This window comes from Flavobacterium sp. PLA-DH12, assembly GCF_059511845.1.
Window position 1 is genome coordinate 346,029 of the sequence record NZ_JCAMPD010000004.1, and the last position, 57,671, is coordinate 403,699.

The window sequence follows — 57,671 nt, forward strand, 5'->3', positions numbered from 1 at the left end:
AATATTTTTTGTCGAGATTTTGGTTTTAGAATTGTTTGTATTTACAAGCGAAACTCTCGCGACCAGACGTTTTTATCTTTTTATAATTTTTTGAGTATGTTTTTTATTTGAAGAAAATGCCTTAATAATATACATGCCCGAAGTCAGCTGTTGAGTATTAATTTGGTTGGTTTTTTGGTTTTGTTCTAGTACTATCTTACCGTTCATATCAGTAATTGTAATTTTGTCAATTGGTTCTCCATTTTGAGATTCAAAATTTAATACCGAAGAAACAGGATTTGGATAAGTAATAAAATAATCAGATTTGAATTCATCTACAGATAAATGATCTGCTGCCAATTTAACAATCCATCCATCAGCCGATCCTTTTAAGTTGGTAACATCTCCATTATTTGAAAAAGTATATCCTGCCATAATATAGCTCCCATCATTATTCTGGATAATTGATTCTATACGATCAGAACTGTTTCCGCCAATATTTTTTTGCCATTGTAAACTCCCAGTTTGACTTATTTTTACAATCCAAGCATCAGACGCGCCTTTGTTTTCTGTTAGATCGTTATCTAAAGAAGAAGATGATGCTGTAAAAACATAACCTCCATCAGAAGTTGGAGCAATATCAGTTCCTTCATCATTTGCAGTTCCGCCAAAAACTTTTTGCCATTCTATAGCTCCCGAAACATTAATTTTTACAACCCAAACGTTACCGCTTGTATCATTAGAAGTTACATCTCCATCTGTTGATACCGTGCTTCCAATAGCAATAAAACCGCCATCAGGAGTTAATGATATAGATTTAAAATTATCAGTTTTACTTCCGCCGTATGTTTTTTGCCAATCTATATTTCCTAAATCATTTAGTTTAACAATCCAACCATCAGAATATCCTTTGTTTATTGTGACATCTCCATCAGCAGATCCACTCATTCCGCATAAAATAAAACCGCTGTCAGTAGTTTGTTTAATGCTATAAGCATATTCATCTTGTGTACCTCCTAAGGTCTTCTGCCATGTTATATTTCCTTGTGTATTTAGTTTTACAACCCATATATCATATGCATTCGTAGTGCCATTACTGTGCAGACCACTAACATCACCATCGTTAGAAATGCTGTTTCCTACAACAATATATCCTCCGTCTGTTGTTTGCGAAATGCTATAAGATCTTTCTGTTATTGATCCTCCTAATGATTTCTGCCACTCTATAACACCTAGCGAATTCAATTTTACAATCCAGTAATCACCACTAGTATAAGTTCCATGATTAAAGGTGGCATCTCCATCATTAGATTCTGAATATCCTGTTACAATATAACCTCCATCATTGGTCTGCTGTACACAATCTGCATAATCTTGTTTTGAGCCGCCGTATGTTTTCTGCCATTCGGTTACTAGATTTGAATTCAGTTTTACAATCCACGCGTCATATTCTCCTTTGTTTATTGTTAAGTCTCCATCGTTTGAACTTGTTGCGCCAGCTACAATATAGCCTCCGTCTGAAGTTTTCTTTATGTTGCTAAAGCTTTCAGTTTTTGTTCCTCCAAAGCATTTTTGCCATTCAATTGTAGGCGCCTGTGCATATATGTGTAGTGATAATGGAAATATAAAAGAAAGGAGTAATCTTTTTTTCATAGCAAATGGGGTGGTTTTTTGGTTAGATTTTGTTAGTATTATTTGTAATTAATATAGTGGTTACGACAAATATATTATTTTTTGATTTTGATTGATGATGTGTCTTTTGCTTGTGAAACGGAACAAAAAAAGAACAATTCATCTCAAACCAAAGTAGAACAGCTCTTTAAACTAATTTTTAAATTTGTGTTTCTAAAGAGCTGTATAGTTTTTGTAGTATTTTAACTTGATTGCTTTATTGTTCATGAGCGAGACGCCTATGCTAGATTGGCGATTTAGATTGCAGGGCTTCGACAACGCTCAGCTTGACAAATGTTTAATGTTCTTTTGCGTACAGTTTGTCATTTCGACCGAAGAGAGAAATCTCCACAAGTAGCTCGACAAAGATTGGCGATTTAGATTACGGGGCTTCGACAACGCTCAGCCTGACAAATGTTTAATGTTCTTTTGCGTACAGTTTGTCATTTCGACCGAAGAGAGAAATCTCCACAAGTAGCTCGACAAAGATTGGCGATTTAGATTGCGGGGCTTCGACTTCGCTCAGCCTGACAAATGTTTCATGTTTTTTTACGTATAGTTTGTCTATTGGTTTAGTTTGTCATTTCGACCGAAGGGAGAAATCTCCACAAGTAGCTCGACAAAGATTGGCGATTTAGATTACGGGGCTTCGACTTCGCTCAGCCTGACAAATGTTTCATGTTTTTTTACGTATAGTTTGTCTATTGGTTTAGTTTGTCATTTCGACCGAAGGGAGAAATCTTCACAAGTAGCTCTACAAAGATTGGCGATTAAAATTGTGGAGTTTCTCGCGAAGATTTCTCCTTACGTCGAAATGACAAAAATGCGATAAATACCTGCTGAAATATAGATTTCTTATATTTGATAAAACGAATATATTTATTGAAAGAAAAATCTTTCTTTTTAAAATAGTTTTCTCTACATTTGAAGTTCCTAAAAAAATTACGACTTTAAATTTGAGCAAGATTTGCCCTTGTATTATGTGTACGGTATCGGAAACGACCGTAAACGCCGTCGTAAGCGTTAGGAACACTAAGATGCAAGGGTTTTTATATTCCTAATATTACGACATTATGAGTACAAAAAACACCCTTTCCAAAGAAGCCGAAACAAGGCTGATTGATTTTTTTAACCATATTATAGATCCCGAAGATATGGCTAAAATCTTAAGACAAGTAAATTGCATTTTAGCTCTCGGCGTAATGCGACAACACGAAACCCTCCAAATTGGACTAACCAATTTTGAAGACAATTATTATTGGCTCAATGAATTGGCGGAGATTTTGAATCCTTATTTGAGTGAGGAGTAAGGTTAATGAAATGGAAAACTTCGATTTTTAGATGAATCGAGGTTTTCTATTAATTCCTACCACAGTTTGTTCAATAGCTAAAAGATAATGCCGACATGGACATTTTTTATACTACTTCTTCCACAATATTCATCATCATATTGTAATGTCCTTCGTGTTTTGTTAATATAAAAATATCTTTAAAAACTTTTTTATATGTTTCTATCGTTCTGTGTTGCAGTTCTATATATAAATCATCATTTATACTGTGTGAACCGTCATTTATCCATGATATTAAGGAACGACAAATTTCTTGTTCTTCTTTTGTTTCAAATTTGAGAATTAAATCATCGTCACCATATTTACCAAGCAGTTTAAAGTAATTTTCAATTATTCTACGCATTACATTTTGTATTGTCAAAGTCGATTTTGCTTCATCACTTTTCAGTTCTTGCCATAAAAGTTCATAAGATGATTGGATTGGATTATTCATTTCAAAATTTTGCAAACTTGTTACATTGTCGTTCTTTCTCAAAATCCAAAAAGAAGTTTTGTTGCAAGTTTTTGTTCTTCCATCAATAAAGGAAACTTCTTTGTGAAAATAAACATTGTGAGTTAATAAGATTAATTGTTTTACGTTTCCAATGTCTGCCTTTATATTTTTGATAATATCTTTTATAAGTGTACTGACCACAAATAGGACATTACTATCTAAACTAGAAATTGGGTCGTCAATTACTAAAATTCTTTCGTTGTTTACTTCTTCCTCTGAAACACCACCTTTTGTCAATTGCAAGTAATACAGAAAAGTTATAAATGTAATTTCTCCTTCACTTAGTGTTGTTTCTGCAATAGAGCCATCTTCACGTTGAATTTGATAAAATGCTTCTTCTTGTGTAGGGACAATTTCAAAATTTAAAAAACCATAGGATTTTAAAATTCTGTTTATTTCATCAATAGTAGGTTGGATACTTGTAACATTCTTATTAAGAAGTTTTATTTCAGCATCTAACTTTCTATATTCATCTTGTTTTGCTTTATGTTGTGTTTCTAAATTAGTAATCCCTTTTTCTAAACCATCTTTTTTATTATTGAATATTGTTATATCAGGTCTGTATTCTTCAATTAAAAATTTCCAGATAGATTTGATTAGGTTATTTTTTTCGTTTGAATAATTTATTACAATATCGTTATGCTTCTTGATTTCATCATTTGCTTCATTTATTACTTTTATGAGCAAATCGGATTGCTCTTTTATTGAAATTAATTCAATACTTCTACTTGGCTCTTTAATCTTATTATTTAGATATTCGTTGTTTGCCGTATTTTGACTAATCAAAGTCTTCAAATAAGCTGAAAATTTATCTATATCTAGTTTTGTGTTTTTTATAACTCTTTGGTTTGTTTCAATGCCATTTAATAAGTTTGTAATGTTTAGAATTAGATTATTATATTCTTGTTTTAACTCGTTGATTAGAGTAATGTCATTTAAATATGTCTCATTAAAATAGCTTTCAATTTGTAGTTTAAAATCGTCAGTTATAGTTTCTTCTTGGCAAAACGGACAAGTTTTGTCTTCAATAAATTTTCTACCTTGATTAACCCAATCATTTATATTTAGTCGCTGAATTAATTTAGCAATGTCAACATCGGCTTTGCCGACAATGATTTTTTTCCATATTTCGTTCCTCTCAATTTCAATGACTCTATCAAATGAAATTTGACTTATTTCATCTATCCTTTGTGGTTGCTCGCCAAATATAGTTTTTGATTTTTCTTTTAAACTTTCAAGTGTTTCTAACTGAACATTATTCTCTGAGAATTCTTGTAAAATTTTATTTTTAAAAGGCTCTTTTTGATGCGAACCATAAGCTTCTTTGAAAACATTTTCGTATTTCTTGTAAACTTTTGTCCAACTTATTTCTTTAAAATCATTTTCTAATTTTTCCTTCTCTACTTTTTGTTTATCTAATGTTTCTCGTTTTTGTATTCCATCGGTTTTAATAATTTTAAGATCTATTATTTTTGCTTCAATTTCTTTTATTTGCTCAGCAGTTGCTTCACCAAGCGTAAATACTCCGTTTAGTTTTCCCTTTCCAAAATTTCGTTCTCTAAATTCTGTGTTATATACCAATGTTTTTAGTGGTAAGCCGTTTTGCCACGTCAAAGAACAATTATTAAATTTTGGATCTGTATTATCATGAATTAAGTTGGAAATCGTAGTTTTTCCACAGCCGTTTGCTCCATAAATAAAATTAACTTTTTTTAAGTTTTCAATTTTTACTCCAAGATTGTTATAAGTAGCTACATTTGTTATGTCAATTTGTGTTATCATATTTTGTCAGTCTTAGGTAGTGCAAATTGTAAGCTTTTCGGTCAATTTGTAAATAGTCAGATAAATACTTTCTTTATAGTCTATATTTTGGATTTTTAAGATATTTATTTAAATGCTGTTAGATATCTCACTTCTTCGTTAAATAAACATTTTATCAAAAATATCAATTTACTAATTTCTTCAACCAAGTACTTTTACCTAAAATTTACTAAACAAAAAAAAGGACAGCCCTTCGAAAAGAAGAACTGCCCTTTTAGGCAAATTTAAAAATTTGCATTCCTAAGAATGCGTACAGTTTTTGGTAATCACTAAATTGAAGACTAAACGCAGGTTATTCGTTTATGACATCGCCTTCCTTAGTTTCTTCGCTGGCAATTTTTACCAGCTTATCGTTTGGAGTTAAGTCGCCGAAAATTTCGATTTTATCTTCGATTTCTCTTCCTTTTTTAATGTCCACTCTTGTTGCTTTGTGGTTTACCACTTTTACCACATATAAACCTTCTGCAGAATTTACTACCGCCGATTTTGGCACTACATACGTGCTGTCTTTCGCGTTAAGCGGTAACAAAACTTCGGCAACCATTCCAGGTAATAAATTTCCTTTGGTGTTGTGAACGTCCATTTCGACTCTTTCGGAACGTAGTTTCAAATCTAAAGCGCCAGACATTCTGGTAATTTTAGCTGAGAAAGTATCTGGTAACGATTTTACATTAAAACTCATTTCGTCGCCTGGGTGCAAATATCCTGTGTACAATTCTGGAACAGAAACAGCCAAACGTAATTTGCTTTGCTCCTGAATCGTTAATAAAGGCAAATCTGAACCTTTTCCTGCTGGACCAACAAATGTTCCTAAATTGACATTTCTAGCCGCTACAACACCATCAAAAGGAGCGCGAATTTCTAGATATCCTCTCATAATCGCAATTTCTTTATGAGCCGCAATTGCCGCTTGAAGCTGTGCGTAATCAGAATTCTTTTTACCGCTTGCCATTTCTAAATCGTTTTTAGAAATCGTTCCTTCCACCTTGCTTGTTTCATACAAACGGTTGTAAGTGCTTTTGCTAGTTGCGTAAATCGCTTCCATAGATTTCAATCTCGATTCGGCTGCAGCCAATTGCGAACTGATTTCTGGAGCTTCTAAAACAATCAAAAGCTGTCCTTTCTTTACTTTAGAACCAATATCAACTTTCAATAATTTTACGAAACTGCTCACTTTTGCATACAAATCAACTTGTTGGAAACCGGTTAATTCAGCTGGCAAACGCAATTCTGTAGTTAGTTTTTCTTTCGCTAAAGCGAAAGTTTCAACTTTAGGTTCAATTTCTGCTTTTGCAGTTTCTTCTTTTTTCTTTTCACAGCTTAGTACAACCAAAGCTGTAAATAGTATCGCTGTAGATTTTATAATGTTACTTTTCATTTTTTGGTTTTAATGATGAGATATAATGGATGCTTTCTTCGTCCTCAGGATCTAAAGAAACAGATTGTGTCGATGTTTTTTCTTGTGCCCACGCAAATATCTGCGGAAGGATTAATAATACGGCAAAAGTAGAAAATAATAATCCACCGATAACCGCTCTTCCTAACGGAGAAACCTGATCGCCTCCTTCGCCGTGTCCAATTGCCATTGGCAGCATTCCCGCAATCATCGCAACAGATGTCATGATAATCGGACGAAGACGCAACGCAGCAGCTTCACGCGCAGATTCTAACGCATTTCCGTTTATTTTTCGGAGCTGTTCGGCATTTGTAACCAAAAGTACGGCGTTGGCAATAGAAACCCCAACCGACATAATGATTCCCATGTATGATTGCAAATTAAGCGTAGAACCTGTAATAGTCAGCATTAATAAAGCACCTAAAACTACGGCAGGAACTGTGGTTAGAATTACCAGCGAAACTTTGAACGACTGAAAATTAGCGGCCAGCATTAAGAAGATTACAAACACAGCGACCAATAATCCTGTTTGCAAGCTGCTTAATGTCTCTGTTAGTACAGTACTTAGTCCGATTGGCGTGATAAACAAACCACGAGGCAATTCGCCCAAAGAACTAATTGTTTTGCTCACATCTTTTGAAGCCGTCCCCAAATCGGTTTGATAGATGTTTGCAGTAACGGTAATGTACGGCATGGCCCCTAAATTGTCATTTTCACCACTTACAAAGCCTGGTGTAATTTTGGCAACGTCACTTAAAACAGGACGAAGCGAATTTTTCAATACCGGAATTTCTCCAATATCGGTTTTGCTTTTCATTTTATTTAATGGCACTTGAACCTGAACAGAATATGATAATCCTGCTTTTTCATCGACCCAGTTATTTTTTTCGGTATAACGTGAAGATGAAGTTGAAGCCACAAGCGAACGCGAAATATCATTCATATCAACTCCCAATTCGGCTGCACGGGTTCTGTCAATATCAATATTCATCGCTGGATAATGAATTGGCTGACCAATTTGAACGTCTCTGAAATACGAAATCGCTTTTAGTTTGTCTACAATTTGAGTAGCATACAATTCGTTTCGTTTTTTGTCTTTTCCAGCCACTCGAATCTCAATTGGAGTAGGAGAACCTTGGCTTAAAACTTTATCTGTCAATTCGATTGGCTCAAAAGAAAGTTTAGTATCAGGAAGCACTTTTTTAAGTCTTGCTCTAAACTCATCTTTAAAATCGTCCATATCTTCATGATAGTCTTTCAAGCTCACTTGGAAAACCGCTTCGTGAGAACCTGCCATGAACAGATAAATTGGGTTGATCGAGAATAGAGAAGGGTGCTGACCCACATATACAGATGTGATTCCGATATGATCTTTACCGACCATTTTTTCCAATTCTTTTAAAACAATTCTAGCTTGTTCTTCGGTTCTTTCCAAACGCGTTCCGTCTGTTGCTCTCATTCTCAACTGAAACTGACTAGAATTGGTTCTCGGGAAAACGTCTTTTCCGATAAAATTGATCAATAGAACTGCTAAAAATGTTGCTCCAACCAAGTAGGTTACAGTCGTTATTTTTTTATGAACAAACAAACGGTCTAAAGTTCGCATAAAACGAATCTTGAAACGTTCGAAAGCACTAATTTTTCCATTGTTATTTGTATCTGCCCTTTCTACATAATCTTTTTTCTGAGTGATGAGATTTTGTTCTGATTCTGGCGTTAAACCGCTGTCGTTAAACTCAGCTTCATCGTCTGTAATTTCTGGTCCGTGTGCGTGTTTTTCATGTCCTTTCATCATCCAGTTGGCCATTACAGGAACAAAAGTCTGAGACAGTAAAAACGAAATAACCATTGAGAAACCAATTGCCAAAGCCAAAGGCAAGAACAACGCTCCAGGAATACCCACCATGGTAAATGCTGGTGCAAATACGGCAAGGATACAAAGAAGAATCAATAATTTAGGTAAAGCAATTTCCTGACAGGCATCCCAAATGGCGAGTGCTTTTGGTTTTCCCATGTCGAGATGCTGGTGAATATTTTCGATGGTTACGGTACTTTCATCCACCAAAATACCAATTGCCAATGCCAATCCTGATAATGACATTAAGTTGATCGTTTGTCCGAATAATTTCAGGAATAAAACTCCAGAAATAATCGAAATCGGAATGGTCATAATTACGATTAAAGCTGCACGACGGTCACCTAAGAATAATAAAACCATTAATCCCGTTAGAACCGCACCGATGATTCCCTCTGTAATCAAACTTTTAACCGAGTTGATTACATAAACCGACTGGTCAAATTCGTACGTAATGTTTACGTCTTCAGGAAGCGTGCTTTGAATTTTTGGAAGCTCTTTCTTTAATTTCTGAACCACATCCCAAGTCGAAGCATCTCCCGCTTTTGCGATACTAATGTAAACCGAACGTTTTCCGTTTACCAAAGCATAACCTGCCGTGATATCGGCACCGTCTTTTACAGAAGCAACATCGCCTAATTTTAAGTTCTGAACACCGCCTTTAAATAACGGAATCTGTTCAAAATCTTTAACTTCTTTAATCGTATTATTTGTTGGCGTAATATAGTTTTTGTCGCCCATACGCACGTTTCCAGATGGAGCCGTTTGGTTGTTCAAACGAATCGCATCAACAATCTGGTCTGGCGTCATATTATGAGAACGCAATAAATCTGGATCAACGTTTACCTCAATAGTTCTTGGACTTCCTCCAAAAGGTGCGGGAGATAATAAACCAGGAATTGCAGTAAACGAAGCACGAACATAAACATTGGCTAAATCCTGTAGTTCGTTGTTTGAACGTATTTTACTGCTCAAAACCAATTGCCCAATTGGAAGTGAAGAAGCATCAAAACGAATGATAAAAGGAGGCTGAGTTCCCGGAGGAAAAGCCGCTTGAATTCTGTTGGAAAGCGCACTTAACTCGGCAGCTGCCTGAGCCATGTTGGTTCCTTCATAATAGGTTAATTTCATAATCATTAACCCCTGAATATTTTTGGTTTCTACCGATTTGATACCGTTCGAGAAAGGTAAAACGTTTACGTAGTTTTTGGCAAAATAAGCCTCCATCTGATCTGGCGTGTAACCTCCAAACGGGTGTGCAATATAGATAACCGGCAAATTCATTTTTGGCAGAATGTCTACCTTAATGTCTTTGATGGCACCAATTCCGAAGAAAAATAGACCCGCAACCAATACTAAAATGGAAATGGGTTTGCGGAGTGCAAAACGTATTAAATTCATTAGGATTTATAATTAAAATTCATTTATAAATAAGTCAAAATTTCCTGTTGCAGCGACTTTCAATAAGTACGATTGCCACACATTGTTATTGACAATATCTCGATCGATTTCAGCGCGATTTAGCGTAAACATGGTTTGAGTTAAATCGGTTAAATCGGTTAAACCATTTTTGTACAACGTCGATTTCTGGATGTAAGCTCTTTTTGCGGCATCGACCTGAATTGGCGCTTCGGCATAATTTTCCAAAGTAATTTTGATTTTATCTTCGGCAAATGTCAGCTGCGATTTCAATTCTCTATCGGCCTGATTGTATTCTTCCTGCAAAGCTTGAGAAACAAATTTCTGAGCGCTTACTTGTTTGCTTGATCGGAAAGGCGTGGTTAAATTCCACGTAATTCCAACTCCAACCAAATAATTGGTGCGATCTGGATTTACGCCATCCCAATAATTTCTTGTAAAAGCATTTTGATTGGTTGCATACGAATTGTCAAATCCTGAAGCTCTGGTTTGTAAAACTCCAAAAGCACTCATAGTTGGATAATAGAAACGTTTGTACAATTTAACCTGCTGATTGCTGTAATCGATTTTGGTTTTATAAAATTGTAATAAAGGGTGAAGACTGTCTGCAGCAGTTTCTTTGGTTACCAATTCTTTAGGAATCTGAGTTACAAAAAGTGTATCGGTAACAAAATCCTGTGGCGCAACGCCCATTAAATCGACTAATTTGTTGTTTTGTTCCTTAACAAAGTTTCGGGCTAAGTTTAAAGCGATTTTTGCTTTAGAAACTTCGGCTGTAGCCAATGTAGAATCTACTCCGGCCAATAATCCGTTTTTAACTCTCGCAACGGCTGTCTTTTTGAAGACTTCTGCGCGATCTAAGTTTTTTTGCTGCGAAATCAGCAATCTTTGGCTTGCCAATAGATTTAAATAAGCAGCCGAAATTTTGATTTCCTGCTGGAATTTTTCCTGCTGTAAGTCTTTTTCTTTAGCCTGAACATCAATTTTAGATAAATTGATTTTTTCCTGTGTTTTTCCGAAGGTGAAAAAATCCCAGTTCATGTTGACTAAATAAAGTGCGCCAAAAGCCGAGTTCCAGTTTTGCTCTGGTAACGGAAGTCCTGACGATGCAACTCCTAAACCTCCAAAACCATAAAGCGGTCCGTTTTGTCCGTTTACAGTTCCGTAATCCTGCTGTGCCGATAAGTTAAGGTTTGGCAGGTAATCACGGCGAGATTGTTTTAGAGTCTCTTTTGATGCATTGGTGTAATTGTTTTTTGCTCGGATAGAACCGTAGTTTTCAAGACCTATCTTTAATGCTTCTTTTAAAGACAGGGTTTGAGCATAACCGATTGAGGCAAAAATCAATAAAAATAATAAGGTAATTTTTTTGAAATACATAAACTCAAGGTGTGAATAGAAATGTTTTTTGATGCAACAAATTTATTTCTCTTATACTGATATAAGTCAGGTTAAGTGATGTACTGCACTAGTAAATGACGAATTGAATTGGTCATTTTTTGAAAAAAATAATTAAATAATTGTTCGTACTTTGTAAACTATTTCAAAATTAATAATGAACAAAAGAATTGATAACATACTGGATAACAAATGGTGGCAGGAGGTTGCCGTTGTCCTTTTTTCATTTACAATATATACCCTGAAAAATGATTGGATGTTATTTAGTTCCTTCATTTCGATTGCAATGGGTGTGTTTTTTTATTGCATTTTGTATATGCATGCCCAATTTAATCGCTTTTTTCTCCTTCCGATTTTATTTAAAGCAAACAAACCTTTTACGTATATCATTTTAACGTTATTTGGAGTTTTTGTCTTTTCTGTCATTTTGTATGAAATTACAAGAATGGATATGTTTGCCAAATGCCATTTGTATCAAAATTCGCATCAGAGAAGTTATGCGTACCAATTGGCAAGTGTTTTAGGAACTTTGGTCTGCATTCTGAGTCCGATTATTGTTTTTAAGTTTTATCGTATTCACAGAAAACAAACCGATGCGGCTTTATTGTTCAATCAAATGCAATTAAATTCATTGAAAGGACAATTAAATCCGCATTTTTTGTTTAATACTTTTAATACGCTGTACGGAATCAGTCTTCAGTTTCCAGACAGAACGCCCGATTTAATTATGAAGGTTTCGCAGTTGATGCGTTATCAATTGGAAAGCAACAGTAAACAATGCGTATCTTTAGAAGATGAACTGGAGTTTATAAATAGTTATGTGCAGTTAGAAAAAGAACGTGTCGGCTATCGCTGCGATATTACTTTTGAAAGCAATGTTGATAACGAAAATGCATATAAAATTTCGCCTATGCTTTTAATTGCATTTATTGAAAATGCCTTTAAACACGGAACTTGCGCTATAGAAAAATGCTTTGTAAAAATCACGATTTCGGTCGAAAAAGGATTGCTTCATCTTCACGTTGCGAATTCAATTCCGAAGAAAAATGATGTGGTTTCAACTAAAATCGGTTTAAAAAACACCATTGAACGTCTGAATTTAATTTATGGAAAAGATTATAAATTAGATGTTAAAGACGATAAACAGACTTATATTGTAGATTTAGAAATACAGCTTAAAAAGTTTGTAGGATGAGAGAAACAAAAAGATGCATTATTGTAGATGACGAACCCGCTGCGCATTATGTTTTGGCGAATTATATCAAACAGAATCCGCAATTGGAATTGGTTTTTCAGGGATATAATGGCATTGAAGCGATGAATTATCTCAGAGAAAATCCAGTCGATTTAATGTTTCTGGATATCAATATGCCTGAAATTTCGGGAATGGAGTTGCTTAAAATTCTTCCAACGCATCCTAAAACTATTTTGACTACAGCGTATTCTGAATTTGCGCTTGAAAGTTACGATTATGGCGTAATTGATTATTTGCTGAAGCCAATCTATTTTCCAAGGTTTTTAAAAGCAATTGATCGTTTTTTTGCGACCGAAAGTGTAAAACAAAAAGCAGAAGAAACGGTAAATTCGGTTAGCGTAAAAGTAGATGGTTATTTGATGGATATTGAATTAGATCAGCTTTTATACGCGCAGAGTTTTGGCAATTATGTAAAACTTCACACAATCAAAAGAACCTATCTGGCTTCTATTACCACAACAGAGTTTGAAAAATGCCTGCCGGAAAAGAGTTTTATGCGCATTCATAAATCGTATATCGTGGCGTTGGATAAAATTGATGCAACTGAAAAAGATTTTGTAGTCATTAAAAATGAAAGAATCCCAATCGGAATTACATATAAAAGAGAACTAACCGACCGATTAAAAAAGCTCGAACTGTAATTTAATACTTGATTTTAAAGAGTTTTCTCTGGGGATAAAAAATGTTAATTTCTTCGTGTTATCGTAAGATAAAAATTATTAATTTTAATACGTTGCTGAAGTTTAATTTTAAAAAATGAAACTATGAAAAACGTGTTTTTATCTTTTACTTTTTTGTGCAGTAGTTTTTTAATAGCCCAAGAGGGAACCAATATGAAAAAAGTTGTAACACCGCCAGATGTGGTTCGAACAGCTTTTGAGAGGGAATATCCAGGAAAAGTTCCAGTTTGGTCTGAAGAATATGTTGGAGACGACGCAGATGAGATTCGATTTGAAGCGAGATATAATGTAAGTGATAGAACGAAAGCTGTGGCGATTTACGATAATCTAGGAAACATGAAAGCGTATGAATTGCAGATTCCGTTTAAAGAGCTTCCGATAAAAGCGCAGTCTTATCTAAAAAAGAATTATAAGGCAAAAGCGATTCAAGAAATTGCTATGGTCGTAGACGATAAGAAAAAAACAACCTACGAAGTTGGTGTAGAAAAAGATACTAAATTTTATGATATTGTTTTTGACGCAGAAGGAGGCTTTGATGTCTCTATAGAAAAAAATTAAAACGCTTACTAATTCAAATATTATTTGAAATGACAAACCCGATGAGTTTTTGGTTACTTATCGGGTTTTGTTTTTTGTAATAGTTATGAGTTATGAGTTATGAGTTATGAAGTGCCACTAACCATCAACTATAAACCATCAACCATCAACCATATTAAAGCATCATTCCTCCAGAAACTTCGATTCTTTGAGCGTTTATCCAGCGTGCATCTTCGGTGCATAAAAAGGCAACAACGCCACCAATATCATCAGGAAGACCAACTCTTCCTAAAGCGGTTACAGAAGCAATTTGCTGGTTCATTTGCTCATTGTCGCGAACAACACCTCCGCCAAAATCGGTTTCGATTGCACCAGGCGCAACTATATTGGCTCTAATTTTTCTTGCGGCCAATTCTTTTGCCTGATATTTTGTCAAAGTTTCCATTGCACCTTTCATAGAAGCGTAAGCTGCATAACCAGGAAACGAGAATCTTGCTAAACCAGTTGAAATGTTTACGATTCCGCCACCGTCATTCATTACGTTTAATCCTTTTTGAGTTAAGAAAAATGGTCCTTTGAACTGAATGTTAGTCAATTGATCAAATTCGGCTTCTGTTGTTCCAATAAATGAATTGTGAATTCCGATTCCGGCGTTGTTTACTAAAAAGTCAAATTTATCAGTTTTAAAAGTGTCTTTCAAAACTGTTTTTACTTGCTCAAAGAAAGAATCAAAAGTGCTTGATTCAGCAACATTTAACTGTAATGAAGCCGCTTTTTGACCTAAACCTTCAATTTCTGAAACTACCGCATCAGCTTCTTCTTTTTTGCTATTGTAAGTGATAATTACATCAAGTCCTTTTTTTGCAATCGCAATTGCCATGTTTTTTCCTAAACCTCTGCTACCGCCTGTAACAAGTGCTATTTTTGTATTTACTGCCATTTTTTATAATTGTTTAATTTGTAAAATGTTAGATGTAAAATGTGAGTTGTGAAATGCTAGATGTGAATGTCTCTGTCTTTTTACATTTCACCTTTCACATCTTACAATTATGGATGCATTACATTAAAATGATTTCTTAACTCTTCAGCGCTTGCGTTTAATCTAGTTTCACTTGTGCCGAAAGTCAGTTCTTGTCTGCCTTCTTTCAATTGTTCAAAAATAGATTCGATAAAACTGCTTACACTTGGATGTGCATCGTGAAGTCCGATTCCGCCTAAATCTGTGTTTAACGCTGGTGGAATTATTTCTACAACTTCAATATTTTTTTCTTTTAATAAATGACGAAGCGAAAGTGTAAATGATCTGAAAAACGCTTTTGTAGCCGAATAAACTGGAACCTTTGCAAAAGGAGAAAAGGCTAATCCAGAGGTTACATTCATCACGGTTTTAAGAGCTGGTAACTGAATAAATAATGAAGTTAAATGCAATGGAGCTTCAATATTAGTGCTAATTTCTGTTTTCATGCTTTCGTAAAAATCTGCATCTGTAACCGAAACCCATTTTTGAATTCCCGCATTATTAATCAAAACATTTAAATCAGGATGATTTGCTGCAATCCATTCGTAAAGTGCGATTCGTTCTTGTTCTATAGACAGGTCGCATACTTTAGTAATAATCGAAGGAAATTTTGCTTTTACGTCGTTTAAAACCGATTCTCTTCTTCCGCAGATAATCACGGTATTGTTTTCCTGAATAAATCGTTCGGCAAGCCCAAGTCCGATACCGCTTGCACCGCCAGTAATTAAAATTTTGTTGTTTGATAAATTCATCTTTTCGTTCTTTTAATTTGATGAGACAAAGGTAGGAGCGAAGTAGAGTTGGGGAGTTGTAAATATCAAATAGATGTTTGCGAAATTCAAATCAAGTGTTGTGAAATTCCAAATTTTTAGAAGTTCCAAATTCCAAACTTTATGGAGTTTCTTGCGGAGATCCCTCGTTCCTCGGGATGACAAACGGTATGGTTACGACTCGTAAAACCTGAAACTTGAAACAAAAAACTTGAAACCTGAAACAAAATTTAAGCTCTAAAAGCAATCGGCGTAAAGGAAGTCTGTTTTTTAAAGAAATTAGAAAAATGCGCTAATTCTTCAAAACCAAGTGAATAAGCGATTTCTGAGATATTCCAATCGGTTTGTTTCAAGAGTATTTTTGCTTCGTTTGTTAATCGGTTTGTAATTAATTCTGTTGTGGTTTTTCCGGTGTTTTCCTTTAAAACCTTATTTAAATGATTCACATGAACAGATAATCGTTCTGCAAAATCTTTCGCTGTCCTCAATTGCAATCTTTGATTTGGGGATTCAATAGGGAATTGTCTTTCTAATAATTCAGCAAATAAAGAAGAAACCCTCGCAGCCGAATTATGTTTCGAATACAATGCTGTTATAGGCTGTAATTTTTGTCCGAAATGAATTAATTCAGCCACATAATTTCGAATTAAATCGTATTTGTAAATATAATCAGAATTAATTTCTTTTTGTATTTTGTTGAAAATCAATTCAACTTCTAAAACTTCTTCATCAGAAAGCTGAAAAATCGGATAACCATCTGAAGCGAAAATTGGAAGTTCGTCTAGATCGATTCCGCTTTTACTTTTAGATAAAAATTCGCTGGTAAAAACACAAAACTGTCCACCTTGATTGGTGTCTTGCGGTAAATAATTGTACGGAATTTTTGGTGTTGCAAATAGCAATCCCTGTTTTTCGATTTCGATTACTTTATCGGCATATTCCGCTTTGTTGTGACCTCTGATTAAACTTATTTTGTAATAAGCTCTTCTGTCATAAGGCATTCCAGGCTTTCCTTTCATGCGTTCCAAAAGTTCTTTAATATCGAAAACATTAAAATGCCCGATTTCTTTCTGAATGTCGTTTGGCAATAATGAAGTGGGATCAACAGTTGAACCTTCGGTAATATCTTGGTAAAAAGAATCTAGAGATTTCATATGAGGATGAATTGCGAAATTCAAATATACGAAAAAATGTTTTTTGCCACGAAGACGCTAAGGCGCAAAGTTTTTTTTAAGATCCCTCAAATTGTAACGCGATGCAAATCAAATTCACAGTTCCCGTGGTTTAAACCACGGGCTATAACCAAAATGATTACCTATCGTTAAACAATTTCGCAAAAACAAAAAAACTTTGTGCCTTAGTGCCTTTGCGGCAAAACCTTTAAAACAAACTTCCCTGTACAAACTCAGGCTCTGGATTGCTTCCGAAGGGAAAAGAATCCATTACAAAAAACTGCTTTATTTTGGGATCAAATTCCCTTAAAACAATTTCATTGCATTCAAATTGAAGATCTATTGTGGTAAAAAGTTGGGATGCTATTGTAAGATTTTCTGAGGTTAATCGTCGTCCGATGGATAGATGAGGATTATCGCTTTTTTTAAGTTTTAAGAACTTTAAAGTTTCATGAATCTTTTTCATAATCGGAACGAGATTATTTTTAGAATCTTCATTAGCTCCAATAAAAAAAGCGCCTGCAGTCGGAAAAGAATCAAAGTGATTCAAAGACACTTCGAAAGGCGTAAAAGTATCAGCTATTTTAGAAAGCTTTTTTTTGATTGAATCCAATTCAGATTCGTCAATTTTAAATTCGCAAATCGTAATATGTGCTTCAGAATTACAGCTGTTATACCAATTGATTTTGCTTTTTAAAGAATCTTTCAATTTTTTAACTGGCTCAACCAAGGTTTTAGAATAAAATACAACTGAATATGTTTTTTCCATTTTTTGAGGCTTTGAATTGCAAATTTAAAGCTTTCCTTTTAGATGCAATCGATGCAGAATTTCAGATTTTAATAAACCGCTTCCGCCTCCAAAATGCTCAATGACTTCAACATCTGGCTGATGTTTTAAACAGAAAGAAGTAAATTCTTTTTCGACATGATCTTCAATTGCAGAACTTAAAAGCACAATATCAATTTTATTGTTTTGAAAGTATTCCTGTGCTTCTTTTTCATTATTAAAAGCCACACCATTCCAGTTTTCATCTGCATTAACAAGACGAAGTAAAATAGCTAAAATGGCTTCATTTTTTCCGAGTAATAAAAATTGCAGTTGTTTCATTTTTTCAAGCTTTTAAGATTCTGAGGTTCTAAGATACTAAGCTTCTTAGATTCTCATTTAGTTATCTAATTGTCCAGATTATCTCATTCTCTAATTAAGATCACAGGCAAATGTAGGGAGGGTTTTGAGAAATACGGCTTAATCTAGGACAAGAAATATATTTTTTTCGCGTCTTTTTGGCGCATCTATGAATAGGAATCTAGTATTTTCTTTCACAAATTTACGTTAAATAGGGTTTTGGCAATATTTTGCGGTACAATTACTTAAGGTTTTAAATTAAAGTTAAGAATGTTAATTTTTTCACACAATGAGGAAAACCGTAAGGTTATCTATAATGTGAATTCTAATTTTGGCCTGTAGAAATTTAAAAAAGATGATAGCCTTTACCTTTTTGGGTATCATTTAAATTTTTACAGAAAACTGTTTTTGGAGAAACGTTTTTACATTGAATTTTGACATATTCATTTGATCGTGGGTAATTGTATATAAGTTTGCAATATACATTAATGTCTAATTTTTTTAGGGTTTTAAGATTAAGTCGACGGACGTAATTTTAAAACCCTTTTTTTTACCACAATAGTGAGAAGCCAATCAGCTAAAACTGTATGATATCGGTATTGATTTTAAATTTTTGAGGAGAAAATCCGTAGTAGTTTTTAAACGCCGCAGAAAAATGCGAAACATCTTTATAGCCGCATTTATAAGCAGCTTCGGTTACGGTTGCTGTTTTGCTTTGAAATAGTTCTTTGGCGTGTTCCATTCTCAGCTTAATGATGTAGCTTTTTACAGTGGTGCCAAAACAAGCCTTAAAACCTTTTTTTAGTTTGAATTCGTTTAGCGAAATAATTCGTGATAGTTCGGGTAGAGTAGGAGTGTTTCTATAATCGTCATCTAAAATTTTTTTTGCTTCTAAGAGTTTGCTATAATCTTCGTCATTGATTTGTTCTGTTGCTAGAGGTTTCATATTTAAGGTTTCTAGCTGATGAATAAGAAGCTCTTTAATTTTACTTTCGATAAAAATTCTTTTTAAAACACCTTCTCGCGTACAGTTTTTTATTTCGGATGTAACCCACTGAATTGCGGGTGTAAAAGGAAGGTATTTTGAGGTTAAATAACTGGATTGCTTGTCGAGGATTTTTTTAGAAAATTTTTCATGCAGTTGCCAATCTTCGTTGATTATATTGAAATAAAACGCTTTTGAAAGAATAATTGAAAGGTAATTTGTATGTGTGTAAGCTGGAATCGTAAATGAACCTTTAAAATTATTGGTGTAAAAAATATTATGCGTGTTTTCTCTAGAATATTGTTCACTTTCAAGTTGGTCAATATGGGTTTCGACATTACTGCTGTAAATAAAGTTCATGACAACCGATTCTTCGTCAATTTCATAAATTACGGTTTTACTGCTTGAATAATACATTTGAGTATCAAGAAGAACCAATCCTTCCGTGATTAGATGACGGCTTACAATTTTTTCTGAATCTTCATTTTGAATATTGACATTCTCTTCGGTTAAAATACTTTTTGGACAATATTGATCTCCAATCTGAATTTTAATAATTGGCGTTTCTGACGTTAAAAGGGTGGCTTTGATTTTCAAAATTTAATCCGTTTTTACAAAATAATAATCCGTTTTTCCCTATCTTTTTTAAAGACGTTGATGGTACTTTTGCAGCAAAGTTATTTATAATTAGTCTAATTAAAGATATGTCAGCTCAAAAAATTTTATTTGCCAGTTTATTTTTTCTAACTACGTTATTATCATTTTCCCAGCAAAATCAAGGCTTTGCAGTGTCTGGAAAAGTTGTTGAAAATTCTGGAGAAACAATTCCGTTTGCAACTGTTGTTGTCGAGAAAACAGGTTTAAGCGTTATGTCGGATGAAAACGGAAATTATATTTTAAAAAATGTACCATCAGGAAAACATACGATAAAAATCTCTGCAATGGGATTTGCTGTTCAGAAAAAACAGATCGAAGTCGCAGGAAGTAATTTAGAGATTACAATTAAAATGGAAAGCGAGTTACAAGAACTAGAAAGTGTAACAGTTCTTGGAAGATCACAAACCGAAAAAATAAATAAACAAGCTTACAGCGTAACGGCAATTGATGCTAAAAAACTGCATAATTCAACTCTAGATTTGTCTCATGCCTTAGATCGCGTTTCTGGTGTTCGTAACCGTGAAGCGGGTGGAGTAGGTTCGAGATCAGAGCTTTCGATCAACGGATTTTCGGGAAATCAGATTAAGGTTTTTATTGACGGAGTTCCAATGGATAATTTCGGTTCTTCTTTTCAAATGAATAATATTCCGATCAACCTTGCCGAACGTGTAGAAGTTTACAAAGGTGTTGTGCCAATCTGGTTGGGAGGAGATGCTTTGGGTGGAGCGATAAATATTGTAACCAATAGCAAACCTAGAACTTTTGTAGACGCTTCTTATTCATTCGGATCTTTTAATACGCATCGTTCAAGCATCAATGCGGGTTATACTGCAAAGAGCGGTTTTACAACCGAAATTAATGCTTTTCAAAACTATTCAGATAATAACTATTGGGTAAATGTAGATGTAGCCGATTTAAATACGGGGGCTTATTTTCCGAATCAGAGAGTGAGACGTTTTCATGATAAATACCGTAACGAAACGGTGATTTTGAATGTTGGAATAACAGGAAAAAAATATGCCGATAAATTAATGATCGGTTTTACCGGTGGAGAAAATAAAGCAGACATACAGACTGGTGCCAGAATGGTTAGCGTATTTGGACAGATTTATAGAAAAGGAAGTATTGTAATGCCAACTTTAAAATATCAGGTTAAAGATTTATTTACAAAAGGTCTGAATGTGAATGTTACAGGTAATTACAACTTTGGTTACGAACAGAATATTGATACCGTTTTTAGAAGATACAATTGGTTTGGCGATTACAAACAGTATGCAGGAGCAGGAGGAGAAAGAAGTCGTACGCTTCGTAAGTTCTATAACAACAATGGTATAGCAACAGCCAATGCGACTTATACGCTTAATGACAGACACTCTTTTATGGTTAATAATACGTTTAATACGTTCGATCGTAAAGAAAGTGACGAATTGGTTCCTGAATCATTGGTGTATAAACAGCCTAAAAAAACACAAAAGAATGTTTTGGGATTGGGGTATAAATTAGATTATAACGATAAATGGAGTACTTCTATATTCTTAAAAGATTATTCATTAAAAACTACTTATTCTAGAAGTTATAATCCTTCTGGAGCTACTGGAGATATTGCGTATCAGAAATATGTAGATCATACTTCGACAACTGGATATGGAGCTGCTACAAGTTATTATCTGAAACACAATCTGCAGATTAAAGCTTCTTATGAAAAGACATACAGGCTTCCAACTCCAGAGGAAATCTTTGGTAATGTCAACGATAATTTAGAAGGAAATCTTGCTTTAAAACCAGAATCTAGCAACAACTATAATTTAGGAGCAAGTTATCAGACTAGCTTCCGCGAAAAAAATGCTTTGTCTTTTGATGTAAATCTTTTGCATAGAAATGCTGTGGACTTTATTCGTCCAACATTAAATAACAATCAGACCATGACCACCAATGTCAATCAAGGAAAAGTGACCAATTATGGTATCGATGGCGAGATTAGATATTCGTACAGCAATCGTTTTACGGCAGGTATTAACACGACTTACCAGAATATTCGAAATAAAACAATGTACGAGCCAAATCAAAATTATGTGTCTCCTTTTTATAATGACAGAATTCCAAACATGCCATATCTATTTGGAAATGCAGATGCGACAATGTTCTTTAATAATGTATGGAAAAAAGGAAACAATTTATCTGTAGGATATAATCTGCTATATGTTCACACCTATTATTTGTCATGGCCAAGTATGGGAAGCAAGGATAGCAAATTAGAAATTCCGCAACAGTTTAGCCATGATTTAAATGCTGTTTACACAATGGCAAACGGAAAATACAATATAGCATTTGAATGTAAAAACCTTTTAGACAATAAGCTTTACGACAACTTTTCATTGCAAAAACCAAGTAGAGCTTTCTATATCAAGCTGAGATATTACTTCAGTAAATCAAATAATTAAATTTTAATACAAACACCATAATACAATGAAAAAAAGTACAACATTAGCGTTATTATCAGCTGTTATAGCTTTTACAGCTTTTTCTTGCAGCAGTGATTCTGATAAACCAGGAGAAACTGGTGGCGGAACAGATACAGGGAAAACTAAATATATTATTACTGCAACAACTGGAGCGGCTGGAATTGCAGATTATTTGTTAACTGCAGATGATGTTTCTACAGGATCTATAACCACTACAGGAAACGGATTGGAGCAAGACGGAACATACCGTTACTACATTACAGCACAAAACAACTTCTTTAGTTTGCTTTACGGACAAGGAAATCCAGGAGCTGTAACAACTTACAACTTAAATGCTGAAGGTAAACTGGTTAAAAAATCTGATTTTCAAGCTGAAACAGTACATGTATTTGCTGCTGTAAACAAAGATATCTTGACGGTTAAAGTTCCAAGAAGTGGTGCTTCTATTGCTTCTATGTATAAAATTGACGCTGAAAAATCACTTATTACTGGTGAAGCACAACAAGATACTAAAAAATTGGCTGCAAACGGAGAAAGAGCTTTCTATACTTGGGCAACTCAAGTTGGAGATAAAGTGTATATGCCTTATATGAGTATTAAAGGAGACGGAGTAGACAACTTTGGTACTGCAAATCCAGATAGTACTTGGGTTGCGGTTTACAACTACCCAGAATTGAAATTAGAAAAAGTAATCAAAGATAACCGTACTAGTTATTTAGGAGCTTATTTCACAAACGGATTATTCCAAGATGAAAATGGAGATGCTTACGGATTCTCTGGGGCAATTGCTACAAGTAATGCTGTTATGACTTCTACAAAACCTTCAGCTATTATTAAAATTAAAAAAGGAACTACAGAGTTTGATAAAACGTATTTCTTCAATGTTCAAGAAAAATCTGGTGGGTACAAAATTTCTTCTACAAGCTACATTTCAAAAGGGAAATTCTTATTGTTAATGTACGGAAATGCTGGAAAAAATAATGGTACCGTTAAAATGGCTATTGCCGATGTTTACAACCAAACATTTACTTGGGTAACTAATGCACCTGCAACATTGACTTCTGTGACTAGCCGTTATAATATTACTTCAGAAGACGGAAGTTCTGCAATTGTAGGTATCAATACTCCTGATGGAAACTGGATTTACGCTATCAATGGTACAACTGCTGTTGCTACAAAAGGTATGAAAGTGGAAGGCGGACAAATTACTGCGATCCAAAAATTAAAATACTAATGTTTTTTTGCCGTAAGTCCTATTTTATGAGGACTTGCGGTTTTTTTATTTATCCTATTTATCTATCCAATTATGTTTTCTTCTTCAAAACCAAATAATAAGAAAAAAAGTAAAAAGTCGCTTTTTAAGCGCATCATGGCCTGGTTGCATTTGTGGCTTGGTTTAGCATCTGGAATCATTGTGGTCATTGTCAGTCTAACAGGCTGTATTTATGTTTTTGAGAATGAAATAAGAGACTTTATTGAAGACTGGCGTTTTGTAAAACCTCAGGAAAAAGCATTTTTGCTGCCGTCTCAATTGGTGACAATTGCAGATAATAAAATGAAAGATAAAAAAGCCACAAGCGTAACTTTTGGAGCAAAAGATGAAGCTGCTATTGTAGGTTATTTTGTGGAGAAAAAAGATAATGCCGAAAGAGGAGGTAAAGAAGAAAATAAAAAAGGCGAAAGAAGAAAAGGTTTTGCTAAAAACGAAAGCAAAAACGAAAAATCTGAGGTAAAAGCTCAGAAGAATGAAAAAGGCAAAGGAAAAGGAAAAGATGAAAAGCGTAAAGGTGGCAGAAGACAGGGAACTTTTATTAGCGTTTATATGAATCCTTATACGGGAGATATATTAAATATAAAATCGGTTTCTAGAAGTGATTCTCCAGACTTTTTCAGATGGATTTTAAACGGACATCGTGCTTTGTGGCTTCCCTATGATATTGGAAGACCGATTGTTGGAGTCGCGGTTTTAATTTTTGTTGTTTTACTAATTTCTGGAATCGTTTTGTGGTGGCCTACAAAATGGATTAAATCTATTATTGATAAAAGTTTTAAAATAAAATGGGATGCGAGTTTTAAGCGTGTCAATTATGATATGCATAATGTATTTGGTTTCTACAGCTGTATTTTCCTGTTTTTTATTGCCGTAACTGGCTTAGTTTGGAGTTTTGGATGGTGGAGTAAATCCTTGTATTGGGTTACTTCTGGCGGAAAGCCATTGGTTGAAAATCGCGAATCTCCAAAATCTGATACAACTCACGTAAAAGCATTTAATATTACAACAGCAGATAAAGTTTTATTGAATCTAAGAAAAGAGAATCCTCAAGCAGCAGGAATCATGATTAGTATTCCAGCAAAACCTGCAGATCCGATTGGTGCTTTTGTATACAAACAAAAACATACCTTTTATAATATGGATCGATATAGTTTTGATCAGCAGACTTTAAAAGAAATATCGATTAAAACACCATTTTCAGGAAAATATGTAGAGGCAAATATTCCAGACAAAATTAGACGTATGAATTACGACATTCACGTAGGAAGTGTTCTGGGGCTTACAGGGAAAATCATTGCATTTTTGGCTAGTTTAATTTCTGCTAGTTTACCCATTACCGGATTTATTATTTGGTGGGGAAAACAAAAATTTGGTAAAAAGAAGCCTGCTGCAAAAACAAAAGTGGCAACTAAAGCAATTCCTGTTTCTAAATTGAAAAATATTGCAGAACAAGAAGTTACTGCTTAATCATATTAAAATTGGTTTTTTAATTCCTTTTTGTTTTTTTTTTTTTGATAAAAGGCAAAACTTGTAAAAGTTTTGCCTTTCTATTTTTAATTATAATTGTTTGCTTTTAGCCATTCAGCACAATCTCTTGTCCAAAATTTGCTTGTATCGCCAACACCTAATCCAAATCCGTGGCCACCTTTTTCATATATATGCAACTCAGCAGAAACTCCATTTTTCTTTAACGCTAAATAATAATTGATGCTGTTTTCTGGTATAACGACAGTATCATCTGTAGCATGAATTAGGAAAGTGGGAGGTGTTGTAGAAGTCACTTTCTTTTCGTTCGAAAAAGAATCTATTAATTCCTTTGAAGGATTATTTCCAAGTAAATTGGTTTGCGAACCTTTATGAGTAATTTCGTTTTCCATTGAAATTACAGGATAAATCAATAATGAAAAATCTGGACGTGCACTCACTTTATATGCTGATTCATAAACTTTATCATCATAATGCGTGGAAGCCGTTGAAGCGAGATGACCACCTGCAGAAAAACCTAAAATTCCTACTTTATTAGGATCAATATTCCATTTCGAAGCATTTTGTCTTACATAACGAATAGCTTCTTGTGCATCTTGTAATGGCCCAACATTTTTGTTTTTCATAGTTAAATCGCTCGGCATTCTATATTTTAGTACAAAAGCTGCAATTCCTAAGCTGTTAAACCATTCTGCAACTTTTGTTCCTTCTTTATCAAAAGCTAAATGTGTATAACCGCCTCCTGGACAAATAACAACTGCTGTTTGATTTGGTTTTGCTTCTTTCGGAATAAAAATACTTAAAGTTGGTACAGAGACTTGGCTTGTGCTTTCCATTTTTTTGTTTTTAAGAACTTCTTTTTCTTTGTAATTGGAGGCTTTTACTTCATCTGGAATTTTATCCCATAATGGAATTACTTGATTTTGTGCGCTCATAGAAAATAGTCCTGAAAAAAGAAGAAAACTCAACGTAATTCTTCTTGAAAATTGTGTTCTAGTAGTTTTCAATTTAGTTTGTAATTATTTGGTTTATAATAGTATGCGTTTCGTGCTTAAAAAATTGCAACCGATAGCCTAAATTAGTCAAAATTGACAAAAAATGCTTTTTTTAATTATGATTTTTAGGACAATTTTACTCCAAAAAAGGATGAATTTCACCCATTGGCTTTTAACAAATATATTGTTTAATGTGTAATTTTGTATTCCTTTTTTTATGTAATATGTTTATTTGATAAGCCAAAATAATTTTTTACACAATATTATTTGGATTGTACAGATTAAAAACTATATTTGTGCAATCGATTACATTATTTTTCTTTTAAGGTGTTAATTTATTGATTTTAATATTTTTAGAAAGCAGTAAATATAGTCTTTTAAGATGACCAAAAATTACAAAAACTATAATACCCACTTACTATGAATCAAACCGAAACTGTTGCAGTAAATCAAGGCATCAAAACAACTGGAAAATACCGTTGGAGTATTTGTGCATTGCTATTTTTTGCAACTACAATCAATTACCTGGATAGACAAGTGCTGTCGTTAACATGGAGCGATTTTATCGCGCCAGAATTTCACTGGACCAATAACGACTACGGAAATATTACCGCTTTGTTTTCTATTTTTTATGCAGTGTCATTATTGTTTGCGGGTAGATTTGTAGATTGGTTGGATACTAAAAAAGGATTTCTTTGGGCAATCGGAATCTGGTCAGTTGGAGCCTGTCTTCATGCATTCTGCGGTATTGCGACTTCGGGAATTATTGCAGGAGAATGGTTTGTAGGGTTTCACGGTTCAAAAGAAATAATCAGTACAATAAGCGATACAGCATTGGTTATCAATGTAAGTGTTGCTTTATTTATTTTTGCTCGTTTCGTTCTAGCAGTTGGAGAAGCAGGAAACTTTCCAGCAGCGATTAAAACTACAGCAGAATATTTTCCTAAAAAAGACAGAGCTTTTGCAACTAGTATTTTCAATGCAGGAGCGACAGTTGGAGCCTTAGCAGCGCCAATTACAATTCCTTTTATTGCAAAATCTTTCGGATGGGAAATGTCATTTATCATCATCGGAGCTTTAGGGTTTGTTTGGATGGGGTTTTGGATGTTTATGTACGACAAACCAGAAAAACATACAAGAGTTTCTCCAGAAGAATTAGCTTATATTCAGCAAGACGATATTGCAGACAGCAAATTAGTTGGTTTCGTGCCAGAAACAAGCACAAAAGTTTCTTTAGCAGATTGCTTTAAATACAAACAAACTTGGGCTTTTGCATTTGGTAAATTTATGACAGATGGTGTTTGGTGGTTCTTCTTATTCTGGACTCCAGCGTATCTAAGTTCTGTCTACGGAATGGATTCTACAGAAGCAGCATTACCTCTATTTGTACTTTACATGATTACATTATTGTCAATTATTGGAGGCTGGCTTCCAACGTATTTCGTAGAGAAAAAAGGAATGAATCCATACGAAGGAAGAATGAGAGCAATGTTGATATTTGCATTTTTCCCATTATTAGCCTTGATTGCACAGCCATTAGGATATATCAGTTATTGGGTTCCGGTAATTATTATTGGAATTGCAGGTGCTGCGCACCAATCTTGGTCGGCAAATATTTTTACAACAGTAGGAGATATGTTTCCTAAAAAAGCTATTGCAACCATTACAGGAATTGGAGGTTTAGCAGGTGGAGTTGGTTCAACCCTGATTAATAAAGGATCTGGAGTATTGTTTGATTATGCAAAAGATACCAATATGGCTTTTATGGGATTCAAAGGAATTGAGGCTGGATATTTTATCATATTTTCTATTTGTGCAGTTTGTTATTTAACAGGCTGGATTGTAATGAAAACATTGGTTCCAAAATACAGTCCGATTACAGATCTCTAAAGAGATTTCAAAAACTAACTAACCAACCTAAACCACAACCACATCATGAACCAAGCTAATGCAGCAATAGGAAAATACCGTTGGACTATTTGCAGTTTAGTTTTTTTTGCTACAACTGTTAATTATCTAGATAGAAATGTAATAAGTTACCTCAGGCCTTTTTTGGCAGAAGCGTTTCACTGGACTCCCGAACAGGAGGTTATAGATTACTCGAACATCGAACTAGCATTTAAAATTGCATACGCTCTCGGAATGCTGGTTGCAGGAGGAATTATTGATAAGTTGGGGACTAAGTTGGGTTATGCCATTGCAACAGGATTATGGAGTTTAGCCGCAATTGGACACGCGTTGGCAACAGGAACAGGAGGTTTTTTAATTGCCCGAGTGTTTTTAGGAGTAACAGAAGCAGGAAACTTTCCGGCAGCAATTAAAGCGACTGCAGAATGGTTTCCGCAGAAAGAAAGAGCTCTGGCAACAGGGATCTTTAATTCTGGAAGTAATATTGGTGCCATAATCGTACCTTTAACTGTTCCTCATATTGCTGAAAAGTATGGATGGCAATGGGCATTTATCATAACAGGAATTGTTGGTTTTATCTGGCTTGCTTTATGGTTTTTATTGTATGAAGTGCCTCAAAAGCAAAAACGTTTATCTCAAGCAGAATTAGAATATATTACTTCTGATCAAGTAGAGGAAGTGGAAGAGGAGTCAAAAGAAAAGGTTTCTTGGATAAAATTATTATCATTTCGCCAGACTTGGGCTTTTGCAATTGGCAAATTATTGACAGATCCAGTTTGGTGGTTTTATTTGTTCTGGTTACCAGACTTTTTGATGAAGCAATATAAGCTTAATGCGACAGAAATTATCTGGCCTTGTGCATTAGTTTATATGATTGGAAGTATTGGAAGCATTGGGGGAGGCTGGCTTCCATTAAAATTGATAAATAACAATTGGCCTGCTTACAAAGCTCGTAAAACAAGTATGCTGCTTTATGCATTTGCTGTATTGCCGGTTTTATTCGCTCAGCAATTAGGAGCTATAAATATCTGGTTTGCAATTTTAGTAATCGGATTGGCTGTTTCTGCGCATCAGGCGTGGAGTGCCAATATCTTTACAACAGTATCCGATATGTTTCCTAAAAAAGCAACAGCATCTGTAACCGGATTAGGTGGAATGTTTGGAGCACTTGGTGGAATTTTGCTGACATTGCTAGTTCAGAAAAATATGTTTGTTTACTATACCAAGCTTGGAAAAGTAGAAACAGGTTATTTTATTATGTTCTGTATTTGTGGAGCATCGTATTTATTGGCTTGGCTGATAATGCATATTCTGGTTCCACGAATGAAAAAAGTCGAATTATAAAGAAAAATGAACAGAATTGAAACATTTTTTCGTTTTCAATTATGCTATTTAAATATAAAAATATAATTTTGTGCAATCGATTACATTAATTTAAAATTATGACAAAATATAGTTCAAGATACGCGTCAAGCCCTGAAGCTGTAAAAAAATATGACACACAGCAATTGAGAGAAGAATTCTTAATTGATGACTTAATGCAGGAAGATGAAGTTGTATTGGTTTATTCGCATTACGACAGATACATTGCAGGTTCTGCAGTTCCTGTAAAAGGGGATTTAGCTTTAGAAACAATTGATCCTTTAAAAGCGCCTTATTTTTTAGAGCGTAGAGAATTAGGAATCATCAATGTTGGAGGAAGCGGTTCTGTTGTAGTAGAAGGAACAACTTATGAGTTAGGTTTTAAAGATGCTTTGTATATCGGAGCTGGAAATAAAGAAGTAGTTTTTAAAAGTGATGACAAAAACAATCCTGCAAAATTCTATTTAAACTCGGCACCAGCACATACCACTTACCCAACTAAAAAAGTAAGTTTAGCTGAAGCTAATAAATTACAATTGGGAACAATGGAAACGGCAAATCACCGTACTGTAAACCAAATGATTATTGGTAGTGTAGTAACAACTTGCCAATTACAGATGGGAATGACGGAATTGAAGCCAGGAAGTGTTTGGAATACCATGCCAGCTCACGTTCACGACCGTAGAATGGAAGTATATTTTTATTTAGATATTCCACAAGATCAGGCAGTTTGCCACTTTATGGGACAGCCGCAGGAAACAAGACATATCTGGATGAACAATCATCAGGCAGTAATTTCTCCGCCTTGGTCTATTCACTCAGGTTCTGGAACTAGCAATTATACTTTTATCTGGGGAATGGCTGGTGAAAACTTAGATTACGGAGATATGGATGTTTGTAAAATCACTGATTTAAGATAAGATGACAAATTTGTTTGATATAAAAGGAAAAGTTGCCTTAATAACAGGAAGTACACACGGACTGGGAATGGCAATGGCAAAAGGATTAGGTCAGGCGGGCGCAACAATTGTTGTGAACGGAAATTCTTCTCAAGAAAAAATTGATAATGCTGTAGCCGAATTAAAAAGTGAAGGTATTAATGCAGTAGGCTACAAATTTAATGTAACCGAAGAGCAGGAAGTAAAAGAAGCGGTTGCCAAAATTCAGAGTGAAGTTGGACCAATCGATATCTTGATCAATAATGCGGGAATTATCAAAAGAATTCCGCTTTTGGATATGGAGGTTGCTGATTTTAGAGAAGTGGTTGATATCGATCTTGTAAGTCCGTTTATCGTTTCTAAGCATGTTGCTAAAGGAATGATTGAAAGAAGAGAAGGAAAAATCATCAACATTTGCTCTATGATGAGCGAATTGGGACGAAATACAGTTTCTGCTTATGCTGCTGCAAAAGGTGGTTTGAAAATGCTGACTAAAAATATGGCAACAGAATGGGCAAAATACAATGTTCAGATTAACGGAATCGGTCCTGGATATTTTGCAACAGAACAGACAAAACCAATTAGAGTTGATGGAAATCCGTTTAACGATTTTATCATTAGCAGAACGCCAGCTGCAAAATGGGGAGATCCAAGCGATTTGGCTGGAGCGGCGATATTTTTATCATCTAAGGCGAGTGATTTTGTAAACGGTCACATCTTGTATGTTGACGGTGGAATCCTTGCCACTATCGGAAAACCTTCAAACGAAGAATAATTTTCAAATTATATTTTAAAAGACATGAGCCAGAAATTCATACACGATAATTTTTTATTAGAAAATAAATATGCTGAAGAGTTGTACCACAATTACTCTAAAAATCAGCCCATTATAGATTATCATAATCACTTAAATCCACAGTTTATTGCAGAAGATAAAATCTTTGACAATATCACGCAAGTTTGGATTAATGGTGATCACTACAAATGGCGTGCAATGCGTACATTAGGAATCAACGAGCAGTTTGTAACTGGAAATGGTTCAGATAAAGATAAATTCTTAAACTGGGGAAAAACAGTTCCGTACACAATGCGTAATCCGTTGTATCACTGGACACATTTAGAATTGGCTCGTTATTTTGATATTTATGATTTATTGAATGAGAAATCTGCAGAGAAAATTTATATCGAAACTTCTGAGAAAATAAATTCTCAGGCGTACAGCACACAAAACCTTCTTAAAAAAGTAAACGCTGAATTAGTTTGTACTACAGAAGATCCAATTGATTCGTTAGAATTTCACCAAAAATTCGCGAACAACTCAACTGGAATTAAAATGAGTACGGCTTTCAGACCTGATAAAGCCATCTTAATTGCTAATGATGGTTATAATGCATATCTGGACACATTAGGGGATGTGTCCGGTATTGCAATTAACACGTATGCTGATTTACAGTCTGCTTTAAGAAAAAGAATCGAATTCTTTAATGCAAACGGATGTAAATTAAGTGATCATGGATTGAATCAAATTGATTTTGAAAGCTTTACAGAAAGTGAAATCAATTCTATTTTCAAAAAGAAAAGAGAAAATGGCGAATTATCTCCAGAAGAGGTTTTGAAATTCCATAGTGCTATTTTAGTTTTCTTATCAGAAACTTATCATGAGTTTGGATGGGTACAGCAATTTCACTTAGGTGCATTGCGTAACAATAACGCTCGTATGCATAGAATCTTAGGTCCAGATACAGGATGGGATTCTATTGGAGATTATCCGCAAGCGCAAAAATTATCAGCTTTCTTAAATGCTTTAGACAGTAAAGATAAATTGACTAAAACGATTATTTATAACCTGAATCCTGCTGATAACGAAGTTATGGCAACAATGATTGGAAACTTTAACGACGGAAGCGTTCGCGGAAAAGTACAATTTGGTTCTGGATGGTGGTTCTTAGATCAAAAAGACGGAATGACAAAACAATTGAATGCGCTTTCAAACATGGGCTTAATTAGCTGTTTTGTTGGAATGCTTACAGATTCTAGAAGTTTCTTATCGTTCCCAAGACACGAATATTTCAGACGTATTTTATGTAATCTTTTGGGAGACGAAATCAAACGTGGAGAACTTCCAAACGATATGGAATGGATTGGGAAATTAGTTTCTGATATTTCATACAACAATGCTAAAGAATATTTTAAGTTTTAAATAAAGTCTAACCGCAATCCGGATAATTATCGGGAGCAAAGATTACGCAAGGAATACTAAATGAAATCCTTTTTAATCATTGTAATCTGTGGCAAAAAAAAAATATAAATAAATGAGTAGAGTAGTTGCATTTGGAGAAATCATGCTGCGTTTATCGACAGAAAGACATTTGCGTTTTTCGCAATCTACAGCATTTGGTGCTACGTATGGTGGCGGTGAATTTAACGTATGTGTTTCTCTGGCTAATTATGGTGTAAATGCTGAATTTGTTACCAGATTACCTGAAAATGAAATTGGTTTTTCTGCTTTAAAAGAAATCAGAAAGATGAATGTCGAGTCTAAAAACATTGTTTACGGAGGAGAACGTTTAGGAATCTATTTCTTAGAAACTGGAGCAGGAACTCGCGGAAGCAATGTGGTTTACGATCGTGCTCATAGCGCAATGTCGACCATAGAAAAAGGACAGGTTGACTGGGACAACGTTTTGGAAGGTGCAGAATGGTTTCATTGGAGCGGTATTACACCAGCAATTTCTGAAAGTGCAGCTGAAGCTTGTTTAGAAGCAATTAAAGTCGCTCATAAAAAAGGAATTAAAATTTCATGTGATTTAAACTATAGATCAAAACTTTGGCAGTATGGAAAAACGCCAAGCGAGGTTATGCCAGAAATGCTAAAATACAGCAATGTGATTTTAGGAGATATAGATACAGCGTATTTCATGTTGGGAATCCCGAAAGTAAATCCGAATTATCAGGACGAAAAATCACTTCCAGCAGTATATGATAAATTGTTTGAGTTGATTCCGAGCTTAAAAATTGCGGCAACGACACTACGTTATTCTGTTAGTGCTTCTCACCAGAGAATTGGCGGAATTTTATACGACGGAAAAGCAATTTATAGCGCAGCCGTAAAAGAAGTTACTCCGGTTGTAGACCGTGTAGGAAGCGGTGATGCTTTTATGGGCGGATTAATCTACGGTTTATTGGAATATAATAAGAACCAGAGAGCATTAGATTTTGCAGTTGCAGCTTGTTGTTTAAAACATACAATTGCAGGAGATTATAACTTGGTTACTTTAAAAGAAGTTGAAAATATGATTGATGGTGATGGTTCTGCATTAGTATCAAGGTAATTTTAAATAAAAATGGCAAAATATTCAAGAATAGAAGTAGCTCAGACAATGAAGGAGAATGGTATGGTTCCGTTGTTTTTTCATTCTGATATTGAGCTGAGTAAAAAAGTTTTAAAAGCATGTTATGATGGTGGATCTCGATTAATGGAATTTACTAGCCGAGGTGATTTTGCTCACGAAGTTTTCGGTGCTTTAAACAAATATGCTTTGGCAGAACTGCCAGGAATGATTCTGGGAGTGGGTTCTATTACAGATGCGGCTTCGGCTTCGTTGTACATGAGCTTAGGAGCAAATTTTATTGTAACTCCAGTTTTTAGAGAAGATATAGCTATAGCTTGTAATCGCAGAAAAGTGCTTTGGTCGCCAGGCTGCGGTACTTTGACAGAAATTGCAAGAGCAGAAGAATTAGGCTGTGAAATCGTAAAACTATTTCCAGCTGATACTTATGGACCAGAGTTTATTAAAGCGATAAAAGGTCCGTGTCCGTGGACAAACATTATGCCTACAGGCGGTGTTTATCCAACAAAAGAAAGTTTAAGTTCATGGTTAAATGCGGGAGCAACCTGTGTCGGTTTGGGCTCACAGTTAATTTCAAAAGATATATTAGACAACAAAGACTTCGACGGACTTACTTCAAAAGTGAAACAGGTTCTTGACATTATAAAAGATATTAGAAAATAGATTAAGGAGTAATCATGCCTAACTCCTTATTTTATAAGTTTTTTTTAGATTTTTAGAGATTGTAATTGAACATTACGCTTGAAAAATTTAGCTAGCCATTCCTCACAGCCGGCTTTATTTTACTCAATCGAGTGTAATGTTTCATTTACAATTTAAAAGGCAGAAATAATGAAATAAGGTTTGTAAATGGTTATTTATAACGCATTAAAGAGAATTTAAAATGAAAAAATTAAATAGAATAAATACAGGATTAGAAAAGTTACAGCCAATTAAAGTAGTTCAGTTTGGAGAAGGTAACTTTTTAAGAGCCTTTGTTGATTATGCTTTTGATAAACTAAATAAAGAAGTCGATTTTAATGCCGGTATTGCTGTAGTTCAACCATTGAAAGACGGTATGGTAAATATGATTAATGATCAGGACGGCCTTTATACCTTGTTTATGAACGGAATTAAAAAAGGTGAAAAGATACAAGATATTGTCTTGATTAATAACATTGTAAAAACTATAAACCCATATACTGAATTTGCAAATTATTTGGCTTTAGCTAAAGAAGAAGAACTTCAGTTTATTGTTTCTAATACTACAGAAGCTGGAATTGAATTTATTGAAAGTGATACTCCAGACATGCAGCCACCAGTGTCATTTCCTGCAAAATTGACGGTGTTGTTATATGAAAGATTTAAGCATTTTAAAGGAGATGCTTCTAAAGGAGTTACAATAATTCCTTGTGAATTAATTGATTATAACTCTGAAACGCTTAAAAAATATATTTTACAATATGTTGATTTATGGAAATTAGAGGATGCATTTAAAACTTGGGTATCAGATGCTTGTACCTATCATAGTACTTTGGTGGACAGAATTGTCCCTGGATATCCAAGAGCCGAAATTGAAGAATACAATAATAAATTAGATTATGAGGACAACTTAATTGTTGCGGCTGAACCTTTTTTCCTTTGGGCAATTGAAGGTGGAGATGATCTTAAAGCAAAATTACCTTTCCATAAAACAGATTTGAATGTAAAAATCGTTGATGATATACGTCCTTTTAAAATGATTAAAGTTCGTATTTTAAACGGTGCACATACGGCAATGGTTCCTTTTTCACTTTTGCATGGTAATAAATTAGTAATGGAAACTGTTGACGGAGATTTTACTGGGAAATTTGTAAATAGCGTTATTAGTGAAATTAGTGAAACTCTTGATATGGACAAAAACGAAATTACGGCCTATTCTGAGGAAGTAATGGACAGATTCAAAAATCCATTTATCAAACATGCACTTGCTGATATCGCATTAAATTCTGTATCGAAATTCAAAGTAAGAGTTTTGCCTAGTTTATTAGGATATTATAATGCGAACAAAAAATTGCCTGTTAATTTGACTTTTTCATTAGCGAGTTTAATTCGTTTCTACAAAGGAACTTGGAATGGTCAAACTTTACCGGTTAAAGATGGTGAAGATATTACTACATTCTTTAACGGATTACGGAAATCTGATGATTACGAAAAAATCGCTCGTTTGACATTGCAAAACAAAGGTTTCTGGGACCAAGATTTAACTGAAATTCCGGGTTTAACAAGAGCAATTACAGTTGCTTTAGAAGAAATTGATTCAAACGGAATTGAAGCTGGCTTTGCTAAGTTTCAAGAAAGAATAAAATAAAAAACACAACAAAAAGAACAAAGGTTAATTATGGCAACGCAGAAAAAATTAATAAAAGTACACCCAACCGATAATGTTGCGGTTGCTTTGGTGGATCTTACTGCAGGCGAAGTGATTGATTTTGAAGGACAATCAATTACCGTAGAGTCTGATGTAAAAATGAAACATAAGATTGCAATGGTTCCTTTTAATGTAGGGGACAGAATCATTATGTATGGTGTTTTGGTTGGAAAAGCAAGCGCTAGAATCGAAAAAGGCGGATTGCTTTCTACAGCAAACGTAAAACACGAAAGTGATAAAGTTACTGGTAAAACAGAAACTATTGGCTGGAATGCTCCAAATGTTGATAAATGGAAAGACAGAACGTGGCAGGGCTATCATAGAGAAGATGGGCAGGTTGGAACAGAAAATGTGTGGTTATTTTTTCCATTAGTTTTTTGTGAAAACAGAAACATCGAAATCTTAAAAGATATTTTCGAGAAAGAATTGATGAAACCTAAAGAGAACGATTATCAGTTATTGTTACGTTCTTTGGTGAAATCAGAAACGGGTGGAGCAGGAAATCAAGAAGCTTCAAACGACGCTAATTTATTCAATAATATTGAAGTAAAATTCATTACACACCAAGGTGGATGTGGCGGAATTCGTCAGGATTCTCACAGTTTAGCGAAGCTTTTGGCTGGTTATGTAAACAATCCAAACGTGGCTGGAGCAACGGTATTGAGTTTGGGATGCCAGAATCTTCAAATTTCAATCTTCAAAGAAGCTTTAGATGCAATTAATCCAAACAGTAAAAAACCTGTTTTGATTTACGATCAGCAATCTATCGGAACAATTGAAACGATGTTGAGCAGTGTGGTAAAAGACACTTTTGAAGCTATTAAAAAAGCTAATGAAATTAAGAGAGAGCCAGCTCCATTATCTAAGCTAAGAATTGGTTTAGAATGTGGTGGATCTGACGGATTCTCTGGAATTTCTGCAAACCCAACATTGGGAGTTTTATCAGATCATTTAGTTGCTTTAGGAGGAACTACAATTCTTTCTGAATTTCCTGAATTATGTGGAGTAGAGCAAGAATTGGTAAATCGTTGTGTAGATGATAAGGATGGAAAACGTTTCTTAGACTTAATGAAATGGTACGAAAAAACAGTTGTTGATGCAGGTTCAGGATTTGATATGAATCCTTCTCCAGGTAACATTAAAGACGGTTTGATTACTGATGCTATGAAATCGGCGGGTGCTGCTAAAAAAGGTGGAACATCGCCAATTACAGGTGTTTTTGATTATGGAGAATATATTAACGAGCCAGGTTTTACATTGCTTTGTACGCCAGGAAATGACGTAGAATGTACTACTGCAATGGTTGGTTCTGGTGCAAATATGGTATTGTTTACAACAGGTTTAGGAACTCCAACAGGAAATCCAATTGCGCCAGTTGTAAAGATTTCATCAAACACACAATTAGCAAACAAAATGTCTGATATTATCGATATTGATACTGGTGGAATTATCACTGGAGAAAAATCAATTGACGAAATGGCTGACGAAATGTTAGAATTCATTATTGACGTTGCTAGTGGTAATATTAAAACAAAAGCAGCTATTTTAAATCAGAATGATTTTATTCCTTGGAAAAGAGGGGTATCGCTTTAAGTTTTTTAGGTGCTAAGGTTCTAAGGAGCAAAGTGACAAAGGTTTATATAGAAGACGCACAATTTGGTGCGTCTTTTTTTTTTGAGAAAGCTTCGGAGAAGCGAAATATTTATAGATAAAAATTAGTCATCGAGAATAAAGCTCCAGAGGAGCGACATATTTTTTTGCAATCTAAATATATGTCGCTCCTCTGGAGCTTTATGTTGTAACCGGTTAATTTTTTCCTATAAATATTTCGCTTCTCCGAAGCTTACATAAAAAAAGCCCATTCTAAAATGGGCTTATATAACTGATATGGTAAAAAAATTAAAAATTACTTCTTGTAGAAGATTTACGAATATGTAATTCTGGTGCAAGAACAACTTTCTTTTCAATTTTAATAGTATCTGTTTTGTCCACCTGTTCTAAGAAAACTCGGGCGGACATTCTTCCCATTTCTAATGGCGACTGATCTACAGAGGTAATAGATAATTCCATGAATTTTGTAAATGGTTCGTTACTGAAACCAGCAACACAAAACTCACTTGGAATACTGATATTTCGTTCTTTTAGCTCTTGAATAGCTCCCAATGCGGCAAAATCACTTGAAGAAAAAATGGCATCAGGCGGAGTTTGCAATTGTAAAAGTTTGTCGACAGCCTCTTTACCAGCATCTACGCTACTTTTAGTAAAAATGACATATTCATCACTAAAAGGAAGTCCGTTATCTAGCAATGCTTGTTTGTATCCTAAAAACCTGTTTTTGAAAATGTCTAACGATTGATCTCCAGAGAAATGAGCAATGTTACGGCAGCCTTCATCAATAAGGTGTTTTGTAGCTAAATAACCGCCTTTAAAGTCATTAATAGTTACAGAACTCACGCCATCGATGTGTTTGCTTCTATCAAAAAATATTAGCGGTACATTTTTCTCCAATACATTTCTGAAAGCACTGTCATTCTCATCTGAAATACCAGTAACAGACATCATGATACCGTCAACTTGAGCATCTACAAGTGTATGGAGGTTTTCATTTTCCCTTTTAATGCTTTCGTGAGTTTGGCAGATAATAACCTGATAACCGTGAGGATAAAGTTCTTCTTCGATTCCACGAATAACCGATGCGAAAAAATTACTGTCAATACGCGGCACAATAACTCCGATATTATTACTTCGGCCACTTTTTAAAGCTAGCGCCAGTTTATTTTGCTTGTAATTCATTGCAGCAGCAGTCTTGATAACCAACTCACGCGTCGCTTCCTTTATTTTAGGATTATTATTTAACGCTCTGGAAACGGTTGCAGCTGTGATGTTTAGTTTTTCAGCAATATCGTAAATAGTTACTTTTTCACTCATTCAAAAAAAGTTTATCGAATTATTTTTAAACAAAAGTACATTTTTTTTCATTACGCAATAAATATTGTTATCGATTACCATAATTTAAAATTCAAACGTTTTAGGTTTTACAATGATAATAAATTATCTAAATTTTTGCATTAAATGTAATTAAAATTTGTAATAAAAATTAAATATATAATTTTTTTCTAAATTAATTTGGTGTCTCAGAACTATTTTTCTACTTTCGTGTAATCGATTACATAAAATATGATGTTTTTGATACTCAAACAAGAAAAATCTGAGCAAATGATTACAAAGGAGATTGTCACATTAAAAAAGATTCTTTTTTTAGCCTTTACAGGGCTGTTAATGCAGTCATGTGCAAAACATTCTTCTTCTCTTTCTTCAGAAAATCCATGGCAAAAAATGGATTTGGTTCTAAAAAGTATTCCGCAGGTCCATTTTTCAGATAAAATTTATAATATCAACGATTTCGGTGCTGTTGCTGATGGAAAAACGTTAAACACTTTAGCGTTTCAAAAGGCTATAAAAGAATGCGCAGCAAATGGCGGTGGGAAAGTCTTAGTTCCAAATGGAAAATATTTAACAGGAGCCATTCATTTAGAAAGTAATGTCAATCTGCATTTAGATGATCATGCTGAGATTCTTTTTAGTTTAAATCCGAAAGATTATCCTATTGTTCATACCTCTTGGGAAGGAACCGAAGTGATGAATTATTCTCCGCTTATTTATGCAAAAAACAAAACCAATATTGCCGTTACTGGAAAAGGCACTTTAAATGGTCAAGCGGATAGCACAAACTGGTGGATTTGGTCTGGTGGAAAAAATTATGGATGGAAAAAAGGTATTCCGTCTCAAAATGATCCAACAAATCGTGAAGTATTAGTCGATATGGCAGAAAAAGGAGTTCCGGTTTCAGAAAGAGTTTTTGGAGAAGGACGTTACTTAAGACCGAATTTTATTGAGTTTTTTGAATGTAATACTGCTTTAGTAAAAGATGTTAAAATTATTAATTCTCCATTCTGGATTTTGCATCCAATAAAAACAAACAACATGATTATTGATGGTGTAACGGTTAATAGCCATGGCCCGAATAATGATGGTTGCGATCCTGAATATTCTCAAAATATTATAATTAGAAATTGCACTTTCAACACAGGCGATGATTGTATTGCAATTAAAGCAGGACGCGACGGAGACGGTAGAAGAGTTGCAATACCAAGCAAAAATATCATTGTACAAAACTGTAAAATGATTGATGGTCATGGAGGAGTTGTAATTGGAAGTGAAATTTCGGCTGGAGTAAATAATGTCTTTGTTGAAAATTGCGTCATGGACAGTCCAAATTTGGATCGCGCCATTCGAATCAAAACCAATTCAAAAAGAGGCGGAATCATTGAAAATATCTACGTAAGAAATCTTGAAGTTGGAACCGTAAAAGAATGTGTTCTGAAATTGAATATGTTTTATAATGTCTACGGATCCCAAACAGGAAACTTTATACCGACCATCAGAAATGTAAGCTTAGAGAATGTGACTGTAAAAAACGGCGGCAAATACAGCGTTTGGGCAGAAGGCTACAAAGAGTCGCCAGTTGAGAACATTACGCTAAAGAATGTAAAAATTGAAAAAGTAGACTCACTCTATTTATTAAAAAACGTTAAAAACATAAATTTTATAAATACCTATATCAATGAGAAAAAAGTAGAATCTATTACTAACTAAACACTATCAATTAACCAAACTTTAAACCACATGAGTATTAAACAATTATCTGAGAAGAAAGATAAGTACTTTGTATTTTTCTTTTTCCTGAATTTTTTGCTGTGCACTTCTATATTTGCACAGTCAACCACAATTGAAGGAAAGATTACCGACGCCACTGGTATGTCACTGCCAGGAGTAAACATTAATGAAAAGGGAGCAAAAAACGGAACTTCAACAGATTTCGAAGGAAGTTTTAAAATTAATGTATCAAGCAGTAAAGCTACTTTAGTAATTAGCTATTTAGGATTTCAAACACAAGAAGTAAGTGTTGCTGGAAAATCAAAAATCAATGTAACTCTTGTTGAACAATCCAATTCATTAAACGAAGTTGTCGTTGTTGGATACGGCTCTGTAAAAAAGACAGATCTTACAGGATCTGTTAGTACAATCAGTGCTGCAACAATTACAGAAAGAAATACAATCAATCCTTTAGAAGCTATTCAGGGGAGTACACCTGGGGTTCAGATTTCATCATCGTCTGGACGTGCAGGAGACGGATTTAAAGTAGTAATTAGAGGAAATAATTCCCTAATTGCAGATTCAAATAATCCAAGTGTAGTTGGCTCTTCACCTCTATACGTTGTGGATGGTGTGCCAATGGATGGGATTGATTTTTTAAATCCACAGGATATTGCCAGAATGGACGTTTTAAAAGATGCCTCTTCGGCTGCAATTTATGGTTCTAGAGGGTCTAATGGTGTTATTATCGTAACAACAAAAAGTGGAACTAGTGCAAAAGCTGGAATCAGTGTAACTTTTGACACTTCTTACGGAAATAAAATTGCGACTAGATTACCAAAAATGATGAGCGGAGAAGAGTGGTGGAAGTTCCACCAAGTTGCTTACATGAGTGCAACGCCTTTAACCCAAACTCCAGCACAATTGGCTGCTTTAGCAGGAAATCAAAGTCCATTATTGGTTTCTCGTGCCAACAGCGGATACAATTTTGATTGGTATGATGCTGTGCTTCAATCAGGAATGACGGAGAATAATTATTTAAATATTTCAGGACGCTCAGAATCTGGCTTAAGCTATAATTTAGGATTCGGAATCCAGAGTGATCGTGGTCTTATTGAAAATGATGCAACAGATAAATACTCTTTTAAATTAGGATTGAATCATAAAATAAATGATAAATTTTCTACTGGCGTAAACGTTACAATTGCGAGATTAAACAATCAATTAGGAAGTGATTTAGCAATGCAGGATGCTTTCAGATTAAGTCCGCTTATGTCTCCTTGGGCAATTGATGCTGCAGGAAATGAAAAAGTAGGAACTCTGTTTTTTCTACCTGGTAAGCTAACTTATCCTGATGGTTCTTGGGCAATTAATAAAACTTCTACTGTAAATCCGTTAATGGAGATTGCTAATTCTTCTCAGAAAGAAGATACATGGCAGACCGTTGGAAATGCGTATTTTCAATACCAGCCTCTAAAATGGCTTTCGTTTAAAACCACGTTTGCTGCAGGAATCATGAATAGTAGAGATTCGTCTTCTTACACCGCGCAAACTAATGCAGGGGTAACATTAAACGGAAAGAATTCTGCAACGTTAGAAAGTTCAGACAACTTTAATTATACTTGGGACAATCAAATCGATTTGAAGCATACTTTTAATGAAGTACATGATGTTAGTGTATTATTATTACAAAGTTTGTACTCAAATGTTGATGAAAGCTCATATATGTATTCTAATAATCAGCCTTTTGATGTTGGAACAGACAACATGGGATCTGGAGCACAAACAAGTTATGTGATAAAATCTGCTTATGCAAAAAACACTTTAAACTCTTATGCAGTACGTTTAAACTATGCATTTAAAGATAAATATTTGGTCACAGCTTCTACTAGATGGGATGGCTCTTCAGTTTTGTCTGAAGGTAATAAATGGGAAAGTTTTCCATCATTGGCTTTAGGATGGAAACTTAGTAAAGAATCATTTTTAGCAAATAGTTCAGTTGTTTCAGATTTAAAATTACGTGCGAGTATTGGTTATACAGGAAATGATAACGTAGCACCTTATACTTCGCAAGCATTATTAAACCAGCAGACTTTTTATGCAATGGGCTCAAATGTTGTTCCAGGATGGCAGTCAGAAAACTTAGCAAATCCAAATCTAACTTGGGAGAAAACAAGAGAATACAACTTAGGGGTTGATTTTGGATTCTTGAAAAATAGAATAACAGGTAGTGTAGATGTTTATGACAGATTATCAGACAATTTGATATACAAACAGCAATTGCCAGCAGAAACAGGTTGGAAAAATACATTTGCAAATGTTGGATCTGTTAGTAATAAAGGTATAGAAGCTTTATTGATTACAAAAAACATTAAATCAGGAAAAGTAACTTGGGAAACGACTTTTACATTTACTAAAAACGTAAATAAATTAGAGTCAATTTACAATCAGGATAAAGTAAGTGATATTGGAAACAAATTAATTCTTGGCGCTCCATTAAATCCGAACTACAATTATGTTTATGACGGAGTTTGGCAAGAAAGTGAAGCAGCACAGGCAGCTTCTTACGGAATGGCTCCTGGGCAGGCAAGGCCAAAAGATTTAAACGGAGACGGGAAATTTAATCAGGATGATAGAACTGTAATTGGAAACCCAAACCCAGAATGGCAAGGAAGTTTATATTCAAAGTTAGTTGTAGGTCAATTTGATTTTAATTTCTCGGTTTTGACAAGTCAAGGGCAAACAGTTTTAAGTACTTTCCACCAAAATTTTGCCGATGTAAGTGACCGTGGACGTCAGAAATTAGCAATGGATTATTTTATTCCGACTAATGGAGCAGGTATCGAAGCAAATGCAAATACAACAAACCCGAGACCAGGCCCTGTAGCAACAGGTGCGGGTGCTTATTGGACTTCTTTATTTGGTTACTACAGAGATGTTTCTTATGTGAAAATCAAAAATATATCTTTAGGTTATACTTTAGATTCTGAATTATTGAAAAAACTAAAAATTTCAAATTTCAGAATTTATGTAAACGTTCTAGATCCATTTGTGTTTACAGATTTTGATGGTTATGATCCAGAATGGGCAGCTTCTCCTTTTGGGGTAAATCGTCCAGCATCAGTGACAACACAATTGGGATTAAGTGTTAAATTTTAATAAAGATATTCAAATGAAAAAAATATTAGTAATAATAGGAATAATTGCTGCTGCTGTAAGTTCATGCAGTAATTATATAGAAGAAGATAGCCGTTCGTTTGTACCAGCAGACGCAACATATAAAACTGCAACAGGATTTCAGTTATTGGTTAATTCTAATTATGCTTGGTTAAAAGGAATTTATGGTGGTAATCCATGGCTTTTTGAAGCAGGAACCGATATGTATGCAGAAGGAAGAACTCCTGAGCCTGCAGGTTTAAGTCAATATGCGCTTTTAATTCCGTCTTCAGACAACGTTGCCGATTTATACAATTCTTGTTACCAGCAGATTCAGGCAGTAAACAAAACGGTGTATTATTCGACAGTTACAGAGCAGACAGCAAACATAAATACACTTGTAGGAGAAGCACGTTATTTAAGAGCAAATGCCTATTTCTTATTAGTACAGACTTATGGTGGTGTTCCAATTGTTCTAGATAATATAACTACCCCAGTTTTATCTTTCACGAGAAATAGTGCAGAAGAAGTATATACACAAATCATAGCCGATTTAGAATTTGCTTTAGCTAATGTTGGAACCGCTGCTTATAGCACAGCTGGAAAAGTAAACAAAAGAGCAGTAAACGATTTGTTGGCAAAAGTGTACTTAACAAGAGGATATGAAACTTTTGGTAAAGCAGATGATTTTTCAAAAGCTGCGACTTATGCTGATGCTGCAATTGCAGGACAAACTTTAGCGTTAGCTTACGATCAATTGTTTAAGCCAGGAAATGACTTAAATGCAGAGACGATTTTTTCTGTGCAATATGACAAAGCTTCAACAAGTACAGATCCAACAAAATTGGGTAATAACCAATTTTACTATTTCAGTTCTTATTTAGGAGGAGCAGAAACAGGAGCGCCTTTAAGAAGCTACAATTTATGTCCTACAGATTATGCTTTAGGTTTATACGAAAAAGGCGATGCTAGATGGAATGCGACTTTTATGACCGAAATTGTAGAAGGTCCTGAAACAACAAACGGAGTTACAAAGACTATTTTATATTATCCGTATTACAGAAGTTCAAATCCAGCGTCGTTAAAAGTGAGACATTTTTACGAACCAAAATGGTTTACAGCCGCTGATAAAACGGCTTGGATGACAGCTAATGCTTCAAGATTATCGGCAACATTTGTATATCATCCTTGGGGAGAATATTCTGCGGCACATACGCTAATTAAAAACTTAGATTGTTACACGATTCCTGTTAAGAAATTTGATGATCCAGATCCAACTACGCCTTCAAGCACAGGGCCTGTAAGTACAAGAGATATTATTGTTTCGAGACTTGGAGAAACGTATTTAATTGCTGCTGAGGCTTATTTAAAAGCAGGAAATCCAGGAACAGGTTTAGCTCGTTTAAATGAAGTGAGAAGAAGAGCAGGTGTAGCAAATGCAACTTTAGCCCAATTTAACATCGATTATATTCTAGACGAAAGAGGAAGAGAGCTATTAGGAGAGTACAAACGCTGGTTCGATTTAAAACGTACAGGAACTTTGGTAGCAAGAGCTTCGGCTTATAATTATAAAATTAAAGAAGCAAATTTTGTTGGTGTTGATGGTAAGCTTAAAATTTTAAGACCAATACCACAATCTGCTTTGGATTTAAACCAAAATAAAGATTTTCCTCAAAATCCTGGTTATTAGTAATTTGTTAGTTTTTTGAGAACTATGTTTTTTGAAGTAGTTAAAAAGGAGTTTGACTATAGGTCGAACTCCTTTCTTAACTAAAAAGTAAAGATTAGAAATGCGAAAATTTAAATTAATCTTAGTGTTGTTTTTTAATGTAATTGTAATGCAAAGCCAGCAATACAAGGTAGACACGTCGTATACCATTAAAAGCACTTATGCTAAATTAATTAAGAAGTATCCATTTATTACTATTCCAGAAATAAAAGCAAATCCAGATGTTAAGGAAACATTTGATTTAGTTTACAATAAAGAGCAAAATCGTGTTTTACATTTTGATGCTTTTATCAATACTAAAAAGAAAAAAAATCCTGCTGTAATTATGATTCATGGCGGAGGATGGAGATCGGGAAATAAAAATCAAATGCAGTTTATCGGAAAAGAAATTGCAGCAAAAGGTTATTCGTGTTTTGCGATTGAATACAGATTATCTTTAGAAGCAAAATATCCTGATGGGGTTATTGATGTCAAGAATGCGATAAAATTTATAAAAGACAATGCGGTTAAATTTAATGTAGATCCAAACAAAATTGCAGTTTTAGGCTGTTCTTCGGGAGGTCAGATGGCAGCTTTGATTGGTACAACAAATAATGACCCGCTTTTTGAAGATAAAAATTTTAAAAGCAGAGCATCGTCAAAAGTCAATGCGATAATTGATGTAGACGGTGTTTTGGCATTTAAACATCCTGAATCGTCAGAGGGAGATATGGCAGCATTTTGGCTAGGAGGAAAATCAGATGAGATTCCTGAGAATTGGAAGAACGCATCTGCATTGAGTTATACAGACAAAAATACACCACCGGTATTATATATCTGCAGCAGTATACCGAGATTTCATGCAGGAAGAGACGATATGATTCAGATTTTGAATCAATATAAAATCTATAATGAAGTGCAGACTATTCCAGATTCGCCTCATTCATTTTGGTTTTATGACCCTTGGTTTACACAGACAATCTCGTACAGCGTACGATTTTTAGATACAATTTTTAAATAATTTAGAATACAAATGAAAGCAAAAATCACCACAGCAGTTTTATTTTTCGCAGGTATAACAGCCATAAATGCGCAGAAGTATGATATCAAAACCAATAAAACGTATGCCGAAATATCTGCAAAAACAGACGGAAAATGGGAAGGAAGGAAATATAAAGGAGGTACTGTTTTTAAAAATGTGGACAGATTAAAGCTGGCTCCAGAACATACCGACCATTCTTTTGATATTCGTTACGAAGGTCCAGGATGGGAAAACAATAGAATTGGATATCGTTTATACTTAGACTGGAGAAATGCTATTGATATTTTTGGAAAAAAGACATCAGAAAATATTTTACCAAAAGTAGGGCAGGACGGTTTTGATTCTTATCATGAAATGAGCGATTGGGGAGCCGATATTTTAAAAGCAGGAAAAGGAATCGGAATCGGTTCTATAGACCGTTATTTAAACAAAGAAAAATTACACTTCCGTGAAGTAGATTCAACAATTGCAACAGTGGCTAATAAGTCAAATGAATCTACAGTAAAAGTGAATTATTATGGATGGAAAACAGCTTCAGATAAAATCGATTTTGTGTCAGAATTGACAATTAAACCAGATCAGCTTTATACTCAACATACCATAAAAGCTTCGCAAGCAATCAAAGGAATTTGTACTGGAATTGTAAAAACAAAAACAGCTGAATTGCTTAAAAAAGATAGCAAAAATAAAAAATGGGCATATTTAGCAACTTACGGAGAACAATCTTTGGTTCCAGATAAGTTAGGAATGGCAATTTTTTATGAAATTAGTACTATCGAAAATATTGAAGATACAGACTTAGATTACCTTTTAGTTTTTAAGCCAACAACAAAAGCGGTGACTTTTTACCTTTTAGGCGCTTGGGAACAAGAAGTAAACGGAATTAAAACTAAAGAAGAGTTTGTTCAGTATTTAGACAAACAATTGGAAGTACTGAATAAAAAAGGAAAAATGTAAATTGTTTTTTGCCACAGATTAAAGGATTAAAATGATTTAAAAATCTGCCAAATCTGCGTGAGAAATTTTAACACATAGAAATATAGATTGTATAGCGTTTTAAAAGAGTATTTTAAGTAGCAAGCTTCTAGACATAGCGAACTATGTTTGTTGCTGCAAGTGAAACGCCTATTATTAAGTTTTCTAGACGATGTATCTATGTGTTAAAAAAACAGCCAAAGAATAATCCAAATAATCTATTAATCTGTAGCTAAAAAAAATATAAATATGAAGTATCAAAAAACAGCCCTATTGTTATTTCTGTTTTTTAGTGTTTTTGCAATTGCGCAAAATCAGACAGAGGCATCAGACAATGCAATTTCGTACGATTTAAAATGGTCAGAACGAACCGCTCTTTCTATTTTAAATAAATATCCGAATGCTTGGCAGCTTGACGGAAACGAAAAACCAAAATGGGATTATAAAATGGGTTTTGTATTGTCTGGTTTTGAAAAACTATACCAGAAAACAAACAATAAAAAATACCTCAATTATATTAAAGAATATGTTGATGGAATGATTGACAGTACTGGAAATATCAAAAAATACGATATTAAAGAATACAATATCGATTGTCTGAATCCGGGAAAACTACTGTTTAATTTATACGATGTTACAAAAGATTCGCGCTATCTGCAGATTATCGGGAATTTAAGAAATCAGTTAGAAAGTCAGCCGAGAACACCTAGTGGAGGATTTTGGCACAAACAGATTTACCCAAACCAAATGTGGATTGACGGTTTGTATATGGCAGAACCTTTTTATGCACAGTTTACGGTTAAATATGAAAAAGGAAAAAGTTTAGATGATATCGCAAAACAATTCGAACTCGTTCAAAAACATATTGTAGACAAAAAAACAGGTTTGGTGTACCAAGCTTGGGACGAAAGTAAAGAAATCGCGTGGGCAGATAAACAAACAGGAACTTCGCCAACTATTTGGGGCAGAGGAATTGGCTGGTATATGGTTGCATTGGTGGAAACATTAGATTATTTCCCAAAATCGCATCCAAAACATAAAGTTTTGGTGGAGTACTTGAATCAGATTGCAAAAAATGTAAATCAGTACAAAAGCGAAAATGGGTTATGGTATCAAGTAGCAGATAAACCAGACTTATACGGAAATTACGTAGAATCTTCTGCTTCTGGAATGATTATTTATGCATTTGCAAAAGGAGCCAATAAAGGATATTTAGCTTCAAGCTACAAAACAACAGCTAAAAAATCATTTGACAGTTTTGTAAAAGAATTTGTGAAAGTAGATAAAAAGGGAGAAGTGAATGTATTGAATGTTTCATCAAATGTAGGTTTGGGCGGAAAACCATTTCGCGACGGAACAAACAACTATTATTTGTCTTCCAAAACAAAAGAAAATGGTGCAATAGGATTGGGTGCTTTTTTATTAAGCGCAATCGAATTGGATAAATAAATGTTTTTAATGGATAGAAAGAAAAAATATTTTGGTTTACCACTCATGGTTATTGGCTTGCTGTTTTCATTTATGAATGCAAAAGCTCAAGAAACGACAATTGTTATTTCTAAAGACTTGAAGTGGTCTGAAAGAATGGCTCTTTCTATTATGAAGCGTGACCCAAAAGCTTGGCAAATTGATAATAATGAAAAACCAAAATGGGATTATAAGCTAGGGCTTATGATGACTGCTTTTGAGAATCTGTACAATAAAACACAAAATCCGATTTATCTCAATTATGTTAAAGAGTATTACGAAACAGTAATAAACAGTTCTGGTGATATTCTAAATTATAAATTAGAAGATTACAATATTGATTATATAAATGCTGGCAAAGGACTTTTTGAAATTTATAAGCAAACCAAAGAAGACCGTTATATTAAAGCGCTACAGCTTTTAAGAAAACAATTGGAAACGCATCCGAGAACAAATTCGGGAGGATTTTGGCATAAAAAGATTTACCCAAATCAAATGTGGTTGGATGGATTGTATATGGGAACTCCATTTTATGCACAATATACAGCTGAATTTGAGCAAGGAAAAAGCTTCGATGATATTGTAAAACAGTTTGAGCAGATTCACCTGCATACTTTAGACCAAAAAACGGGTCTTCTTTTTCATGCTTGGGATGAAAGTAAAAAAATGGATTGGGCGAATAAAGAAACAGGAACCTCACCCAATTTTTGGTCTCGATCTATAGGCTGGTACATGATGGCTTTGGTTGATGTTTTAGATTTTATGCCAAAAGAAAACCCTAAAAGAAAAGAACTTATTCAGTATTTAAATGAGGTTTCGAAAGCTGTTGCAAAATATCAAGATAAATCAGGATTATGGTATCAAGTTACAGATGCTGGAAATAGAAAAGGAAATTACCTTGAAGCATCAGGTTCTGAAATGTTTGTTTATGCATTTGCAAAAGGAGTAAAAAAGGGGTATTTGCCAAAAAGCTATAAAAAGTTAGCAGAAAAAGGATTTGACGGAATTACAGAAAAATTGGTTACAGTAGATCCAGACGGAGAAATACATATTACTCAAGTTTGCGCTAGTGCAGGGTTAGGAGGAAATCCTTATCGGGATGGTTCCTATAAATATTATATAGGCGAAAAAATAAAAGTGGATAATTCACATGGATTAGGGCCTTTTATTTTAGCTGCAGTTGAATTAGAAAAATAGTAGAATTTAAATATATTTTGAAATGAAAAATAGTAGAAAGCAAAGTTATTTCATGTCGATTTTGATGGCTTGTTTCATGACCATTACAAGTTGTAAAGTAACATCGCAAGAACCAGCAAAAGAGATTGTGATTGGAAAGAATGCGAAATGGTCTGATAAAATGGCCTTGACATTGATGAAACGCCATCCAGAAGCATACATGATTGATGATGCTAAAAAACCTAAATGGGATTATGTTCACGCTTTAGTATTGCATTCAATCGAAGAACTGTACAAAAAAAATCCTGATCCTAGATATAAAGCTTACATCAGAGGTTATGTAGATAATTTAGTTCAAGCTGACGGAAGTATTAATACTTACGAATTCGATAAATATAATATTGATTTAGTATTGCCTGGACGTTTGCTTTTTAATGTTTATGATTATTCAAAAGAAGATAAATATTTAAAAGCATTGCAATTAATTCGCAAACAGCTTACAGAACAGCCAAGAACTCAAAGCGGCGGATTCTGGCATAAACAAATCTATCCAAACCAAATGTGGTTAGACGGTTTATACATGGGAGAACCATTCTACGCAGAATACACAGCTAGATTTGAGAACGGAAAAAGTTTTGATGATATCGCAAAACAGTTTGAAGTAATTCAGCTTAAAGCAACAGATCCAAAAACTGGATTATTGTATCACGGTTGGGACGAAAGCAAACAAATGCCGTGGGCAAATAAAGAAACTGGAAACTCTCCAAACTTTTGGTCTAGATCTTTGGGCTGGTATGTAATGGCTTTGGTTGATGTTTTAGATTATATGCCAAAAGACCATCCAAAAAGAAAAGAATTGATTAAATATTTAAACAATGCTTCTGAAGCGATACTTAAATTTCAGGATAGTAAATCAGGTTTGTGGTATCAAGTTACAGATAAAGGCGGTGAAAAAGATAATTATTTAGAAGCTTCTGGTTCTGCAATGTTTTCATATGCTTTTGCAAAAGGGGCAAACAAAGGATATTTACCAGCTAAATTTAAAAAAGCAGCCAACAAAGCTTTTGACGGATTGACTACAGTTTTAATCAAAAAAGTAGACGAAGATGGCGGAATCACTTTAACAAACTGCTGTCAAGTTGCAGGTTTAGGAGGAACTCCTTACCGTGACGGTTCTTACGAATATTACGTAAACGAAAGAAAAAAAGACAACGATCCTAAAGCAACAGGGCCTTTTATTTTGGCAGCTATTGAATTGAATAGATAAATACAATGATAATTGATAATTGACAATTGTTAATTATCAATTGTTAATTATCAATTGTAATGTTTGTCTTGCTGAGCGAAGTCGAAGCATCTCAAAGAATAAGCAAGTTAAAAACCCGACAGGTTTTCAAAACCTGTCGGGTTTAAATAAAAAGTGTAGTTAAAAATGAAAAACATAAAAATCATCCTATTCCTCTTCTGCATTATTTCTTTTCAAAAGAATATAGCACAAGTCTGGACGCCAGATAACGGAGACGGAACTTACACAAATCCGATTATTCATGCCGATTATTCAGATCCAGATGTTGTTCGCGTAGGCGATGATTATTATATGACAGCTTCTTCATTTAACTGTATTCCAGGATTACCGATTTTACATTCAAAAGATTTGGTAAACTGGAAAATTATTGGACATGCTTTGGCAAAACAGCCACCGTTTGAAACGTACGATAGCGTACAGCACGGAAATGGAGTGTGGGCGCCAAGCATTACTTTTCATAAAAACGAATTTTACATTTACTATCCAGATCCCGATTTCGGAATCTATATGATTAAAGCTAAGAAAGCAGAAGGACCTTGGTCTGAACCGCTTTTGGTAAAAGCAGGAAAAGGATTGATTGATCCGAGTCCGCTTTGGGATACAGATGGCAAAGCTTATCTGACTCATGCCTTTGCAGGAAGTCGTGCGCAGATTAAAAGCTTGCTAGTAGTGTGTACCATGAATCCAGAGGGAACCGTCGTAAACAATGATGAAGTAATGGTTATTGACGGGCACAAGGATGAAGAGACTATTGAAGGGCCTAAATTTTACAAACGAAATGGATATTATTACATTTTTGCTCCAGCTGGTGGCGTTCCAACAGGATGGCAGACTGTTTTAAGATCGAAAAATGTTTTTGGACCTTATGAAAAGAAAAAGGTTCTAGAACAAGGTTCGACCACAATAAATGGTCCGCATCAAGGCGCTTGGGTTACCACTCAGACAGGAGAAGACTGGTTTTTCCATTTTCAGGATAAAGGTGCTTACGGACGCATTGTTCATCTTCAGCCAATGAAATGGGTAAACGATTGGCCAGTTATGGGGGAGGATTTTGATAAAAATGGAATTGGTGAGCCTGTAACTACCTATAGAAAGCCAAATGTTGGTAAAAAATATCCAATAGAAGTTCCGGCAACTTCAGATGAGTTTAACGAACCTAAATTAGGATTACAATGGCAGTGGCAAGCCAACAGACAAACTAATTTCGGATTCCCGACTAGTTTAGGGTATCTGAATCTTTTTTGTAATACTAGTACTTCGAACATCTTCAATGCACCCAATTTGTTATTACAAAAATTTCCAGCAGAAGAGTTTACAGCTACAGCAAAACTGACTTTTAATTCAAGATTAAAAGGCGAATCAACAGGTTTGATTGTAATGGGATTAGATTACAGTTTTCTATGCTTTAAAAATATCGATGGAAAACTATACTTGAACCAAAAAACAGGAACTTTTGACAAAACGGTTTCAGAAACAGGAACAAAATCAATTTTAATAGAAAACAATACCATTTATCTGAGAGTTCAAATTAAGAAAGATGGAATATGCAGTTTCTTTTACAGCTTAGATGATAAAAATTATGAAACTATCGGAAATGATTTCAAATCAAGAGAAGGAAGATGGATTGGTGCCAAAGTCGGACTTTTTGCCTTAGGTGAAGAAGTAAAAAATGATTCTGGAAATGTTGAAGTAGATTGGTTTAGAGTAACGAAATAAGAAGGAAATGATGCATTTTAAAAAACAAATAATACTTTTTTTATGCCTTTGCAGTTTTGCTGTAAATGCTCAGAACACCTACAAAAGATGGCCTGAAGTTATTCGTAAGAATGATGCCTCTTGGTTTGCGAGCGCAGATGCCAAAAGAATAGCCGAAAATGTATTGCTCTACCAAAGAGACATTGGTGGTTGGCCAAAGAATATTCAGATGCAGGATGAATTGACCGAGAAGCAGAAAACAGATTTAATTGCACTCAAAAAAACGGCCGTAGAAACCACTACAGACAATGGAGCAACCTGTCAAGAAATGCTTTTTATGTCTAGAATGTATGCTCAGGTTAAAGACGAACGTTATAAGGAATCTTTCTTAAAAGGATTAAATTATCTGTTAGAAGCTCAATATGCAAATGGAGGATGGCCACAGTTTTATCCGTTAAAAAAAGGCTATTATGCCCATATTACATACAATGACGATTCGATGGTTAATATTATGAATGTCATAAAAGCCGTAGCAGACGATTCGGATTATTATAGCATTAAACCATCAAAAGAAGTTGTAGAAAAATGTAAAAAAGCTTTTGATAAAGGAATCGACTGTATTTTAAAAACACAATACAAACAAAACGGAGTTTTAACCGCATGGTGTGCACAGCATGACGAAGTTACGCTGGCACCTGCAAATGCAAGAGCTTTTGAATTAGCATCGCTAAGCGGTTACGAATCGGCCAAAATTGTATTGCTTTTAATGTCTTTAGACAAACCTTCTCCAGAAATAGTTACTGCTGTAAAAAGCGCTGTGGCTTGGTTTGAAAAAACAAAAATCACCAATTTAGAAGAAAAAAGAATTTTAAATGACGCTGGAAAAATTGTAGATAAAAAAATGATTCCAACAGCAAATGCGAAACCAATCTGGGCGAGATTTATAGATTTGGAAACCAATGAACCTTTCTTTTGTGATCGTGACGGAATCAAGAAAAAATCATTAGATCAAATTGGATCAGAAAGAAGAAATGGCTACTCTTGGTATTCAGATGCACCGCAGGAAGTTTTGAAAAAATTTCCAGACTGGGCTGTTAAAAATGGAACGAAAGTAGGTGCTGCCGAAAAGAAAAATATCAATTACATTACTGTCGCACAAGACGGTTCTGGAGATTACACCAAAATTCAAGATGCCGTTTATGCAACTCCAGCCTTTCCGTATGAGAAAGTGACGATATTCGTAAAAAACGGGATATACAACGAGAAAGTCCGAATCCCAGAATGGAATACTAATGTCGTTTTACAAGGAGAAAGCAAAGAAAATACGATTATAACTTTTGATGATAATTTTTCAAAAATCGGACTCGGAAGAAACAGTACCTTTTATACCTATACGCTTTTGGTTGAGGGAGACGATTTTTCGGCATCAAACTTAACCATTAAAAATACTTCAGGAGAACGCGGACAAGCTATTGCGTTGTCAGTTACAGCAAATCGTGCCAAAATAGTGAACTGTAATCTTCTAGGAAATCAGGATACATTATATCTATCTGGAAAAGAGGCCAAACAATATTTTAAAGACTGTTACATAGAAGGAACAACCGATTTTATTTTTGGAGGTGCAACTGCTTTATTCGAAAACTGTACTATCCACAGTATTAAAAGTTCGTATATCACAGCAGCTTCAACTCCAGAAGGAACTCCTTTCGGATTCGTTTTTAAAAACTGCAAACTCACAGCAAATCAAGATGCAAAAGACGTTTATTTAGGAAGACCATGGCGTATTTATGCCAAAACGGTTTTTATAAACTGCGAAATGGGAAGCCAGATTAAAGCTGAAGGCTGGGAAAACTGGTCTAAACCAGAAGCAGAAAAAAAATCTTTTTATGCCGAATACAATTGCACTGGCGTAGGGTTTCAGCCTGCAAAAAGAGTAAAGTGGTCGCATCAGCTTTCCAAGAAAGAAGCAGGGCAGTATTCAATAGAGAACATTCTTAAAGATAAAGTTGGAGCGTGGTATTTTTAGTATTCAGTTGCAGTCTCAGTTTACAGTCTCAGTCACAGTCTCAGTTTACAGCGGTTAATTTACCGCAAAGTACGCGAAGGTTACACAAAGTCCACTAAGTTTTTTCTTTATTTTCGTTATGTTCTACATCAAAAGGGCACAAAGCTTTGTTTCTTTGTCTCCTTAAATATTAAACCTTTGCGAACTTTGCGTAACCTTAGCGCACTTTGCGGTAAAAAAAACGATTACAAATTCAATATAAAAAAATGAATCTAAAATATCTTCTCTTAATACTCATCACCAGTACATGTTTTGCACAAAACGGAGATTTTCCATCGGCAAAAGTAGATGCTATTGTAAACAATATTCAGCTTCCGACAGTACCTGCTTATCAGATAAATATTTTAAAACTGGGAGCAAAAGGCGATTCTATTGCCGATAATAAAAAGGCCTTTGACAAAGCAATGGCATTGTGCAAGAAGAACAATGGCGGAACTATTATTGTACCAAAGGGAATCTATAAAATAAACGGACCAATTCATTTTGTGAGCAATGTCAATTTGAAGATAGAAAAAGGAGCCAAAATAAAATTCAGCGACAATCCGAAAGATTATCTCCCGATGGTTTTAACAAGCTGGGAAGGCACGATGCTTTACAATTACAGTCCGTTAATATATGCTAATAGTTGTACCAATATTGCTATTTCTGGCGAAGGAACTATTGATGGAGAAGGAGGAAAAACATGGAAAACCTTTAAAGCAAAAGAAAACGAGGGCAAAAACCGTAGCCGCGAAATGAATCATAATAGCACTCCAATCGAAGAAAGAAAATTTGGAGAAGGTTATTTCTTAAGACCGCAAATGATCCAGTTTTTAAACTGTAAGAACATTTTGGTAGAAAATATTCGAATAGAAAATTCGCCTTTTTGGTGCCTGCATTTATTAAAATCAAAAAGCATAACCATTCGTGGTATAAGCTATAAATCGCTAAATCATAACAACGACGGAATCGATCCCGAATACGCAAAAGACGTTTTAATAGAAAATGTTACTTTTGATAATGGAGACGATAATGTAGCCATAAAAGCAGGAAGAGATCACGAAGGAAGAGCCAATACAGCAACCCCAAGCGAAAATATAGTGATACGAAACTGTAATTTTAAAGGACTTCATGGCGTCGTAATCGGCAGCGAAATGTCGGCAGGCGTTCAGAATGTATATGTCGAGAATTGTAAAACGGCAGGTTATTTAAAGCGTGGCATTTATCTAAAAACAAATGCCGATCGCGGTGGTTATATTAAAAATATATTTGTTAATAATATTCAGTTAGACCAAGTAGAAGATTGTCTTTATATTACGGCAAATTATCATGGAGAAGGGAAAGGGTATCAGTCAGATATATCAAATGTATATTTCTCCAATATCACCTGTAACAAAGCATCCGAATCTGGAATCGTAATTCAGGGATTTGCAGACAAAAAAATCAAGAATATATCATTAAAAAACATAGAAATCAAAGAAGCGAAAAACGCCCTGTCAAACGAAAATGCAGAAAACGTCTTGATGACAGATGTGTTTATAGGTAAAAAAGCAACAGTGCCTACAGCAGTTTCAAAACATTAGGTTTTTACAAAGGTTCAAAGGTTCTGAGCAACAAAGGTTCAAAGGTTTTTTGTAGAGACGCACCGCAGTGCGTCTACTTTGCAGTTAATTTTGACGCAAAGCACATAAAGAAAGCGCAATCCCGATAGCTATCGGGAGCAAAGTTTTTATTCTTTATGTGCTTTGCCAAATAAGGCACAAAGCTTTGTCTCTTTACCTTCTTTATTAAACCTTTGTGCACTTTGCGGTAGAAAAAAACTTCGCAGTAAAAAACAAAAATAAAAGAAAATGAAAAAATATATCATCCTAGCATTCCTTATCACCACAGTAAGTTTCGCACAAAAAACATCCCTATATTGCATAGGAGATTCTACAATGGCTAATAAAAAAGACCCCGAAAAAAATCCAGAACATGGATGGGCTCAAGTATTGCAACCTTTTTTCAAAGAAAACGTAACCGTAATCAATAAAGCCGTAAACGGACGAAGCACCAGAAGCTTCATCAATGAAAAACGCTGGGATTCTGTTTACCACAAACTTAAAAAAGGTGATTATGTCTTTATAGAATTCGGACATAATGACGAAAAAATAGAAGATTCGTCGCGCTATACCAATCCGCATACGGCCTACAGATACAACCTGATTCGTTTTGTAAAAGAAAGCAGAGAAAAAGGCGCTATTCCGGTATTATTAACTTCTATTAGTAGACGTAATTTTAACGAAAAAGGAGTTTTAGTGCCAACACATGGCGATTATCCTTTAGAAACCCGATTGGTTGCACAAGAGTACAATGTGCCTTTTATAGATTTGGAATATTATACCGAATTATTGGAGCAGTCTTATGGACCAGAAAAATCAAAACAGCTTCATCTTCATTTCAAAGCGGGAGAAAATGCCTTTTATGATAAAGATAAGGCCGACGATACGCACCTTTCATCATTAGGAGCAAATAAAATCGCTGAAATTGTAATTAATCAAATTAAGCTTTCAAAAGATGCTTCGTTAAAAAATCTTAAAAACGGAATTAAACTATAAGGGGAAACAACCTTTAAATATAAGAATAGGGCTGATAAGAGAATTATGCGAGCTAACAATTCACAATTCACAATTCATAATTGACAATTCACAATTCACAATTAAT

Annotated in this window: 41 protein-coding genes; 28 read left to right on the forward strand and 13 right to left on the reverse strand. The window is 34.6% G+C overall.

Going from position 1 to position 57,671, the window contains the following annotated elements; genetic code table 11:
• Window positions 1-72: 72 nt before the first annotated feature.
• Entirely contained in the window at window positions 73-1,632 is a 1,560-nt protein-coding gene (locus AC5ZCW_RS10185; protein WP_496119547.1) for a T9SS type A sorting domain-containing protein, read from the reverse strand.
• Window positions 1,633-2,723: 1,091 nt separating this feature from the next.
• Here AC5ZCW_RS10185 and AC5ZCW_RS10190 point away from each other — a divergent pair.
• Window positions 2,724-2,960 carry a hypothetical protein gene (locus AC5ZCW_RS10190; protein ID WP_111367063.1) on the forward strand — a complete coding sequence of 79 codons (237 nt, stop codon included), beginning with the start codon at window positions 2,724-2,726 and terminating at the stop codon, window positions 2,958-2,960.
• 106 nt (window positions 2,961-3,066) lie between these two features.
• Here AC5ZCW_RS10190 and AC5ZCW_RS10195 read toward each other — a convergent pair whose 3' ends face one another.
• The 4 genes from AC5ZCW_RS10195 to AC5ZCW_RS10210 form a co-directional block, all read right to left on the reverse strand.
• Window positions 3,067-5,274 carry an AAA family ATPase gene (locus AC5ZCW_RS10195; RefSeq protein ID WP_496119549.1) on the reverse strand — a complete coding sequence of 736 codons (2,208 nt, stop codon included), beginning with the start codon at window positions 5,272-5,274 and terminating at the stop codon, window positions 3,067-3,069.
• Between the two features lie 331 nt (window positions 5,275-5,605).
• Window positions 5,606-6,691 (reverse strand): efflux RND transporter periplasmic adaptor subunit, encoded by a 1,086-nt coding sequence (locus AC5ZCW_RS10200; RefSeq protein ID WP_496119551.1) that lies wholly within the window; start codon window positions 6,689-6,691, stop codon window positions 5,606-5,608.
• Window positions 6,681-9,965, reverse strand: coding sequence for an efflux RND transporter permease subunit (locus AC5ZCW_RS10205; RefSeq protein WP_281633071.1), 3,285 nt, complete (start codon window positions 9,963-9,965; stop codon window positions 6,681-6,683). Before AC5ZCW_RS10205 ends, AC5ZCW_RS10200 begins: the two co-directional genes overlap by 11 nt.
• A gap of 12 nt (window positions 9,966-9,977) precedes the next feature.
• The gene (locus tag AC5ZCW_RS10210) at window positions 9,978-11,363 is read right to left on the reverse strand and encodes a TolC family protein (protein WP_496119553.1); all 1,386 of its coding nucleotides are present in this window, start codon (window positions 11,361-11,363) and stop codon (window positions 9,978-9,980) included.
• A gap of 175 nt (window positions 11,364-11,538) precedes the next feature.
• Between AC5ZCW_RS10210 and AC5ZCW_RS10215 the strand changes: the two genes are divergently transcribed.
• The 3 genes from AC5ZCW_RS10215 to AC5ZCW_RS10225 all read left to right on the forward strand — a co-directional run bounded on the left by AC5ZCW_RS10215 (window position 11,539) and on the right by AC5ZCW_RS10225 (window position 13,874).
• Entirely contained in the window at window positions 11,539-12,576 is a 1,038-nt protein-coding gene (locus AC5ZCW_RS10215; RefSeq protein ID WP_343543722.1) for a sensor histidine kinase, read from the forward strand.
• On the forward strand, window positions 12,573-13,277 hold the full coding sequence (locus tag AC5ZCW_RS10220; RefSeq protein WP_343543723.1) for a LytR/AlgR family response regulator transcription factor: 705 nt from the start codon (window positions 12,573-12,575) through the stop codon (window positions 13,275-13,277). Before AC5ZCW_RS10215 ends, AC5ZCW_RS10220 begins: the two co-directional genes overlap by 4 nt.
• Before the next feature lie 192 nt (window positions 13,278-13,469).
• Window positions 13,470-13,874 carry a hypothetical protein gene (locus tag AC5ZCW_RS10225; RefSeq protein WP_343543724.1) on the forward strand — a complete coding sequence of 135 codons (405 nt, stop codon included), beginning with the start codon at window positions 13,470-13,472 and terminating at the stop codon, window positions 13,872-13,874.
• Between the two features lie 154 nt (window positions 13,875-14,028).
• On the opposite strand, the gene AC5ZCW_RS10230 is transcribed toward AC5ZCW_RS10225, so the two are convergent.
• From AC5ZCW_RS10230 to AC5ZCW_RS10255, 6 genes are all read right to left on the reverse strand, one after another.
• On the reverse strand, window positions 14,029-14,793 hold the full coding sequence (locus AC5ZCW_RS10230; protein ID WP_496119556.1) for an SDR family NAD(P)-dependent oxidoreductase: 765 nt from the start codon (window positions 14,791-14,793) through the stop codon (window positions 14,029-14,031).
• 107 nt (window positions 14,794-14,900) lie between these two features.
• A complete protein-coding gene (locus AC5ZCW_RS10235; RefSeq protein ID WP_496119558.1) occupies window positions 14,901-15,623 on the reverse strand; it encodes an SDR family oxidoreductase in 723 nt (240 codons plus the stop codon).
• Between the two features lie 248 nt (window positions 15,624-15,871).
• Window positions 15,872-16,795 (reverse strand): helix-turn-helix domain-containing protein, encoded by a 924-nt coding sequence (locus AC5ZCW_RS10240; protein ID WP_496119560.1) that lies wholly within the window; start codon window positions 16,793-16,795, stop codon window positions 15,872-15,874.
• Window positions 16,796-17,021: 226 nt separating this feature from the next.
• On the reverse strand, window positions 17,022-17,582 hold the full coding sequence (locus tag AC5ZCW_RS10245) for a 2'-5' RNA ligase family protein (protein WP_343543728.1): 561 nt from the start codon (window positions 17,580-17,582) through the stop codon (window positions 17,022-17,024).
• 24 nt (window positions 17,583-17,606) lie between these two features.
• Window positions 17,607-17,921: a hypothetical protein gene (locus AC5ZCW_RS10250; RefSeq protein WP_281633063.1), complete on the reverse strand. Its 315-nt coding sequence runs from the start codon at window positions 17,919-17,921 to the stop codon at window positions 17,607-17,609.
• A 595-nt stretch (window positions 17,922-18,516) separates the two neighbouring features.
• The gene (locus tag AC5ZCW_RS10255; RefSeq protein ID WP_496119563.1) at window positions 18,517-19,521 is read right to left on the reverse strand and encodes a helix-turn-helix domain-containing protein; all 1,005 of its coding nucleotides are present in this window, start codon (window positions 19,519-19,521) and stop codon (window positions 18,517-18,519) included.
• Window positions 19,522-19,628: 107 nt separating this feature from the next.
• On the opposite strand from AC5ZCW_RS10255, the gene AC5ZCW_RS10260 reads away from it, so the two are divergent.
• From AC5ZCW_RS10260 to AC5ZCW_RS10270, 3 genes are all read left to right on the forward strand, one after another.
• Window positions 19,629-22,022, forward strand: coding sequence for a TonB-dependent receptor (locus AC5ZCW_RS10260; protein WP_496119564.1), 2,394 nt, complete (start codon window positions 19,629-19,631; stop codon window positions 22,020-22,022).
• A 25-nt stretch (window positions 22,023-22,047) separates the two neighbouring features.
• Window positions 22,048-23,277, forward strand: a complete 1,230-nt coding sequence (locus tag AC5ZCW_RS10265; RefSeq protein ID WP_496119565.1) for a DUF4374 domain-containing protein — start codon at window positions 22,048-22,050, stop codon at window positions 23,275-23,277.
• A 135-nt stretch (window positions 23,278-23,412) separates the two neighbouring features.
• Window positions 23,413-24,783: a PepSY-associated TM helix domain-containing protein gene (locus AC5ZCW_RS10270; protein WP_496119567.1), complete on the forward strand. Its 1,371-nt coding sequence runs from the start codon at window positions 23,413-23,415 to the stop codon at window positions 24,781-24,783.
• Between the two features lie 86 nt (window positions 24,784-24,869).
• Here the strand turns inward: AC5ZCW_RS10270 and AC5ZCW_RS10275 are convergent, their stop codons facing one another.
• Window positions 24,870-25,808, reverse strand: a complete 939-nt coding sequence (locus AC5ZCW_RS10275; RefSeq protein WP_496119568.1) for an alpha/beta hydrolase — start codon at window positions 25,806-25,808, stop codon at window positions 24,870-24,872.
• Between the two features lie 408 nt (window positions 25,809-26,216).
• Between AC5ZCW_RS10275 and AC5ZCW_RS10280 the strand changes: the two genes are divergently transcribed.
• From AC5ZCW_RS10280 to AC5ZCW_RS10320, 9 genes are all read left to right on the forward strand, one after another.
• Window positions 26,217-27,686, forward strand: a complete 1,470-nt coding sequence (locus tag AC5ZCW_RS10280) for an MFS transporter (protein ID WP_496119569.1) — start codon at window positions 26,217-26,219, stop codon at window positions 27,684-27,686.
• A gap of 45 nt (window positions 27,687-27,731) precedes the next feature.
• Entirely contained in the window at window positions 27,732-29,048 is a 1,317-nt protein-coding gene (locus AC5ZCW_RS10285) for an MFS transporter (RefSeq protein WP_343543742.1), read from the forward strand.
• A 98-nt stretch (window positions 29,049-29,146) separates the two neighbouring features.
• Window positions 29,147-29,986, forward strand: a complete 840-nt coding sequence (gene kduI, locus AC5ZCW_RS10290) for a 5-dehydro-4-deoxy-D-glucuronate isomerase (RefSeq protein WP_111377125.1) — start codon at window positions 29,147-29,149, stop codon at window positions 29,984-29,986.
• A gap of 1 nt (window position 29,987) precedes the next feature.
• Window positions 29,988-30,779, forward strand: a complete 792-nt coding sequence (locus AC5ZCW_RS10295) for a gluconate 5-dehydrogenase (protein ID WP_496119572.1) — start codon at window positions 29,988-29,990, stop codon at window positions 30,777-30,779.
• A 24-nt stretch (window positions 30,780-30,803) separates the two neighbouring features.
• Window positions 30,804-32,204, forward strand: coding sequence for a glucuronate isomerase (gene uxaC, locus AC5ZCW_RS10300; protein WP_496119574.1), 1,401 nt, complete (start codon window positions 30,804-30,806; stop codon window positions 32,202-32,204).
• A 112-nt stretch (window positions 32,205-32,316) separates the two neighbouring features.
• Window positions 32,317-33,336 carry a PfkB family carbohydrate kinase gene (locus tag AC5ZCW_RS10305; RefSeq protein ID WP_496119576.1) on the forward strand — a complete coding sequence of 340 codons (1,020 nt, stop codon included), beginning with the start codon at window positions 32,317-32,319 and terminating at the stop codon, window positions 33,334-33,336.
• Window positions 33,337-33,348: 12 nt separating this feature from the next.
• On the forward strand, window positions 33,349-34,017 hold the full coding sequence (locus AC5ZCW_RS10310) for a bifunctional 4-hydroxy-2-oxoglutarate aldolase/2-dehydro-3-deoxy-phosphogluconate aldolase (RefSeq protein ID WP_343543752.1): 669 nt from the start codon (window positions 33,349-33,351) through the stop codon (window positions 34,015-34,017).
• A 220-nt stretch (window positions 34,018-34,237) separates the two neighbouring features.
• On the forward strand, window positions 34,238-35,683 hold the full coding sequence (locus AC5ZCW_RS10315) for a tagaturonate reductase (RefSeq protein ID WP_496119578.1): 1,446 nt from the start codon (window positions 34,238-34,240) through the stop codon (window positions 35,681-35,683).
• Window positions 35,684-35,713: 30 nt separating this feature from the next.
• Window positions 35,714-37,336, forward strand: coding sequence for a UxaA family hydrolase (locus tag AC5ZCW_RS10320; RefSeq protein ID WP_281633050.1), 1,623 nt, complete (start codon window positions 35,714-35,716; stop codon window positions 37,334-37,336).
• 306 nt (window positions 37,337-37,642) lie between these two features.
• On the opposite strand, the gene AC5ZCW_RS10325 is transcribed toward AC5ZCW_RS10320, so the two are convergent.
• Complete coding sequence (locus AC5ZCW_RS10325; protein WP_343543755.1) at window positions 37,643-38,671, reverse strand: LacI family DNA-binding transcriptional regulator; 1,029 nt, start codon at window positions 38,669-38,671, stop codon at window positions 37,643-37,645.
• 288 nt (window positions 38,672-38,959) lie between these two features.
• Between AC5ZCW_RS10325 and AC5ZCW_RS10330 the strand changes: the two genes are divergently transcribed.
• The 12 genes from AC5ZCW_RS10330 (at window position 38,960) to AC5ZCW_RS10385 (ending at window position 57,565) form a co-directional block, all read left to right on the forward strand.
• Entirely contained in the window at window positions 38,960-40,399 is a 1,440-nt protein-coding gene (locus AC5ZCW_RS10330) for a glycoside hydrolase family 28 protein (protein ID WP_496119580.1), read from the forward strand.
• A 30-nt stretch (window positions 40,400-40,429) separates the two neighbouring features.
• A complete protein-coding gene (locus AC5ZCW_RS10335; RefSeq protein ID WP_496119582.1) occupies window positions 40,430-43,558 on the forward strand; it encodes a SusC/RagA family TonB-linked outer membrane protein in 3,129 nt (1,042 codons plus the stop codon).
• A 13-nt stretch (window positions 43,559-43,571) separates the two neighbouring features.
• Window positions 43,572-45,245, forward strand: coding sequence for a RagB/SusD family nutrient uptake outer membrane protein (locus tag AC5ZCW_RS10340; RefSeq protein ID WP_496119584.1), 1,674 nt, complete (start codon window positions 43,572-43,574; stop codon window positions 45,243-45,245).
• A gap of 100 nt (window positions 45,246-45,345) precedes the next feature.
• A complete protein-coding gene (locus AC5ZCW_RS10345) occupies window positions 45,346-46,284 on the forward strand; it encodes an alpha/beta hydrolase fold domain-containing protein (RefSeq protein WP_496119586.1) in 939 nt (312 codons plus the stop codon).
• 12 nt (window positions 46,285-46,296) lie between these two features.
• The gene (locus AC5ZCW_RS10350) at window positions 46,297-47,262 is read left to right on the forward strand and encodes a DUF4861 family protein (protein ID WP_281633044.1); all 966 of its coding nucleotides are present in this window, start codon (window positions 46,297-46,299) and stop codon (window positions 47,260-47,262) included.
• A 267-nt stretch (window positions 47,263-47,529) separates the two neighbouring features.
• The gene (locus tag AC5ZCW_RS10355) at window positions 47,530-48,729 is read left to right on the forward strand and encodes a glycoside hydrolase family 88/105 protein (RefSeq protein WP_496119588.1); all 1,200 of its coding nucleotides are present in this window, start codon (window positions 47,530-47,532) and stop codon (window positions 48,727-48,729) included.
• A gap of 9 nt (window positions 48,730-48,738) precedes the next feature.
• Entirely contained in the window at window positions 48,739-49,944 is a 1,206-nt protein-coding gene (locus AC5ZCW_RS10360) for a glycoside hydrolase family 88/105 protein (protein WP_496119590.1), read from the forward strand.
• 22 nt (window positions 49,945-49,966) lie between these two features.
• The gene (locus AC5ZCW_RS10365) at window positions 49,967-51,190 is read left to right on the forward strand and encodes a glycoside hydrolase family 88/105 protein (RefSeq protein WP_343543763.1); all 1,224 of its coding nucleotides are present in this window, start codon (window positions 49,967-49,969) and stop codon (window positions 51,188-51,190) included.
• A 165-nt stretch (window positions 51,191-51,355) separates the two neighbouring features.
• Window positions 51,356-52,945, forward strand: a complete 1,590-nt coding sequence (locus AC5ZCW_RS10370) for a glycoside hydrolase family 43 protein (protein ID WP_496119593.1) — start codon at window positions 51,356-51,358, stop codon at window positions 52,943-52,945.
• 7 nt (window positions 52,946-52,952) lie between these two features.
• The gene (gene pelA / locus AC5ZCW_RS10375; RefSeq protein WP_496119595.1) at window positions 52,953-54,950 is read left to right on the forward strand and encodes a pectate lyase; all 1,998 of its coding nucleotides are present in this window, start codon (window positions 52,953-52,955) and stop codon (window positions 54,948-54,950) included.
• A 245-nt stretch (window positions 54,951-55,195) separates the two neighbouring features.
• Window positions 55,196-56,551 (forward strand): glycoside hydrolase family 28 protein, encoded by a 1,356-nt coding sequence (locus AC5ZCW_RS10380; protein WP_496119597.1) that lies wholly within the window; start codon window positions 55,196-55,198, stop codon window positions 56,549-56,551.
• A 267-nt stretch (window positions 56,552-56,818) separates the two neighbouring features.
• Window positions 56,819-57,565: a rhamnogalacturonan acetylesterase gene (locus AC5ZCW_RS10385; protein WP_496119599.1), complete on the forward strand. Its 747-nt coding sequence runs from the start codon at window positions 56,819-56,821 to the stop codon at window positions 57,563-57,565.
• Window positions 57,566-57,671 lie beyond the last annotated feature (106 nt).

Coding starts and splice junctions, on each gene's coding strand:
- AC5ZCW_RS10295 (WP_496119572.1), top strand. CDS start 29,988: ATGACAAATTTGTTTGATATAAAAGGAAAAGTTGCCTTAATAACAGGA.
- AC5ZCW_RS10270 (WP_496119567.1), top strand. CDS start 23,413: ATGGCCTGGTTGCATTTGTGGCTTGGTTTAGCATCTGGAATCATTGTG.
- AC5ZCW_RS10325 (WP_343543755.1), bottom strand. CDS start 38,671: ATGAGTGAAAAAGTAACTATTTACGATATTGCTGAAAAACTAAACATC.
- AC5ZCW_RS10190 (WP_111367063.1), top strand. CDS start 2,724: ATGAGTACAAAAAACACCCTTTCCAAAGAAGCCGAAACAAGGCTGATT.
- AC5ZCW_RS10350 (WP_281633044.1), top strand. CDS start 46,297: ATGAAAGCAAAAATCACCACAGCAGTTTTATTTTTCGCAGGTATAACA.
- AC5ZCW_RS10285 (WP_343543742.1), top strand. CDS start 27,732: ATGAACCAAGCTAATGCAGCAATAGGAAAATACCGTTGGACTATTTGC.
- AC5ZCW_RS10310 (WP_343543752.1), top strand. CDS start 33,349: ATGGCAAAATATTCAAGAATAGAAGTAGCTCAGACAATGAAGGAGAAT.
- AC5ZCW_RS10365 (WP_343543763.1), top strand. CDS start 49,967: ATGAAAAATAGTAGAAAGCAAAGTTATTTCATGTCGATTTTGATGGCT.
- AC5ZCW_RS10225 (WP_343543724.1), top strand. CDS start 13,470: ATGAAAAAAGTTGTAACACCGCCAGATGTGGTTCGAACAGCTTTTGAG.
- AC5ZCW_RS10380 (WP_496119597.1), top strand. CDS start 55,196: ATGAATCTAAAATATCTTCTCTTAATACTCATCACCAGTACATGTTTT.
- AC5ZCW_RS10320 (WP_281633050.1), top strand. CDS start 35,714: ATGGCAACGCAGAAAAAATTAATAAAAGTACACCCAACCGATAATGTT.
- AC5ZCW_RS10205 (WP_281633071.1), bottom strand. CDS start 9,965: ATGAATTTAATACGTTTTGCACTCCGCAAACCCATTTCCATTTTAGTA.
- AC5ZCW_RS10220 (WP_343543723.1), top strand. CDS start 12,573: ATGAGAGAAACAAAAAGATGCATTATTGTAGATGACGAACCCGCTGCG.
- AC5ZCW_RS10335 (WP_496119582.1), top strand. CDS start 40,430: ATGAGTATTAAACAATTATCTGAGAAGAAAGATAAGTACTTTGTATTT.
- AC5ZCW_RS10370 (WP_496119593.1), top strand. CDS start 51,356: ATGAAAAACATAAAAATCATCCTATTCCTCTTCTGCATTATTTCTTTT.
- AC5ZCW_RS10215 (WP_343543722.1), top strand. CDS start 11,539: ATGAACAAAAGAATTGATAACATACTGGATAACAAATGGTGGCAGGAG.
- AC5ZCW_RS10385 (WP_496119599.1), top strand. CDS start 56,819: ATGAAAAAATATATCATCCTAGCATTCCTTATCACCACAGTAAGTTTC.
- AC5ZCW_RS10345 (WP_496119586.1), top strand. CDS start 45,346: ATGCGAAAATTTAAATTAATCTTAGTGTTGTTTTTTAATGTAATTGTA.
- AC5ZCW_RS10315 (WP_496119578.1), top strand. CDS start 34,238: ATGAAAAAATTAAATAGAATAAATACAGGATTAGAAAAGTTACAGCCA.
- AC5ZCW_RS10210 (WP_496119553.1), bottom strand. CDS start 11,363: ATGTATTTCAAAAAAATTACCTTATTATTTTTATTGATTTTTGCCTCA.
- AC5ZCW_RS10230 (WP_496119556.1), bottom strand. CDS start 14,793: ATGGCAGTAAATACAAAAATAGCACTTGTTACAGGCGGTAGCAGAGGT.
- AC5ZCW_RS10360 (WP_496119590.1), top strand. CDS start 48,739: ATGGATAGAAAGAAAAAATATTTTGGTTTACCACTCATGGTTATTGGC.
- AC5ZCW_RS10245 (WP_343543728.1), bottom strand. CDS start 17,582: ATGGAAAAAACATATTCAGTTGTATTTTATTCTAAAACCTTGGTTGAG.
- AC5ZCW_RS10355 (WP_496119588.1), top strand. CDS start 47,530: ATGAAGTATCAAAAAACAGCCCTATTGTTATTTCTGTTTTTTAGTGTT.
- AC5ZCW_RS10200 (WP_496119551.1), bottom strand. CDS start 6,691: ATGAAAAGTAACATTATAAAATCTACAGCGATACTATTTACAGCTTTG.
- AC5ZCW_RS10265 (WP_496119565.1), top strand. CDS start 22,048: ATGAAAAAAAGTACAACATTAGCGTTATTATCAGCTGTTATAGCTTTT.
- AC5ZCW_RS10330 (WP_496119580.1), top strand. CDS start 38,960: ATGATTACAAAGGAGATTGTCACATTAAAAAAGATTCTTTTTTTAGCC.
- AC5ZCW_RS10305 (WP_496119576.1), top strand. CDS start 32,317: ATGAGTAGAGTAGTTGCATTTGGAGAAATCATGCTGCGTTTATCGACA.
- AC5ZCW_RS10250 (WP_281633063.1), bottom strand. CDS start 17,921: ATGAAACAACTGCAATTTTTATTACTCGGAAAAAATGAAGCCATTTTA.
- AC5ZCW_RS10185 (WP_496119547.1), bottom strand. CDS start 1,632: ATGAAAAAAAGATTACTCCTTTCTTTTATATTTCCATTATCACTACAC.
- uxaC (WP_496119574.1), top strand. CDS start 30,804: ATGAGCCAGAAATTCATACACGATAATTTTTTATTAGAAAATAAATAT.
- AC5ZCW_RS10195 (WP_496119549.1), bottom strand. CDS start 5,274: ATGATAACACAAATTGACATAACAAATGTAGCTACTTATAACAATCTT.
- AC5ZCW_RS10240 (WP_496119560.1), bottom strand. CDS start 16,795: ATGAAATCTCTAGATTCTTTTTACCAAGATATTACCGAAGGTTCAACT.
- kduI (WP_111377125.1), top strand. CDS start 29,147: ATGACAAAATATAGTTCAAGATACGCGTCAAGCCCTGAAGCTGTAAAA.
- AC5ZCW_RS10340 (WP_496119584.1), top strand. CDS start 43,572: ATGAAAAAAATATTAGTAATAATAGGAATAATTGCTGCTGCTGTAAGT.
- AC5ZCW_RS10235 (WP_496119558.1), bottom strand. CDS start 15,623: ATGAATTTATCAAACAACAAAATTTTAATTACTGGCGGTGCAAGCGGT.
- pelA (WP_496119595.1), top strand. CDS start 52,953: ATGATGCATTTTAAAAAACAAATAATACTTTTTTTATGCCTTTGCAGT.
- AC5ZCW_RS10260 (WP_496119564.1), top strand. CDS start 19,629: ATGTCAGCTCAAAAAATTTTATTTGCCAGTTTATTTTTTCTAACTACG.
- AC5ZCW_RS10280 (WP_496119569.1), top strand. CDS start 26,217: ATGAATCAAACCGAAACTGTTGCAGTAAATCAAGGCATCAAAACAACT.